The 48,964-nt window shown below is 68.9% G+C and carries 46 protein-coding genes, 1 other RNA gene and 1 pseudogene; 23 read left to right on the top strand and 25 right to left on the bottom strand.

Going from position 1 to position 48,964, the window contains the following annotated elements; genetic code table 11:
• The first annotated feature begins 131 nt into the window (after positions 1–131).
• Both AWB94_RS36210 and AWB94_RS01490 read left to right on the top strand, forming a co-directional pair.
• Positions 132–329, top strand: coding sequence for a nucleotidyltransferase domain-containing protein (locus AWB94_RS36210; RefSeq protein ID WP_409365947.1), 198 nt, complete (start codon positions 132–134; stop codon positions 327–329).
• A 44-nt stretch (positions 330–373) separates the two neighbouring features.
• Entirely contained in the window at positions 374–1,237 is an 864-nt protein-coding gene (locus AWB94_RS01490; protein ID WP_062654579.1) for an alpha/beta fold hydrolase, read from the top strand.
• Here the strand turns inward: AWB94_RS01490 and AWB94_RS01495 are convergent, their stop codons facing one another.
• Together AWB94_RS01495 and AWB94_RS01500 are read right to left on the bottom strand one after the other, a co-directional pair.
• Positions 1,238–1,633, bottom strand: a complete 396-nt coding sequence (locus AWB94_RS01495; protein ID WP_062654580.1) for a VOC family protein — start codon at positions 1,631–1,633, stop codon at positions 1,238–1,240.
• A gap of 12 nt (positions 1,634–1,645) precedes the next feature.
• Positions 1,646–2,473, bottom strand: coding sequence for an oxygenase MpaB family protein (locus AWB94_RS01500; RefSeq protein WP_062654581.1), 828 nt, complete (start codon positions 2,471–2,473; stop codon positions 1,646–1,648).
• 54 nt (positions 2,474–2,527) lie between these two features.
• Between AWB94_RS01500 and AWB94_RS01505 the strand changes: the two genes are divergently transcribed.
• Positions 2,528–3,499 (top strand): cobalamin biosynthesis protein, encoded by a 972-nt coding sequence (locus tag AWB94_RS01505; RefSeq protein ID WP_062654582.1) that lies wholly within the window; start codon positions 2,528–2,530, stop codon positions 3,497–3,499.
• Here AWB94_RS01505 and AWB94_RS01510 read toward each other — a convergent pair.
• Genes AWB94_RS01510 through AWB94_RS01520 form a run of 3 tightly spaced genes read right to left on the bottom strand, consistent with a single transcriptional unit; the run spans position 3,444 to position 5,429 of the window.
• Positions 3,444–4,265, bottom strand: coding sequence for an SURF1 family cytochrome oxidase biogenesis protein (locus AWB94_RS01510; RefSeq protein ID WP_062654583.1), 822 nt, complete (start codon positions 4,263–4,265; stop codon positions 3,444–3,446). The genes AWB94_RS01505 and AWB94_RS01510 overlap by 56 nt on opposite strands.
• Positions 4,262–4,732: a low molecular weight protein-tyrosine-phosphatase gene (locus tag AWB94_RS01515; RefSeq protein WP_264022064.1), complete on the bottom strand. Its 471-nt coding sequence runs from the start codon at positions 4,730–4,732 to the stop codon at positions 4,262–4,264. The genes AWB94_RS01510 and AWB94_RS01515 overlap by 4 nt, the downstream gene beginning before the upstream one ends.
• Before the next feature lie 37 nt (positions 4,733–4,769).
• Entirely contained in the window at positions 4,770–5,429 is a 660-nt protein-coding gene (locus AWB94_RS01520; RefSeq protein ID WP_084394907.1) for an HAD-IA family hydrolase, read from the bottom strand.
• A 49-nt stretch (positions 5,430–5,478) separates the two neighbouring features.
• On the opposite strand from AWB94_RS01520, the gene cobC reads away from it, so the two are divergent.
• The 4 genes from cobC to AWB94_RS01540 are packed head-to-tail and all read left to right on the top strand — an operon-like array spanning position 5,479 to position 9,399.
• The gene (gene cobC, locus AWB94_RS01525; protein WP_272937604.1) at positions 5,479–6,489 is read left to right on the top strand and encodes an Rv2231c family histidinol phosphate aminotransferase CobC; all 1,011 of its coding nucleotides are present in this window, start codon (positions 5,479–5,481) and stop codon (positions 6,487–6,489) included.
• The gene (locus tag AWB94_RS01530; RefSeq protein WP_234811567.1) at positions 6,486–7,613 is read left to right on the top strand and encodes a Nif3-like dinuclear metal center hexameric protein; all 1,128 of its coding nucleotides are present in this window, start codon (positions 6,486–6,488) and stop codon (positions 7,611–7,613) included. The genes cobC and AWB94_RS01530 overlap by 4 nt, the downstream gene beginning before the upstream one ends.
• The gene (locus tag AWB94_RS01535; RefSeq protein ID WP_062654586.1) at positions 7,613–8,341 is read left to right on the top strand and encodes a zinc ribbon domain-containing protein; all 729 of its coding nucleotides are present in this window, start codon (positions 7,613–7,615) and stop codon (positions 8,339–8,341) included. Before AWB94_RS01530 ends, AWB94_RS01535 begins: the two co-directional genes overlap by 1 nt.
• Positions 8,338–9,399, top strand: a complete 1,062-nt coding sequence (locus AWB94_RS01540) for a bifunctional RNase H/acid phosphatase (RefSeq protein WP_062654587.1) — start codon at positions 8,338–8,340, stop codon at positions 9,397–9,399. Before AWB94_RS01535 ends, AWB94_RS01540 begins: the two co-directional genes overlap by 4 nt.
• A gap of 13 nt (positions 9,400–9,412) precedes the next feature.
• Here AWB94_RS01540 and AWB94_RS01545 read toward each other — a convergent pair whose 3' ends face one another.
• Positions 9,413–10,009 carry a CGNR zinc finger domain-containing protein gene (locus AWB94_RS01545; RefSeq protein ID WP_062654588.1) on the bottom strand — a complete coding sequence of 199 codons (597 nt, stop codon included), beginning with the start codon at positions 10,007–10,009 and terminating at the stop codon, positions 9,413–9,415.
• Positions 10,010–10,103: 94 nt separating this feature from the next.
• On the opposite strand from AWB94_RS01545, the gene AWB94_RS01550 reads away from it, so the two are divergent.
• Positions 10,104–10,673 carry a TIGR03086 family metal-binding protein gene (locus tag AWB94_RS01550; protein ID WP_062654589.1) on the top strand — a complete coding sequence of 190 codons (570 nt, stop codon included), beginning with the start codon at positions 10,104–10,106 and terminating at the stop codon, positions 10,671–10,673.
• Between the two features lie 15 nt (positions 10,674–10,688).
• On the opposite strand, the gene AWB94_RS35625 is transcribed toward AWB94_RS01550, so the two are convergent.
• Positions 10,689–11,792 (bottom strand): redoxin domain-containing protein, encoded by a 1,104-nt coding sequence (locus AWB94_RS35625; protein ID WP_234811569.1) that lies wholly within the window; start codon positions 11,790–11,792, stop codon positions 10,689–10,691.
• Between the two features lie 41 nt (positions 11,793–11,833).
• Positions 11,834–12,379 carry a redoxin domain-containing protein gene (locus AWB94_RS01560; RefSeq protein ID WP_084394909.1) on the bottom strand — a complete coding sequence of 182 codons (546 nt, stop codon included), beginning with the start codon at positions 12,377–12,379 and terminating at the stop codon, positions 11,834–11,836.
• 193 nt (positions 12,380–12,572) lie between these two features.
• Between AWB94_RS01560 and AWB94_RS01565 the strand changes: the two genes are divergently transcribed.
• Entirely contained in the window at positions 12,573–13,199 is a 627-nt protein-coding gene (locus AWB94_RS01565; RefSeq protein ID WP_062654591.1) for a TetR/AcrR family transcriptional regulator, read from the top strand.
• A gap of 19 nt (positions 13,200–13,218) precedes the next feature.
• Here the strand turns inward: AWB94_RS01565 and AWB94_RS01570 are convergent, their stop codons facing one another.
• Entirely contained in the window at positions 13,219–13,788 is a 570-nt protein-coding gene (locus tag AWB94_RS01570; RefSeq protein ID WP_062654592.1) for a type II toxin-antitoxin system RelB family anti-toxin, read from the bottom strand.
• A 47-nt stretch (positions 13,789–13,835) separates the two neighbouring features.
• Here AWB94_RS01570 and AWB94_RS36400 point away from each other — a divergent pair.
• The 5 genes and pseudogenes from AWB94_RS36400 to rnpB form a co-directional block, all read left to right on the top strand.
• A pseudogene (locus AWB94_RS36400) lies at positions 13,836–14,690 on the top strand (NAD(P)/FAD-dependent oxidoreductase); the annotation flags it as partial.
• A gap of 63 nt (positions 14,691–14,753) precedes the next feature.
• Positions 14,754–15,386 (top strand): class I SAM-dependent methyltransferase, encoded by a 633-nt coding sequence (locus tag AWB94_RS36405; RefSeq protein ID WP_432443936.1) that lies wholly within the window; start codon positions 14,754–14,756, stop codon positions 15,384–15,386.
• A 12-nt stretch (positions 15,387–15,398) separates the two neighbouring features.
• Positions 15,399–16,088 carry a trimeric intracellular cation channel family protein gene (locus AWB94_RS01580; protein WP_234811570.1) on the top strand — a complete coding sequence of 230 codons (690 nt, stop codon included), beginning with the start codon at positions 15,399–15,401 and terminating at the stop codon, positions 16,086–16,088.
• Between the two features lie 45 nt (positions 16,089–16,133).
• Positions 16,134–17,498 (top strand): HNH endonuclease signature motif containing protein, encoded by a 1,365-nt coding sequence (locus tag AWB94_RS01585; RefSeq protein WP_062654595.1) that lies wholly within the window; start codon positions 16,134–16,136, stop codon positions 17,496–17,498.
• 31 nt (positions 17,499–17,529) lie between these two features.
• Positions 17,530–17,927, top strand: an RNA gene (gene rnpB / locus AWB94_RS01590) — RNase P RNA component class A.
• Positions 17,928–17,931: 4 nt separating this feature from the next.
• On the opposite strand, the gene AWB94_RS01595 is transcribed toward rnpB, so the two are convergent.
• From AWB94_RS01595 to AWB94_RS01610, 4 genes are all read right to left on the bottom strand, one after another.
• Complete coding sequence (locus tag AWB94_RS01595) at positions 17,932–19,374, bottom strand: CYTH and CHAD domain-containing protein (protein ID WP_062654596.1); 1,443 nt, start codon at positions 19,372–19,374, stop codon at positions 17,932–17,934.
• Positions 19,375–19,447: 73 nt separating this feature from the next.
• Positions 19,448–21,421: a 5-oxoprolinase/urea amidolyase family protein gene (locus AWB94_RS01600; protein ID WP_062654698.1), complete on the bottom strand. Its 1,974-nt coding sequence runs from the start codon at positions 21,419–21,421 to the stop codon at positions 19,448–19,450.
• Between the two features lie 32 nt (positions 21,422–21,453).
• Positions 21,454–22,056 carry an urea amidolyase associated protein UAAP2 gene (locus tag AWB94_RS01605; RefSeq protein ID WP_062654597.1) on the bottom strand — a complete coding sequence of 201 codons (603 nt, stop codon included), beginning with the start codon at positions 22,054–22,056 and terminating at the stop codon, positions 21,454–21,456.
• Positions 22,056–22,799 carry a DUF1989 domain-containing protein gene (locus tag AWB94_RS01610; protein WP_062654598.1) on the bottom strand — a complete coding sequence of 248 codons (744 nt, stop codon included), beginning with the start codon at positions 22,797–22,799 and terminating at the stop codon, positions 22,056–22,058. Before AWB94_RS01610 ends, AWB94_RS01605 begins: the two co-directional genes overlap by 1 nt.
• Positions 22,800–22,928: 129 nt before the next feature.
• On the opposite strand from AWB94_RS01610, the gene AWB94_RS01615 reads away from it, so the two are divergent.
• Positions 22,929–23,597, top strand: coding sequence for a helix-turn-helix domain-containing protein (locus AWB94_RS01615; protein WP_062654599.1), 669 nt, complete (start codon positions 22,929–22,931; stop codon positions 23,595–23,597).
• Positions 23,598–23,610: 13 nt separating this feature from the next.
• The gene (locus tag AWB94_RS01620; protein WP_062654600.1) at positions 23,611–24,390 is read left to right on the top strand and encodes an enoyl-CoA hydratase/isomerase family protein; all 780 of its coding nucleotides are present in this window, start codon (positions 23,611–23,613) and stop codon (positions 24,388–24,390) included.
• A 1-nt stretch (position 24,391) separates the two neighbouring features.
• On the opposite strand, the gene panB is transcribed toward AWB94_RS01620, so the two are convergent.
• Positions 24,392–25,237, bottom strand: coding sequence for a 3-methyl-2-oxobutanoate hydroxymethyltransferase (gene panB, locus AWB94_RS01625; RefSeq protein WP_062654699.1), 846 nt, complete (start codon positions 25,235–25,237; stop codon positions 24,392–24,394).
• 159 nt (positions 25,238–25,396) lie between these two features.
• On the opposite strand from panB, the gene AWB94_RS01630 reads away from it, so the two are divergent.
• From AWB94_RS01630 to AWB94_RS01650, 5 genes are all read left to right on the top strand, one after another.
• Complete coding sequence (locus AWB94_RS01630) at positions 25,397–26,788, top strand: WS/DGAT/MGAT family O-acyltransferase (RefSeq protein WP_062654601.1); 1,392 nt, start codon at positions 25,397–25,399, stop codon at positions 26,786–26,788.
• Positions 26,789–26,830: 42 nt separating this feature from the next.
• Positions 26,831–28,339: an alpha/beta hydrolase gene (locus AWB94_RS01635; protein ID WP_201029472.1), complete on the top strand. Its 1,509-nt coding sequence runs from the start codon at positions 26,831–26,833 to the stop codon at positions 28,337–28,339.
• 82 nt (positions 28,340–28,421) lie between these two features.
• Positions 28,422–29,969 (top strand): alpha/beta hydrolase, encoded by a 1,548-nt coding sequence (locus AWB94_RS01640; protein WP_062654700.1) that lies wholly within the window; start codon positions 28,422–28,424, stop codon positions 29,967–29,969.
• A gap of 66 nt (positions 29,970–30,035) precedes the next feature.
• On the top strand, positions 30,036–31,376 hold the full coding sequence (gene glnA, locus AWB94_RS01645; RefSeq protein ID WP_062654603.1) for a type I glutamate--ammonia ligase: 1,341 nt from the start codon (positions 30,036–30,038) through the stop codon (positions 31,374–31,376).
• A 41-nt stretch (positions 31,377–31,417) separates the two neighbouring features.
• Positions 31,418–34,375: a bifunctional [glutamine synthetase] adenylyltransferase/[glutamine synthetase]-adenylyl-L-tyrosine phosphorylase gene (locus AWB94_RS01650; protein ID WP_062654701.1), complete on the top strand. Its 2,958-nt coding sequence runs from the start codon at positions 31,418–31,420 to the stop codon at positions 34,373–34,375.
• Positions 34,376–34,381: 6 nt separating this feature from the next.
• Here the strand turns inward: AWB94_RS01650 and AWB94_RS01655 are convergent, their stop codons facing one another.
• Entirely contained in the window at positions 34,382–39,154 is a 4,773-nt protein-coding gene (locus AWB94_RS01655) for a cadherin-like domain-containing protein (protein ID WP_062654604.1), read from the bottom strand.
• Between the two features lie 86 nt (positions 39,155–39,240).
• On the opposite strand from AWB94_RS01655, the gene AWB94_RS01660 reads away from it, so the two are divergent.
• Positions 39,241–39,870 (top strand): PaaI family thioesterase, encoded by a 630-nt coding sequence (locus AWB94_RS01660; protein ID WP_062654605.1) that lies wholly within the window; start codon positions 39,241–39,243, stop codon positions 39,868–39,870.
• 2 nt (positions 39,871–39,872) lie between these two features.
• Here the strand turns inward: AWB94_RS01660 and AWB94_RS01665 are convergent, their stop codons facing one another.
• From AWB94_RS01665 to glnA (AWB94_RS01680), 4 genes are all read right to left on the bottom strand, one after another.
• Complete coding sequence (locus AWB94_RS01665) at positions 39,873–40,280, bottom strand: DoxX family protein (RefSeq protein ID WP_062654606.1); 408 nt, start codon at positions 40,278–40,280, stop codon at positions 39,873–39,875.
• A gap of 32 nt (positions 40,281–40,312) precedes the next feature.
• Complete coding sequence (locus AWB94_RS01670; protein ID WP_062654607.1) at positions 40,313–40,738, bottom strand: DoxX family protein; 426 nt, start codon at positions 40,736–40,738, stop codon at positions 40,313–40,315.
• A gap of 39 nt (positions 40,739–40,777) precedes the next feature.
• Entirely contained in the window at positions 40,778–41,599 is an 822-nt protein-coding gene (locus AWB94_RS01675; RefSeq protein WP_109761937.1) for a hypothetical protein, read from the bottom strand.
• A gap of 178 nt (positions 41,600–41,777) precedes the next feature.
• A complete protein-coding gene (gene glnA, locus AWB94_RS01680) occupies positions 41,778–43,214 on the bottom strand; it encodes a type I glutamate--ammonia ligase (protein WP_062654608.1) in 1,437 nt (478 codons plus the stop codon).
• A gap of 117 nt (positions 43,215–43,331) precedes the next feature.
• Here glnA (AWB94_RS01680) and AWB94_RS01685 point away from each other — a divergent pair, with 117 nt between their 5' ends.
• Positions 43,332–43,793 carry an RDD family protein gene (locus AWB94_RS01685; RefSeq protein ID WP_062654609.1) on the top strand — a complete coding sequence of 154 codons (462 nt, stop codon included), beginning with the start codon at positions 43,332–43,334 and terminating at the stop codon, positions 43,791–43,793.
• Positions 43,794–43,821: 28 nt separating this feature from the next.
• Here AWB94_RS01685 and AWB94_RS01690 read toward each other — a convergent pair whose 3' ends face one another.
• From AWB94_RS01690 to sucB, 6 genes are all read right to left on the bottom strand, one after another.
• Positions 43,822–44,712 carry a DUF559 domain-containing protein gene (locus AWB94_RS01690; RefSeq protein ID WP_062654610.1) on the bottom strand — a complete coding sequence of 297 codons (891 nt, stop codon included), beginning with the start codon at positions 44,710–44,712 and terminating at the stop codon, positions 43,822–43,824.
• A gap of 114 nt (positions 44,713–44,826) precedes the next feature.
• Positions 44,827–45,579, bottom strand: a complete 753-nt coding sequence (locus AWB94_RS01695) for a DUF4191 domain-containing protein (protein ID WP_062654611.1) — start codon at positions 45,577–45,579, stop codon at positions 44,827–44,829.
• Between the two features lie 17 nt (positions 45,580–45,596).
• Positions 45,597–46,559, bottom strand: coding sequence for a lipoyl synthase (lipA, locus tag AWB94_RS01700; RefSeq protein ID WP_062654703.1), 963 nt, complete (start codon positions 46,557–46,559; stop codon positions 45,597–45,599).
• 2 nt (positions 46,560–46,561) lie between these two features.
• Positions 46,562–47,224 (bottom strand): lipoyl(octanoyl) transferase LipB, encoded by a 663-nt coding sequence (gene lipB / locus AWB94_RS01705; RefSeq protein ID WP_062654612.1) that lies wholly within the window; start codon positions 47,222–47,224, stop codon positions 46,562–46,564.
• 10 nt (positions 47,225–47,234) lie between these two features.
• Positions 47,235–48,155: a TIGR01777 family oxidoreductase gene (locus AWB94_RS01710; RefSeq protein ID WP_062654613.1), complete on the bottom strand. Its 921-nt coding sequence runs from the start codon at positions 48,153–48,155 to the stop codon at positions 47,235–47,237.
• A partial coding sequence (gene sucB / locus AWB94_RS01715; RefSeq protein ID WP_085122195.1) for a 2-oxoglutarate dehydrogenase, E2 component, dihydrolipoamide succinyltransferase occupies positions 48,155–48,964 on the bottom strand: 810 nt, incomplete at its 5' end. The genes sucB and AWB94_RS01710, both read right to left, overlap by 1 nt.

Genomic DNA, 48,964 nt, shown 5'->3' on the forward strand with positions numbered 1-48,964 from the left:
ACACACCCAGCCAACCAGACACCCCAATCACAGGCCGACAGCAGCTGACCGTTCTACACCCTCAATCATGAAGAGCCAGTTTCTCGTGTAACAGGCCCTGTTGACGGTCGCCGAGCGAGTTTTCGGGCGTCGTGAGCAGATCTGCGCCGTGCTCGCGAGTACAGTGCGACCATGCTCGACTGTTTGGCTCAGTGGCGTTGGGCGCCGCTGGACCGGACAACGACGCCGACATTCTCGTAGATCGGGTTTCAAGGAACAGTTGCGGCGGCTCTGTGAGAACCCTTTCGACGTCTGTCGTATCCACGCATGCGCCCGTGTTGGCGATGTAACTTACCGCTCAGTAGGGTCGAGGGTGGAGCGAACAGGAGCTGCCATGGCTGAGACCAAGTTCATCGACATTCACGGTGCACGTCAGGCCGTCGTGGACGAGGGCGAGGGCGACGAGGTCCTTTTGCTGATCCACGGAATGGCCGGCAGCGCGCACACCTGGCGGGACGTCCTGCCGCAACTCGCCAAGAAGTACCGGGTGATCGCGCCCGACCTGCTGGGCCATGGGCAGTCGTCCAAGCCCCGCACCGACTACTCGCTCGGCGCGTTCGCCGTCGGCCTGCGCGATCTGCTCGACCAGCTCGGCGTGCGATCGGCCACGGTGGTCGGCCACTCGCTGGGTGGCGGGGTGGCCATGCAGTTCGTCTATCAGCATCCCGACTACTGCCGCCGCCTCGCGCTGATCAGCAGCGGCGGCCTCGGCCCCGACGTCGGCTGGATCCTGCGGCTGCTGGCGGCCCCGGGCGCCGAGTTCATCATGCCGGTGATCGCGCCCGGACCGGTGCTGCGCGCCGGAAACACGGTGCGCTCATGGTTGAGTTCGGCCGGCCTGCGTTCGCCGCGCGGCGCGGAGATCTGGAATGCGTACTCCTCCTTTGCCGATCGCGAGACGCGCGAGGCCTTCCTGCGCACGCTGCGGTCGGTGGTCGACTATCGCGGCCAGTCCGTCAGCGCGCTTAACCGGCTGAACCTGCGTGAAGGTCTGCCCGTGCTGGCCATCTGGGGCGACCGGGACGACATCATCCCGGTCGACCACGCCTACGCAGCGCTGGACGCGCGGCCGGACTGCCGCCTCGAAATCCTGCCCGGCGTAGGCCATTTCGCGCAGGTCGAGCGGCCGGCTGCGGTCATCGACCTGATCGACGAGTTCATTTCCACGACCCAACCAGCCGACCCGGCTCGCGGCTGATCACTCCGGCGGCGCGAAGAACTCCAGCGCGATGCCGTCCGGGTCCCGGAAACTCAGCCCCGACCCGTAGTGCGCGTCGACGACGCCACCGTGGGCGATACCGAGTTCATCGAGCTTGGTGGCCCACGCCTGCAGCTCCGCACGCGACGCGCAGCCGAACCCGACATGGTCCAACCCGGCCCGGAATTCGGTGAACTCGCCGGGTTCGATCCCGCGCTCGTGCTGGTGGATGCCGAACAGCGTCCCGCCGTCCAACTCCCACACCAGATGCCGGAAGCCGGCGTCGGTCTGCTCGTCGAGCACCGGGTCGAACCCGATCAGCGCGCGGTACCACGGCCCGCTGACGCCGATATCGCGCACCGTGACCGCCACATGGTTCAGTGCCGCAAACGACATGAGTTTCCCCTTTCACACCACTCGTTTTCCCAGCCGGGCCCGCACCCGCATGTCCCACAGGTACAGCCGGTACCCGAATGTCCAGACCTCCCGCGGCACGATCCGGTCGGCGGCGCGCAACCCGGCCAGCAACAGCGCGAACCGGCGCTGGTCGTCCGGAGTCCAGTCCAGCTTCATCAGCGTGCGGAACGGGCTGGACAGAAAACCCTTGGTGGCGAACAACATCGGTGGTCCGGCCAATTGCCGCAGCGGCGACGGCAAAAAGGCCACCGACGCCACCCCGTACAGGTGCTCACGCACCGGTTCGTCGACCCGCAGATCGTCGAGGGTCCGCTTCCAGTACTCGTCGAATGCCGACCGGTCCGGCGGCCACATCTCGGCGCGCACCTGCAAGGTGGTACCCAGCCTTCGGGCGTCGGCGTAGACGGCGTCGGCCGATTCGTCGTCGAGCGGTCCGTACAGGAACTCGTGCTGGTCGACGAAGTACCGATACAGGCATGCGGCCACCCACAACTGCAACTGCGGGTCGAAAGCGTTGTAGCGCAACGGGCTGGACCCGGTGGACCGAACCCGGGCGTGAACCCGGTCCACCTCGGAGCGGATCAGCGCGCGATCGGCGTCGGTGCCGCAGGTGGCCGCCGCGAGGTAGGTGCCCGTGGTGCGGGCCCTCTTGAACGGGTGCAGATAGACATTGCCGCTGTCGACCGAGCTCTCCAGCACGCCGTACCCCACACCGGGCAGCGACAGTTGCATGATGACGTTGGCGGCCGGCGCCAGCGCGGCGACCGGGTTGAGCAGGTCGATGACGCGGCGCGGACGGCGCGGTGGTCCCAGCCTCATGTCTGTGAGTACAGCACCTTGCGAGACGTTCGGGCGAGGAACCGACGGGGAACTATGCTGCCCGTCGTGTTCGGACACACTGCCCGCGCGGCCGGGCTGGCCGCCGGCTATCTCGCCGACCTGTGGTGGGCCGATCCGCAGCGGGCTCACCCGGTGGCCGCGTTCGGGACGGCCGCCGCCGCGCTGGAGAAACGCACGTACGCCGACAGCAGGGCAGCCGGCGTCGTGCACACGGCCACCCTGCTGGGCGGGCTCGCCGCCCTCGGGATCGCCGCCGAGAAGGCCGCGGCGCGGCGCGGGCCGGCGTGGACCTTCGCCGTCACCGCGGTCAGTACCTGGGTGGTGCTCGGTGGCACCTCACTGGCCCGTACCGGCGCGCAGATGGCTGACCGGCTCGGCAGCGCGGACCTCGACGGGGCCAGGGCTCTGTTGCCGTCGCTGTGCGGCCGGGACCCCGCGGCGCTGGACGCCGACGGCCTTGCCCGCGCGGCGCTGGAATCGGTCGCCGAGAACACTTCGGATGCGCAGGTCGCCCCGATCCTGTGGGGCGCGCTGGCCGGCGTGCCCGGACTGCTGGTGTATCGCGGCGCCAACACCCTCGACGCGATGATCGGGCACCACTCACCGCGGTATGAGCGATTCGGTTGGGCCGCCGCGCGTTTCGACGACGCGGTCAACTACGTCGGGGCGCGGGTGACGGGGCTGTGCACAGTCGCGGTCTCGGGCGCGCCGGGTGCGACCTGGCGGGCGTGGCGACGTGACGCCGAGAAACACCCCAGCCCGAATGCCGGGGTCGCCGAGGCGTCGTTCGCCGGGGCGCTCGGTGTGCAACTGGGCGGGCCGACTCAGTACCCGCACCGGCTGGAGCTGCGCCCCACCCTGGGTGACGGTTCGCCGCCGCGAGTGGGCGATCTGCGGCGCGCGGTCCGGCTGTCGCGCTCGGTGCAGGCATTGGCCACCGTCGCGGCCGTCAGCGCCGCCGCCCGTACCGGTCGGCGAGCTTCTCTTCGGCGGTCTGCGGCGTAGCGTCCGGCGCATCGGAAGCCACCGCCTTCTCACGCCGGCGCGCCTTCACCTCGGCGACGACGAAATACCCCAGCCCGATCGGCGCGACGATCCCGAACGCGATCCACTGGATGCCATAGGACAGGAACGGCCCGGCGTCCAGATGCGGCAGCGCGATCACGCCGAGGCCGCCGGGCTGGTTGTCCACCAACTGCAGGTAGGAGCCGGCCAGCGGGACACCGGTCACCTGCGACACCTGTCCCGGGTTGATCGAATACACCTGTTGCGCGCCGTCGGCCCGGAACGGCTCCTTGCCCAGCGCGACGGGCTCGGCATCGCGCAGCCGCGCCTCGATGGTCACCGATCCGCCCGGTGGGGCGGCGAACGGCGGCAGCGCCGTGCCCTGCTCCGGTTTGACGTACCCGCGGTCCACCAGCACCGTCGGCCCGTGGTCCACCGCGAACGGGGTCAGTACCTCGTAGGCCGGGTCACCGTCGACCGACCGCAGCCGGGCCACCACCTGCGCCTCGGGCAGATACCGTCCCGTCGCCGTCACCCGGTGCCATTGCTGATCGGGGGCCGACGAATCCTGGTGGGGCAGAACGCTGGTCAGCGGCACCGGGTCCGCGGACAGTGACGCGGCGATCTGTGAGTTCTCCCGGGAGGTCTTGGTGTTCTTGCCCAGCTGCCACGGTGCCAGCACGGTGAAACACAACCAGGCGAACGCCAGCACCACGACGAACAGCGCCAACCACTGTGGCCGGATCAGGAACGCCCAGCGCTTCATTGCTCGGCCAGCCTCTTGTCCACCCACTCGTGCAGCCCGGCCAGCGAGGCATCGATGACGTCGAACACGTCCTGAAAGTCGTGCAGCGATCCGTAGTACGGGTCTTCGACGTCGAGGGCGTAAGCGGCCGAACGCGGATCGAAGGATCGCATCATCCGTAGCCGCTCGGCCGGTACCCCCATGTCCTTGAGCATCCGGGCGTGATTGCGGCCCATCGCGATCACCATGTCGGCGGCCAGATGATGCTCGTCGATCTGCGTGGCGCGATGCGCGGTCGGGTAACCGTGCTGGCGCAGCACCTGATTGGTGCGGTGGTCGGCCGGCTCGCCGGCATGCCAGCCGCCGGTGCCCGCGCTGGTCACCCGCACCACGTCGGCCAGGCCGCGTTCGGTTATCTGGTGGGCGAACATCTTCTCGGCCATCGGGGACCGGCAGATGTTGCCCGAGCAGATGAAGGTGACATGCACAAGCTGTTCCCCCGGTCGCTGCGCTCCTACCCGCCGCCTAGACACCGAGCACCTCCCTCAGATCGGCGATGGTGTCCACCCGGTGCAGCGGGGCGGGGGCGTCGGGTCCGTCGAAATCGGCGCTGCCGTAACCCCAGCCGACGACGACGGTGTTGATCCCGTGCTGCCCGGCGCCTTCCACATCGTGGGACCGGTCGCCGATCATCAGCACCCGCTCGGGCAGCGGGCTCAACTGCGCCAGCGCGTGGGCGACCACATCGGCCTTGGCGGCGCGGGTGCCGTCCGAACTCGCGCCGGCGATCACCTCGAAATAGCCGTCCAGGCCGAAGTGGGCCAGGATGCGCTTGGCGGTGGTCTCCGCCTTCGACGTGGCGACGGCCAGCCGCACACCGGCGGCGCGCAGATCGGCCAGCAGCGCCGGGATGCCGTCGAACAGGCTGTTCATCGCCCAGCCGCGGGTGGTGTAGTCGGCGCGGTAGGCGGTGATGGCCTCGTCGACACGGTCACCGAGTCCCATCGCGGACAGCGTGTGATGCATCGGCGGCCCGACGATCCGGCCGGCCAGGTCCCCGTCGGGCACCGGGACACCGACGATGTCCAGCGCGTACCGGAAGCTGGCGACGATCCCGTCGGCAGAGTCGGTGAGGGTTCCGTCGAGGTCGAACAGCACCAGCTGGGGGAGACGTGTCACGGTCATATTGTCGCCGATGTACCTGTGCCTGCGGGCGGCGCACTACTGTCGTGCTGTGGTTCACGGGGTTCGGCAGGCGGCGCGCTATCACGGCGATCAGGCCGTCGAGCCCGGGATGCTGGACTTCGCCGTCAACGTCCGCGCGTCCGGGCCGCCGTCCTGGCTGGTCGACCGGCTGACCGCACGCCTGGGTGAGCTGGGCCACTATCCGTCTGCCACCGACACCGACCGCGCCGTGCGGGCGGTCGCCGCCCGGCACCGGCGCGGCCCAGACGAGGTCGCCCTGTTGGCGGGCGGTGCCGAGGGGTTCGCGCTGCTGCCCAACCTGGCACCGAGGCTGGCCGCGCTGATCGCGCCGTCGTTCACCGAACCGGAGGCCGTGCTGAGCGCCGCCGGCATTCCGGTCGAGCACGTCGTGCTGGCGCCGCCGTTCGCGCTGAGCGGCGCCCGGGTGCCGGAGGCGGCCGACCTGGTGGTCGTCGGCAACCCGACCAACCCCACCTCGGTGCTGCACCCGGTCGACCAGATCCTCGCGCTGCGGCGCCCGGGCCGCATCGTGGTGGTGGACGAGGCGTTCGCCGATGCCGTGCCAGGCGAGCCGGCGTCGGTGGCCGCGCTGTCGCTGCCCGACGTACTGGTGTTGCGCAGCCTGACCAAGACGTGGTCGCTGGCCGGCCTGCGGGTCGGTTACGCGCTGGGGGCGCCGGAGGTGCTGCAACGGCTGACCGCCCGGCGCGCGCACTGGCCGCTGGGCACCCTGCAGCTGGAGGCGGTGACGGCGTGCTGCGCGCCCGACGCGGTGGCCGAGGCACAGGCCGGTGCGCAGCGGCTGGCGGTGATGCGTGCCGAGATGGTGGCCGGCCTGCGCGCGGCCGGTGTCGACGTGGTCGACGGCCATGCCCCGTTCGTGCTGCTGCGCGTCGCCGATGCCGAGCTGGCCCGCAAGAGGCTGGACGCCAAGGCAATTGCGGTGCGTCGCTGCGACACGTTCGTGGGACTGAACGGTGAGTATCTGCGGGCCGCGGTGCGTCCCGAATGGCCGCTACTGGTGGAGGGCCTGCGTTGAGTGTGCAACTGTCCGACGTGATCGCGGTGCTCGACACCGCGTATCCGCCTGCATTGGCCCATGATTGGGACTCGGTGGGCTTGGTGTGCGGGGACCCGACCGAGCCGGTGACCTCGGTGACCATCGCGGTCGACGCCACCGCCGAGGTGGTCGACGAGGTGCCCGACGGCGGCATGCTGCTGGCGCACCACCCGCTGCTGCTGCGCGGTGTCGACACCGTGGCGGCCAGCACCGCCAAGGGGTCGTTGATTCACCGGCTGATCCGTTCGGGCCGGTCGCTGTTCACCGCGCACACCAATGCCGACGCGGCGTCGCCGGGCGTCTCCGACGCCCTGGCCGAAGCGCTGGGGCTGGAGGTGCGCGACGTGCTGGCGCCGGCCGAGTCCCGCGCCGACTTGGACAAATGGGTGGTCTTCGTTCCCGCGGGCGACGCTGAGAGCCTGCGGGTTTCGCTGTTCGCGGCGGGTGCCGGGCAGATCGGTGACTACTCCTGCTGCAGTTGGACTGTCGGCGGCACCGGCCAGTTCCTGCCGCTCGACGGCGCCAACCCGGCCGTCGGCACGGTGGGCACCGTGGAGCACGTGGCCGAGGACCGGGTCGAGGTGATCGCCCCGTCCGCGCGCCGCGCGGCGGTCCTGGCGGCGCTGCGCGCGGCACATCCGTACGAGGAGCCCGCCTTCGATGTCTTCGCCCTGGCCCCGCTGCCGTCCGGCGTCGGGATCGGGCGGATCTGCACCCTGCCCGAGCCGGAATCGTTGGCCGCCTTCGTCTCCCGGGTGCGCGACAGGCTGCCCGCGACCTCATGGGGCGTGCGGGCGGCCGGGGACCCGGGACAGCTGGTGTCGCGGGTGGCCGTCTGCGGGGGAGCGGGGGATTCGCTGCTGGACGTGGCGGCCCGCTCCGGCGCGCAGGTCTACCTCACCGCCGACCTACGCCACCATCCGGCCGACGAACACCGCCGCAAGTACGACACCGCGTTGGTGGACGTGGCGCACTGGGCCAGTGAGTACCCCTGGTGCAGCCAAGCCGCCAAGCTGCTCACCGACCGTTTCGGCCCCGAACTTCCGGTGCACGTGAGCACGGTGCGCACCGATCCATGGAATATCGATGAAGGACATCTGTGATGAAAGCTGCACTCACCCAACAGCGTTCGCTACTGGCCCTGACCGAGCTCGATGCCGAGCTGAGCCGGGTCGAGCACCGGGCCCGTCATCTCACCGAACAGCAGGAGTTCGACAAGGTGCAAGCCGAGCACCGGGCCGCCAACGACCAGCTCGCCGTCCTGGGCATCGCCCTGGAGGACCTCGACGGTCAGGTCGCCAAGCTGGAGAGCGAGATCGACGGTGTCCGGCAGCGCGAGGACAGGGATCGGGCACTGCTGGACGGCGGGTCGGTGAACCCCAAGCAGCTCTCGGAGCTGCAGCACGAACTGGAGACCCTGCAGCGCCGCCAGTCCGCGCTGGAGGATTCGATGCTGGAGGTCATGGAACGCCGGGAGGCGTTGCAGGCCCAACAGTCCGAGCAGCTCACCCGGATCGACGCTTTGCAGAACGAGCTCTCGGCGGCCCAGCGGGCCCGCGACGAGGCGCTGGTCGCCATCGACCAGGCCCGTCAGGTCGGCGCCCTGCGCCGCAGCGAGTTGGCATCCGCATTGGAACCCGACCTGGTGGCCATGTACGAGAAGCAGCGCGCCAAGGGCGGTCCGGGCGCCGGTCTGCTGCAGGGCAAGCGCTGCGGTGCCTGCCGCATCGAGATCGACCGCGGTGAGATGGCGCGCATCTCCGCCGCCGACGAGGACGAGGTGCTGCGCTGCCCGGAGTGCGGGGCCATCCTGTTGCGGATCAGGCCGTGAAGGTCGTCGTCGAAGCCGACGGCGGCTCCCGCGGCAATCCGGGACCGGCCGGCTACGGTGCAGCGGTGTTCAGCGCCGACCGGTCGACGCTGCTGGCCGAACGTCAGCAGTCCATCGGACTGGCGACCAACAACGTCGCCGAGTACCGCGGCCTGATCGCCGGGCTGGAGGCGGCCGCCGAGGTCGGCGCCACCGAGGTGGCGGTGTTCATGGATTCCAAACTCGTGGTCGAGCAGATGTCGGGACGGTGGCGCGTCAAACACCCCGACCTGCTGGAGCTGCACCGCGAGGCCACCCAGGCGGCGCGTCGGTTCGCGTCGGTGAGTTACGAATGGATTCCGCGGGAACGCAATTCGCACGCCGACCGGCTGGCCAACCAGGCGATGGACGCGGCTGCGGATCCGCCGGCCGAGAAGCCGGCGGCGCCCGGCTGGACCGGCGCCCGCGGAGAACCCACCCGATTGTTGTTGCTGCGGCACGGCCAGACCGAACTGTCGGTGCACCGGCGCTACTCGGGCCGCGGCAACCCGCCGCTGACCGAACTCGGCCGCACCCAGGCCGACGCGGCGGCGCGCTATGTCGGCGAGCAGGGCGGCGTCGCGGCCGTCATCTCCTCACCGCTGCAACGGGCCTACGAGACCGCGGCCGCGGCCGCCAAGGCGCTGGGTCTGGACGTCACCGTCGACGACGATCTCATCGAGACCGACTTCGGCGCCTGGGAGGGCCTGACGTTCGGTGAAGCGGCCCAACGGGATCCGGAGTTGCACGGCCGGTGGCTACGCGATACCAGCGTCACACCGCCCGAGGGCGAGAGCTTCGACGCCGTGGCGCGGCGGGTGCGCAGCGCCAAGGACCGGATCGTCGCCGAGCACGCCGGGTCGACGGTGCTGGTGGTGTCGCACGTGACGCCGATCAAGACGCTGCTGCGACTTGCCTTGGACGGCAACGCCGGAATCCTCTACCGGCTGCATCTGGACCTGGCGTCGCTGAGTGTGGCCGAGTTCTACCCGGACGGGTTGGCCTCGGTGCGACTGGTCAATCAGACCGCGTATCTGTAGGCGCCTCCGCTCGTCAGCCAGGGTGATGGCGGCGGTAATGCCGGGCCGCTCGCGCCCGATTGCCGCAGATGTTCTGCGTGCAATATCTCCGGCGGGCGTCGTGCGCGATGAAGAGCATGCTGCAGGCGGGGTTGGCGCATTGTCGAAGTCGGTCGTGCGCAGGCCCGACGAGGATATCGATGAGGCTTTCGGCGACCGCCGCCAGTGCCAACTCGTGCGATTGCTCATCAGTTGCCAGCAGTAGGGTCTCCGCCGCCCATCCGGTCCCGGACCGCTTCAGCTGCCGAGTCGATGCGACGGCGGCAGCGGCCGCATTGACGCGATCGATGCTCGCCCGCGGCGGCGTGGCGGCGCCGATGTGGGCATCGAGAATATTCCGGACGGCTTGCCGGAGGGCGACGGTCGCCGAGAGGGATGGTGTGCCTGCGCGAGCCGGCAGACGGTCACGTTGAAGGTCCCACCATGCCCGGCAGGTGGCCTCGTCGGGAATCAGATCCGTGCCGGGGTCGGTCGCCGTGATGAGCGTGTCGGCGAGGTCCACGGCGAGCGGTTCGTCGGCGACGGGAAACCCCAGCGCCTGCGCACTGTCCAGCCTCGATGGGTCGCTCACCCTGCTAACGATATCTCAGTGTTGACACCGTTAGTTCAGCGCGATACAAAGTAACGGCAACTGTGAACAATTATCGTTAGAAACTGGAGACCGGATGTCCTCGCTCGAATTGCTGCACCAGGCCGATCGACGACTGGTGACCCTGGTCGCCGAGCTCAGCTCGGCGGATCTGGACGTCCCCAGTCCGTGCGCGGACTGGAACGTGCGATCGTTGGTCAGTCACACGATCGCCTCGATCGATGCGTTTTCCGCGGCTGTGGACGGTGCGGGTGGCCCGACCGAGCAGGAGCTCTTCAGTGGAACGGACATCTTGGGGTCCGATCCACTGGGCGTGACTGAACGGGCGGTGGCGCGCTCGCATCGCGCATGGGCATCGATCATCGACTGGGAGAAACCGGTCACCACCGTCATCGGGGCGATGCCGGCCGTTTCGGCTGTAGGGATCATCACGTATTCGACCCTGATCCACAGCTGGGATCTCGCCACCGCCGTGGGTGCAGAGGTGGAATTCACCGATTCCGAAGCTTCGCTCGCGGAAGCCGTTGGGGCGCAGCTGGTTCCCAGCCTTCGGCCGAGTGGTCTGTTCGGTGCCGAGGTGGAGGTCGGGCCGGGGGTGAGCCCGACTGCGCGGCTGGTGGCCCTCGCCGGTCGAAATCCGCTCTGACTGCGCTGGACCGCCTCAGCCGGACAAGGCCGATGGGTCTTGAGCGATGATCGCCTCCACGCCGGAGCGAAGCATCTCGAGTTCGTGCTTGGCTCGATCGTCGTAGTCGTGGGCGGAATCATCGAGCACGCACACCGTGCCGACGACCTGGCCTTCGGTGTTCCGCACGGGTAGTCCGAAGTAATTCGTCAGGCCGAATTCGACTTCGTCTGCATTGCCCGCGAATGCCTCGTCATCGCGGGAGTCGCGAATGAACACCGCGTCGCCGGTGTCCACGACTCGCTCGCAATACAGTGGTACCTCGGCGTCGCCCGTCGCCGCCTTCTGGCCGGCGTCTCCGACACGATAGAAGTCGGCGCCCGCTCCGGCCGTTGCGGCCACCACCATGGAACCGGGGTCAGAACGCATGACGAGGCAGGATTTGACGCCGAGTGTCTGTGCCAGTTCGCTCATCCGCGACGTGATCGATGTGAGGCCGGGGGTCGAATCCGCCGTGCCTGGTGTCCGGGTGATCTGGACGACGGCGTCCAGAATATCGCCGGGTTCGGTTCTTTTGGCGTAATTGGGCTGAACGTCGATCCACCGCAGGATGTGCGCTTCGTCGACGACGGCGACGGTCGGCATCGGTAGTTCGACGGTGCCGTCGGCGTTCACCTCACGAAGGTCCAGCCCCAGGGAGAGTTGGGCAGCCAGAGCTTCGGTGCTCGGCGCCGTGAGAATGCCGAATGCTGCGGCCAGTTGATTGCCGGGGTCGGACACGACGGTGAAGCTCAGTTCGTTGTCATCGCGACTGGCCGTCGACCCATCCGGTGTCTGCGGGCTGATTGCGATGAGTTGCACGCCTCGGGCGCGCAACGCCGGGGCCAGATCCTTTTCGTAGGCTCGTAACGCCATATTGCAGTACGGGCACCAGGAGCCACGATAGAAGACAATGACGGTGGGGCTGCTCGCGAACAATTCATCGGATGCCACCTGCGTTCCATCGGCGTGCATCAGCGGCACGGTGGGCACTCGAAGGCCTGGGACTGCCAGCGACGCCGGCAGTCCCGAAGCATCCAGGGCGCGTTGTTCTGCTGCGAATACCTCCAGAAGTGCCGCAGTCCGGTCGGATTTGTTCATGCTGTGCCTTCCTGTTTCATCTTATGTACTGTGCAGTACAGTCACGAATTCACTTGTGCCGCGGCCCGAACAGCGGCGACCACGTCGTCGATGTTCGGGATGTCGGCCGCGGTCACACTTCGGTGTGCGTACACGACACGTCCGTTACGGTCCAATACGAACGTCCCTCGGCCCTGCAGGAAGTCGGAGCCGACCCCGATGCGGCTGCCTGCGCGCAGGACGCGAAAAACTCTGGCAGGAGAGAAGGCCAGATAGCGGATGCGTGAGAATCGACCGACATCGGCGGCATTCTCCAACGAGCGAGCTGTGTCGCTGACGCAATGAAAAGGTATTCCGCGGTGGTGACATGACGTGCGCACTTGGTCAACACCTTCGCGGTAGACCAGCATGACCGTCGCGCCGATTTCGTCCAGCTGGTCGCTGACGGCGATGAGGTCGCGAGCCGCCTGCTGGCAGAACGGACACCACATCCGATGGAAAGCGACGATCACCGGTCCTCTGCCCAGCAATCGGGAGACCGTGAGTGGCCCGTCCGGAGAACCGACTTCGACGTCGACCGGGAATTGCATACCTACGACAACTGACATGGAGGCTCGTTTCGGTCATCCCGGGAGCGAAGTCTCTCGGGTGCAAACTGTACTACTCAGGACAATTTATGTCGCAGGTCGGCATTCGTCGCTCGAATCGACCACCCGCGCTCGCAATGTCAGCATTTCGTCATTCTTCGGGTTGATGGCTCGCTTGTGCCTGTTGCGCACCACGACGCGATATCTTCGAGCAATGTCGACCACACGTCGGCCGGGCCGATCGGCGCTGCCGGCCACCGAGCGGGGCCGTCGTAGTCGCGCGGCCATTGTCGATGCGGCTGCCGCGGCGATCTACGCGAATGGCGTCGCCGCAACGAGCCTGGACGATGTGCTGACATCCGCGGGTTGCGGTAAGTCTCAGCTGTACCACTACTTTTCCGGCAAGGCCGAACTGGTTCGTGCGGTCATCGAGCGACAGCTCGAGCTGGTCCTGGACTGCCAGCCCGAGATACACCGGGTGGATTCGTGGGCGGGATTGCGAAGATGGGTCGACCAGATCGTCGACATGCACCGCGCGCCCGGAGGTCCGTTCGCCTGCCCGCTGGGATCATTGGCGGCCGAACTGAAGGGGGACGAGACCTATGCCGAGAGTCTTGCGCTCGCGTTCGGGCGCTGGGAATCCCTGCTGGCGGCGGGCCTTCGTAAGATGCGCGACCGCGGGCAACTACCCCCCGGCGCCGATCCCGAGAGCCTGAGCCGCTCCATTCTGGCCACGTTGCAAGGCTCGATGTTGCTGGCGCGAGTCCATGGCGACGTGACCATCGTGAGCGATGCCATGGACAAGGCGCTGGCCACCATGCAGCCACGCAAGGGGCGGTGACGGTCGCAGGGGTATGGCGTCAAGAACTGTGCAGGTGCATCCGCTCGCCGTGGACGTCGAAGATCATGATCGCCTCGACCGGCCCGTCCACGGTGCCGAACCAGTGCGGTGTCCACGTCGAGAACTCCACGGCCTCACCGGGTTCGATGATGAAATCACGCTCACCGAGGATCAATCGCAGTCGCCCGGACAGCACGTACATCCAGTCCTGACCCTCGTGGACCGGTAACTCCGTCGGCGGCTTGTTGCGCCGCGCGCTGACCCGCACCTTGTAGGTGTGCCGGCCACCGGTGGGCCCGTTTCGAGTCAGCGGCCAGTACGTGACGCCGTGCCGGGTGTGCGAACTGCCCCGCACGCGGGGGTCCTCGGACTCCGGTTCACGCAGCAGTTCGTCGGTACTGACGGCCAGGGCCGCGGCCAACCGGGGGAGGTGGTCCAGTGCCAGCCGGCGCTTGCCCGACTCCAGCCGACTCAGCGTCGACACATCGATGCTGGCCCGCTCCGCGACATCCTGCAAGGTCAAGCCCTGCTGGTTGCGCAGGTCGCGCAGTCGCTTTCGGACCGTCTCGTCGACCGAGTTTGCCTGCATGGCAAATCAGCTTGGCAGGTTCGAGGGTGCCCGGCAAGCTCGATGGCATGGACATCACATGGGATTGCGTCATCGTCGGCGGTGGCGCGGCGGGTTTGAGCGCCGGCCTCGTGCTGGGCCGGGCCCGCCGCCGCACCCTGGTCGTGGATCAGGGCGCCCAGAGCAACCTGGCCGCGCACGGGATCGGCGGGCTGCTCGGCCATGACGGTCGTCCGCCCGCCGAACTGTACGAGCTGGGACGGGCCGAGCTGCAGGCATATCCGAGCGTGCAGGTGCGGTCGGGCACGGTGGTCACCGCCGTGCGCGACGGTGCAGGGTTCGTGCTGACCCTGGCCGACGGACGTCAGGAACGGGCGCGTCGAGTGCTGCTGGCCGCCGGTATGCACTACGAGATGCCGGAGATCCCGGGACTGGCCGAATTGTGGGGCCGGTCGGTGTTCCACTGCCCGTTCTGTCACGGTTGGGAGGCGCGCGACCAACCGCTGGCCGTGCTGGCGCAGGGCGACCGGGCCGTGCACGTCGCACTGCTGCTGCGCGGCTGGACCGATGACGTCATCGTGCTGTCGAACGGTCCGGCCGGGCTGGGTGCCGAGGAGCTCGACCTGCTGGCGGGCGCCGGGGTCAAGGTCGACGAACGGCAGGTCGCCGAGTTGCGTTCGGAAGCAGGGGAATTGACTGCGGTGGTGTTCGCCGACGGGGGACAGTTGCCGCGTCGTGGCCTGCTGGCGGCCGTCGGATTGCGCCAACGCAGTGATCTGGTGGCGCAGCTGGGGTTGGCGCTGGCGCCGCCGTCGCCGGTCGCCGTCGATGCCGTCGCGGTCGACTCGATGCAGCGCACCTCGATGCCCGGCGTGTTCGCCGCCGGTGATCTCTGTGTGGGCATGCCGCAGGTGTCGGCTGCCGTGGCGTCGGGCTCGATGGCCGGCGCCGCGGTGATGCAGAGCCTGATGAGCGAGGATGTCGGTATGCCCGGGCCCGCGTGGCCGGTGTTCGACTCCACAGCCGAACTGCACTGGGACCGTCATTACGGTGAGCGGGAACGGGTCTGGAGCGGACGGGTGAACGTTCGACTGGCCGAGGTCGCCGAGTCGCTGCCGCCCGGTCGTGCGCTGGATCTCGGGTGCGGTGAGGGTGCCGACGCGATCTGGCTGGCCAGCAAGGGCTGGCAGGTGGTCGCCACCGACATCTCCGGCGTCGCATTGGCGCGGGCCACCGAGGATGCCGGAGAACTGTTGGGGCGTATCGATTTTCAGCAGCACGATCTGGACAAGAGCTTTCCGTCCGGTGAGTTCGATCTGGTGTCGGCGCAGTTCCTGCACTCCATGTTCCCGCTGGATCGCATAGCCGTGCTGCGCAAGGCGGCCGCGGCGGTCGCCCCGGGCGGGCGGCTGGTGATCGTCGATCACGGTGCCGCCCCGCCCTGGTCGAAACACAAGGACTACCCGTTCCCGAGCGTCGAGGAGGTGCTGGGAGCGCTGGATCTGGGACCCGAGTGGGAGCGGCTGCGCGCCGAACCGGTCGGGCGTGAGGCAACCGGACCGGACGGACACACCGGTCATCTGATCGACAATGTGATGGTGTTGCGGCGCCGATCGTAGATACCCTCAGGCGTGTTCGGTGAACTGTTTCGTGTCCTCGACCTGGCCGGTGTTTTCACCAACGCGATCCTCGGCGGCATGGTCGCCCGCGACAAGCGTTTGGACCCCGTCGGTTTCGCGGCGCTGGCGCTGCTGTCCGGACTGGGTGGCGGCGTCATCCGGGACACGCTGTTACAGCACGGCCCGCCGGTGGCGCTCACGGATTCGCTATACGCCTTGACCGCCATCGCGGGAGCGGCGGTCGCCTTCGTGCTGCCGGTGCGCGGCCGGGCGTGGAACGTCTCATTCCTGCTGATCGACGCGCTGGCGCTGGGCTGTTGGGCGACGGTCGGCACGCAGAAGACGCTCTCGTTGGGGCTGGGTTGGCTGCCGGCGCTGCTGCTGGGCACCATCACCGCGGTCGGCGGTGGCGCGCTGCGCGACCTGTTCGTGCTGCGGATCCCGCAGATCTTCGGCGGCAACACCTTGTATGCGAGCTGCGCGATCATGGCGAGCGCGGTGGTCATCGCGTTCTGGTACGCCGGGCAGCCGACCGCCGGGGCGCTGGTCGGCACTGCGGTGGGCGCGGCGATGTGCGTGTTGGCCCGCTGGCGGCGTTGGCAGCTCGGTGAGGGGCTGGCGTGGGACTACGTGGTGGAGCGGCTTCCCGGTCAGCGGCTGCCGCGGGTGACGGTCCGGATCGCGCGCCGGCGCGGTGAGTGAATTTTTGCGCACGGCTTGTCACCCGGCACGAGTAGAATCGCACATGTGTTCGAATCGATGCGGCACCTCGACACCGCCCGCGCGGCGTTGCGGGCCGAGCGTGCCGCGACCGCGCGGCGGCTGATCGATCTCGGGCATTACGCCCGGGAGCGGATGGTCGAGCTGGGTAACACCCACGAGGACTGGGTGGTCGACGACTGGGAGATGGTCGCCGTCGAGGTGGCGGCCGAGCTGGGCATCGGGCGCAAACGCGCCTCCACCGAGATGGCGCATGGACAGACGTTGATCGAGCGCTTGCCGCGGCTGGCCGAGGTGTTCCTGGCCGGGAATGTCGAGTACGGGCACTTCACCGCGGTCGTTGCGCGCACGGCGTTGATCACCGACCCCGACGTACTGACCGTCCTCGACGAACAGCTGGCCGCAGCGGCGCCGGGCTGGTGCGCCCGCTCCCGGGATTGGGTCGCCGAGCAGGTCGACTGGATGGTGCTCGACCTCGATCCCGAGGCGGTCCGGGTGGCCAAACAGCGCCGCCTCGACCGCCATATCGAGATTCAGCCCGCGGACAACGGGCTGTCCGACGTCTACGGATCGATCGACGCCGCCGATGCCGCGGTGGTGGACAAGCGCCTCAACCAGATCGCCGGCACCGTCTGCGGCGCGGACCCGCGGACGTTCGCCCAGCGCCGGGCGGATGCGTTGCGGGTGTTGAGCGAGGGTGGCACGCGGCTGCCCTGTCTGTGCGGATCGCCGGAGTGCCCCGCCAAGGACGCCGACGCCCCGGCCGCCGGCATCGTCATCCACGTGGTGGCCGAACAGTCGACCATCGACGGCACCGGTGACACCCCGGGTCTGGTGCCGGGCTACGGGACCGTTCCCCCCGAGCAGGTCCGGGCGATGGCGTCGGAGGCGCGGTGCCGGCCGGTCGCCGACGCGGCGAGCCTCACCACCGAGCCCGGGTATCGGCCCTCGGCCAAGCTGGCCGACTTCGTGCGCTGCCGCGACCTCACCTGCCGGTGGCCGGGCTGCGATGTCCCGGCCGAACGGGCCGATATCGACCACACCACCCCGTGGCCGTACGGGCCCACCCACCCGTCCAACACCAAGCTCTACTGCCGAATCCACCACCTCGTGAAGACCTTCTGCCCGGGCTGGACCGACACTCAGGGCCCCGACGGCAGTGTCACGGTGATCTCCCCGGCCGGGCGCATCTACAAGACCAAACCCGATGGCGCGCTGTTCTTCCCGGCGATGGCCATGCCCACCGCCGATATCGCGCCCGCCACAGCGCCCCCGCCGAAGGCGACCCGCGGGCTGGCGATGCCGACTCGTGCCCGCACCCGGGCGCAGGCCCACGCGTATCGCATCGCCCACGAACGCGCCCTCAACCGCTGCGACGAGTTACCGCCGTAAACGCGGAAAAGGGTACGGTATTCGGCGCGGACGAGTTGGCCGGGCGACCGCGGCGCTCAGGGTTGCCTGGGTGTCGAGGAAAGTCCGGACTTCACAGAGCAGGGTGATTGCTAACGGCAATCCGAGGCGACTCGCGGGAAAGTGCCACAGAAAACAGACCGCCGCCTGTCCCATCGGGGCAGGAGGTAAGGGTGAAACGGTGCGGTAAGAGCGCACCAGCATCCCGGGTGACCGGGGTGGCTAGGCAAACCCCACCCGAAGCAAGGCCAAGAAGGCCGCAACCTGGTTGCGGCTGCGCAAGCGTTCGAGGGCTGCTCGCCCGAGCTTGCGGGTAGGCCGCTTGAGGCACCCGGCGACGGTGTGTCCAGATGGATGGTCGCCGCCTCACTTCGTGAGGGACAGAATCCGGCTTACAGGCCAGCTCGTCCGCCCCCTACTTGCCCACCGCCTTGCGCAGGGCCTTCAGCGCGGCGCCGACCCGATTCTCCGAGTCCAGGGCGACCTCGGCCTCGCGTTGGTACAGCAGGCCGTAGGTGAAGGTGTCCTCGCCCGCGGCGTGTGCGGCGTCGGCCTGCGCCAGCAGGTGGGTGCGGCTGACCACACTGTCCTGGTGATCGCCGAGCAGCGTCTGGATGGTCTTGGCGCCGTCGGCCACCGCGGTGTCACCGTGTGCGGCGGCGGTGTAGCGAAGTTGCTTGGCGCGCTTGCGGATCCGGTGCAGCGCCTCGTCGGTGCCCTCGGCCTCGGCGGCCTTGGCCGCCTTCTTCACCTTGCGGTACGCGCCCTCGACGGTGACCGGCTGAGACTCCGCGCCGGCGGCGGCCGCGGGGGCGGCGACCACGGCGTCGAGCGCGTCGAGCAGCCGGAAGTACCGCTCCGAGCGCATCGCCGCCACCGACCGGCGCCAGCCGGCCTTGTACTTCTGCTTGGCGCCCTCGACCAGCCGCTCACGCACCGGCCCGCGCACCAGATCGGCGGGCAGCGAATCCAGCGCCCGCTGGTACTTGTCCGCCAGCACCTCCGCGTCGCGGGCCACGCCCAGCACCGCGGCCAACTGCTTGAGTTCGTCCAGGATCCAGGTGTTCTCGGGGCCCGATTCCTCGGCCAGCAGGCTGCGGATCTTGCGGGTGGTGACCCGCATCTGGTGCACCGCATCCCACGCGTCGGCACGCACCGCGCGGTCCCACACCAGCAGGGCGTCGACGTTCTCGGCGATGGCCCGATGTACCGGGTCCGTCGAGACCGGCGCCGGCTCGGGTGCCGCGACGTCGAGCACCCGCGCCAGTTTCGAACCGTGCCCGGCCGGGACGGCGCCGGCGTCCAGCAGCCGGTTGGCCAGCCGCTCCAGCACTTCCGGCGAACCGCCGCCGACCAGCTCCAGCTCCCATTCCCGCCATGTCTGCGGTTCACTGTCCGGGCGCAGCGCCGAGGCCGTCACGTTGTCGTCGCAGAACTCCGCGAGCGGGGTGCCGTCGGCACCGAACAACAGCGCCACCGAACGCTGCGTCGTGATCCGGGCCACCGCCTGCAGGGGCCGGTCCCGCACGATCGCGGCCACCACATCGCGAATCTCGTCGGGCACCGCATCGGCCAGCGCGGCCCGCACCTCGGTGCGGGTGTCGGCGCCGCTGGTGGGCAGTTTGATGTGCCAGCCGGCGTCGCCGCCCCCGGTGCGCCGGCGCAGCGTGATCTTGCGTGCCGCCAGGTCGTAGCCGGCGGTGTCGTAGTAGACCGCCTCCAGCGTCTGGGTCGGTGAATGCTGCACCCGCGTCACGACGGCCAGCCCCTCGAACGAAGGGGACACCGTGGTTTCCAGCACGTCGAACTTGCGCTCCACCTCGGTGTAACGGGAGGTCTTGGGCTTGGCAGCAGGCATTTTCACCTTATGTCTGGACGAAGTCACTGTCGAAAGTCGTGAACAGGTTGCCACATCCAGGTGAACAAACGGCTCAGCCCGCTCGGCGGAACTCCCCGGCGCGGTCCCAGGCCTGTCGTTCGGCGCCGAACGCCGCCGCTTGCTGGGCCCGGAAGCCCGCGATCGAGTCCGCGTGCGCGGCCAGGAAGTCGCGGTACTCACCGAGGTCGAACTTGCCGTCGGCGATCTGCACCTGCCCGCGCCCGGCCGCCATGTCCGCGCGCAGATCGAGCAGCTCGTCCGCACTCACCGGGTAGAAGCTGATCCGGTCGAAGTAACGCAGCAACCACGGCGTACCCGGCTCGAAGGACTGCGAGTCGGCCGGATGCCGGTGATTCCACACCTGGGTGGTGCGGCCGACGAACTGGTAACCGCCGGGGCCCTCCATGCCGTAGACGCACATGTACGCCCCGCCGATCCCGACCGCGTTCTCCGGGGTCCAGGTGCGCGCCGGGTTGTACTTCGTGGTCACCAGGCGATGACGCGGGTCCAGGGGAGTGGCCACCGGCGCCCCGAGGTACACATCACCCAGGCCCAGCACCAGATACTCGGCGTCGAACACGATGTCGTACACCTGTGCCACATCCGCCAGGCCGTTCACCCGCCGGATGAACTCGATATTCCACGGGCACCACGGCGCGTCGGCCCGCACCCCGTGCATGTAACGCTGGATGGCCTCGCGGGTGGCCGGATCGTCCCAGGACAACGGCAGCCGCACGGTCCGGCTGGGCACGACGAGTTCGGTTGAGGCGGGCAGGCCTTCGTCGGTCCGGGCGATCAGGTCGACCACCTCGGCCATGGACAGCACGGCCGGGTCGAACTGCACCTGCAGCGAGCGCACACCGGGCGTCAGTTCGGTGACCCCGGTGACGCGCAGTGCCAACAGGTGTTCGTAGAGCACGTGCACCCGGGCCCGCAGCACGAGGTCGAGCACCATCTGCCCGTATTCGACAAGGACACCACCATCCCCGGCCCGGCGCATCGTCACCTCGGTCCCGTCGGCGGCGCTGAACCGCCGGAGCACACCGTCGTCGCCGTCGCCGCCGGTGGATTGCACCCACGGCAACGACGCCCGGCGATCCATGTCGATGCTGCGCAGCGAGGGCGCCCGATCGGCACGCACCGGGACGAATCGCACCGTGTCGCCGGGCGCGAGCTGGCCCAGCTTCCAGCGGTCGCCGCCGACGACGGTGACGGGGCAGACGAAACCGCCCAGGCTGGGTCCGTCGGGCCCGAGCAGAATCGGCGTGTCACCGGTGAAGTCGAGCGCGCCCACGCAGTAGGCGTTGTCGTGGATGTTGGACGGGTGCAGGCCGGCCTCACCGCCGTCGGTGCGGGCCCACCGCGGTTTGGGGCCCTCCAGCCGCACGCCGGTCCGGTCGGAGTTGAAGTGCACCGTGTAATCGGTGCCGGTGATGGTGTCGATATCCGCACGGGTGAAGAATTCCGGTGCGCCGTGCGGCCCCTCGGTGACCGCGATCTCCCAGCGGTGCCCGATGGCGGGCTGCTCGTCGATGGCCGCCCTGGCGTCGCGGTCCGGCCGGTCCTGATGCGGTCCGGGGTCGCGTCCGGCGCGCAGCTCGTCACCGGCGCGCAGCGCCCGGCCGTCGTGTCCGCCGAACGAACCCAGCGTGAACGTCGCTGTGCTGTCCAGGTATTCGGGCTCCACCAGGCCGCCGGCCACCAGCACGTAGCAGCGCATACCCGGCCCGGACAGCGTTCCGACGTCGAGCACACCACCGACGGGCACGGTCACCGACCGCCACTGCGGCACCCGCACACCGTCGACCGTCACCGGCACCGGCGCGCCCGTCACACACACCCGGCCGCCGTCGGGGAAGCGCAGGGCGGGCCCGCTGCGGGTGCATTCCAGGCCGGCCAGGCCTTCGGCGTTGCCCAGCACCCGGTTCCCGATCCGGAACGACAGGTCGTCCATCGGTCCCGAGGGCGGGACGCCGATGTGCCAGAAGCCGATCCGGCCGGGCCAGTCCTGCACCGTGGTGAGCATGCCGGGGCGCAGCACCTCGACGGGGCTGGTGCTCACGCGATCACCATCTGCACCGGTGTCGGGTTGAAACCGTTGCACGGGTTGTTGATCTGCGGGCAGTTGGACACCAGCACCAGCGTGTCGATCTCGGCGCGCAAGGTCAGCGACTTGCCCGGCGCCGAGAGGCCGTCCACGATGCCGAGGGTGCCGTCGTCCTCCACCGGCACGTACATGAAGAAGTTGACGTTGGAGACGATGTCGCGCTTGCCCATGCCCCACCGGGTGGCCTCGGCGAGGAAGTTCTCCGCGCAGGCGTGCTGGTGCACGGTGTGGTGACCGTAGCGCAGGGTGTTGGACTCCTTGGAGCACGCGCCCGCGATGGTGTCGTGGTTGCCGACCTCGTCGGCCACGATGGTCATCAGCGCGGTGCCGTCCGAGGCGCGCAACACCGAGCCGGTGGACAGGAAGATATTGCGTTGGGCGGCAACGGTTGTCTGCGCGTTATAGCGCAACGCCGGATCGGGCCGGCCCTGCGTGACGCCGTAGAACAGCGTGTCCACGGCCTGGTTGCCGTACAGGTCGACGATCTGCAGCGTGTGGCCCGCGGGCACGATGGCCGACCAGGGTGCGCGCGCGGCCACCTCGAACGTGGTCATCAGCAGTCTCCGTTTCGTGCGGCGGCCCAGGTGCTTTCGGTGTTGAACAGGGCGCGCAGGTATTCGGGGTCGTCGTTGGCGGGGGTGTGCAACTCGTCGTCGGCGCGCCAAGCCAGCACGTCCAGATCGGTCACCTCGGGTTCGGGGTCGAGCGGATGTGCGCTGTTGGACAGCACGACGACCACCGGCAGGTGGACCAGAAGGTCGACCGACGTCCCGGGGCCCGCGGTGCCGGTGAAGGCGATGCCGCCGTCGGCCTGCACGTGGGTGCCCTTGAAGAAGGACACCGACGGCGCGACGTCACGGATGTCCAGTCCGTGCTTGTGCACGCCCAGCAGCAGCTGCGCCTGCCCGGCCGGAGTCGGCCCGCACAGCGTGTCGTGCCGCTGCGAGGTATCGGCGACCACCGTGGCCAGCACCCGGCCCTGGTCGGAGAGCAGGGGATGGCCGGTGCCGAGATACGCCTGCCAGGGCACCTTCACGGTGTCGGCCACGTTGAGCCGCTCCCACGGGGCGTCGGCGCGGAACAGCAGCAGGTGAGCGCAGGCGCCGCCGGCGGGGTCGGCCAGCCGCAGCCGGGTTCCACGGCCCAGTACCGCGGTGGCATAGGAACCCGCGGGGACCACCTCGGCCCAGCGCAGCCCGGTCACCCCGTCCGGGGTGGGTGGGACACGCAGCCGCGCCGTGGCGGCCTGGGCGCGGGCATGGGATCGCGCACCCTCGGTCGAACTGGTTCCTGCCATCTGCCGGCCTCCTTATCTGTCACTTGAAAGTTTTGGGGGTGTCCATTCCGTGCTCGTGACGGCGTTGTTACGTCCAGATGACAATTTCTATCAAACGATAGAAATTAGGTCCAGTGCCACAATGGCCCGATGAGCACCGATGGCCGTGGACGTCCAAGGCTCGAACAACCGCGCAGGCCGGGGCACACGCCGCGAGACGAGATCCTCGACGCGGCGGCGGAGCTGTTCACCGAACACGGCTACGCCAACACCTCGACCCGGCGCATCGCCGATGCCGTCGGGATGCGGCAGGCCTCGCTCTATCACCACTTCGCCACCAAGGACGACATCCTGGATGCGCTGCTGGCGGGCACGGTGGAGGCGCCACTGAGGCTGGCCGCCGAACTCGACGCCGAGGGCGGCCCGGCCGTGGGTCAGCTGTACACGTTGATCGTCGCGGACGTCGCCCAGCTGTGCCGCAGCCGATGGAACCTGGGTGCGCTGTATCTGTTGCCCGAACTCCGGGTGGACCGGTTCGGGCAGTTCCGCCGCCGGCGCGCCGAACTGCGCGAGCGCTACCGCGTCCTGGCCGCGACGGTGATCGCCGAGTACGCCGGCCCCGCCGACGCCGACGATCTGCCGTTCCGGCTGGCCGAATCGACCATCAACCGCCGGTCCGACGACGGGGCCTGCCCAGCCGACCAACCGTGGATCAGCGCCGACGGCGCGCTGCGCACCCTGGGCTACGACGGCGATTTCGCGGCGCTGCGGGCGACCGCCGACACCCGACTCGCATTACAGACGGTGGCGGCGACGTAATACGGTTTTGCGCATGACCGAATTCGAGACGCTGAAGTTCACCCAGTCCGGGCCCGTCACCAGCATCGTGCTGAACCGGCCGGACGCGGCGAACGGGATGAACGACGCGATGACCCGCGACCTGGCCGCCGCGGCGACGCTGTGCGACACCGCGAGCACCAAGGTGGTCACCCTGACCGGTGCGGGGCGGTTCTTCTGTGCCGGCGGCGATCTCAAGGCGATGGCCGCCGCGCCCGATCCCGGGGTGTTCGTCAAGGGCATCGCCTCCGATCTGCACCGCGCGATGTCGACCTTCGCCAGGATGGACGCCGTGCTGATCACCGCCGTGAACGGCGTGGCCGCCGGCGCCGGGTTCTCGTTGGGCGTCTCGGGGGATCTGGTGCTGGCCGCCGAATCGGCGTCGTTCACCATGGCCTACACCAAGGCCGGGCTGAGCCCCGACGGCGGCGCGTCCTACGTGTTGCCGCGCTTGGTGGGACTGCGCCGCACCCAGGACCTGATGATCACCAACCGGGTGCTCAAGGCGCCCGAGGCGCTGGCCTGGGGGCTGGTCACCGAGGTGGTGCCCGACGCCGAGCTGCCCCAGTGGCTGGAAGCGCTGGCCGCCAAGGTGGCTGCCGGCGCGCGCGGATCCAACTCGGCGGTCAAGAAGCTGCTGATGAACACCTATTCCGCGGGGTATGAGACCCAGCTGGAGCGCGAGGCCCGCCATATCGCCGCGAATGCCTCCTCTCCCGACGGGAAAGAAGGCATCGCGGCGTTCCTGGGCAAGCGGGCGCCCGAGTTTTCCTGACTCAGTACGAGTGTTCCTCGGCCGGGAATACCCCGCTGGCCACCTCGTCGGCGTATTGCGTTGCGGCACTTCGTAGTACGTCGCCGATCTGGGCGAACTTCTTGACGAACTTGGCGGTCTTGCCCGAGGTCAGCCCGGCCATGTCCTGCCACACCAGCACCTGCGCGTCGCAGTTGGGGCCGGCGCCGATACCGATGGTGGGGATGGTCAGCTTGCCGGTGATCTGGGTGGCCAGCTCGGCGGGCACCATCTCCAACACCACCGCCACCGCACCGGCCTCGGCCACCGCGATCGCGTCGTGGATGGTCTGATCGCCGGCGTCGCCGCGGCCCTGGACGCGGTAACCGCCCAGGCTGTTCACGCTCTGCGGGGTGAAACCGATGTGGGCGATGACCGGGATCCCGGCCTGGGTCAGCGTGGCGATCTGCTCGGCCACCCGCTCGCCGCCCTCCAGCTTCACCGCGTGGGCGCCGGTCTCCTTCATGAAACGGGTCGCCGTGGCCAGAGCCTGCGCGGGGCTGGCCTCGTAGCTGCCGAACGGCAGATCCGCCACCACCAGGGCATGTTCGGCTCCGCGCACGACGGCACTGACCAGCGGGATGAGCTCGTCGACGGTGACCCGCACCGTCGTGTCGTAGCCGTAGACGACGTTGGCGGCCGAATCGCCGACCAGCAGCACCGGAATCCCGGCCTCGTCGAAGATGCGGGCGGTGGAGAAGTCGTAGGCGGTGAGCATGGCCCACTTGTGGCCTTCGGCCTTCCACTTCTGCAGGTGATGGGTGCGGACCTTGGTCCGCGGGGCGGCAGTGCTCGTGGTGGTGGCACCATAGACAGACTGCTCAGACATCATTGTCCCTCGATGTGTGTTGTCGGGTTGATCCTCGAGGCCGTTGCTCGGTCCCCGGGTCGTCTGACACAGCCAGTCTGCCACCCGAGATCGCGAACGTGAACGACGGGTTAAGTGGATTTCCTCACACCACGGCGGCGTCGACCTACCATCGGCGTCATGCAAAGACTGAGCGGACTCGACGCCAGCTTCCTGTATCTCGAAACCGCGGCGCAGCCTTTGCATGTGTGCTCGATCCTGGAACTGGACACCTCCACGGTGCCCGGCGGTTACACCTTCGACCGGCTGCGCGACGAGCTCGCCATGCGGGTCAAGGCGATGCCGGAATTCCGGGAGAAACTCGCCGACAGCAGGTTCAACCCCGATCACCCGGTGTGGGTGGAGGACAACGATTTTGACGTCCAGCGCCACCTGCACCGGATCGGGCTGCCCGCCCCCGGCGGCCGCGCCGAACTCGCCGAGATCTGCGGGCACATCGCGTCGCTGCCGCTGGACCGCAGCCGCCCGCTGTGGGAGATGTGGGTCATCGAGAACGTCGCGGGCACCGACGCCCACGCCGGCGGCAAGCTGGCGTTGATGACCAAGGTGCACCACGCCGCCGTCGACGGCGTCACCGGTGCCAACCTGATGTCCACCCTGTGCAGTACCGAACCCGATGCCCCGCCGCCGGACCCGGTGCCGGGCGCCGGTGGGGCATCCGAGCTGGAGATCGCCGTCAACGGCGCCATCAGATTCGCCACCCGCCCGCTGAAGCTGGTGAACGTGCTGCCATCCACCGTCTCGACGGTCATCGACACCGCGCGCCGGGCCACCAAGGGTCTCACCATGGCCGCGCCGTTCGCCGCCCCCAAGACGGCGTTCAACGCCAACGTCACCGGGCACCGCAACATCGCGTTCGCCCAACTCGAGCTCGACGACATCAAGAAGGTCCGGGCCCACTTCGGCGTCAAGGTCAACGACGTGGTGATGGCGCTGGTGTCCGGCGTGCTGCGGCGCTTCCTGCTCGATCGCGGCGAACTGCCCGATTCCTCGCTGGTGGCGATGATCCCGGTGTCGGTGCACGACAAGTCCGACCGGCCCGGCCGCAATCAGGTGTCGGGGATGTTCTCCGCGCTGCACACCAACGTCGACGACCCGGTGGACCGGCTGAAGGCCATCTCGACAGCCAATTCCCTTGCCAAACAACATAGTTCGGCGATCGGGGCGACCCTGCTGCAGGACTGGTCGCAGTTCGCCGCCCCGGCGGTGTTCGGCATCGCGATGCGCGTCTACGCCCGCAGCAACCTGTCGGCGGCGGTGCCCGTGCACAACCTGGTGGTCTCCAACGTGCCCGGCCCGCAGATCCCGCTGTATCTGCTCGGCTGCGAGGTCAAGGCGATGTACCCGCTGGGCCCGATCTTCCACGGCTCGGGACTGAACATCACCGTCATGTCGCTGAACGGCAAGCTCGACGTCGGCATCATCTCCTGCCCGGAATTGCTGCCTGACCTGTGGGAGATGGCCGACGATTTCGCCGTCGCGCTCGACGAGTTGCTGGACGCCACCGGGTAGCCTCACCAGCTGCGATGGGCACCCATGGCAGCATGGTCAGCCATGAAGTTCAAGCGCGGCATTCTGGCGGCCGCCTCGGTGCTGCTCGTCGTCACGGCATGCAGCAATGTCGTCGACGGGCGAGCCGTCATCTCCGCGCCGCGGCCCGGCAGTCCGGTGCAGTGGGCGCCGTGCAAGGCGTCCTCCGGTGAGTCGCGGATACCGTCGGGCGCCGAGTGCGGCTTCCTCTCGGTGCCGGTGAACTACGACAAGCCCGACGGCGACGTCGCACAGCTGGCGATGATCCGCTTCAAGGCCACCGGCCAGAAGATCGGCGCCCTGTTCGTCAACCCGGGCGGGCCGGGGGAGTCCGGAATCGATGCGGCGGTGTCGCTGGTGGGCACCATGCCCGAGTCGGTGCGCCAGCGCTTCGACCTGGTCGGCTTCGACCCGCGCGGTGTCGGGTCCTCCAAGCCCGCCCTGTGGTGCAACTCCGACGAGGACAACGACCGGCTGCGGGCCGACCCGCAGGTGGACTACAGCCCCGAAGGGGTGGCCCACATCGAGTCCGAAACCAAGGACTTCGTGGCACGCTGCCAGCAGAAGATGGGTGACGAGTTCCTGGAGAACGTCGGGACCGTCAGCGTGGCAAAGGATCTGGACGCCATGCGGCAGGCCGTCGGGGATGACAAGCTGACCTACCTCGGCTACTCGTACGGCACCCGTATCGGCGGCACCTACGCCGAGCTGTTCCCCGACAAGGTGCGCGCGATGATCCTGGACGGCGCGGTGGACCCGAACGCCGATCCGGTGGAGGCCGACATCCGCCAGGCCAAGGCGTTCCAGACCGCGTTCGACAACTACGCCGCCGACTGCGCGACCAACCCCGACTGCCCGCTGGGCACCGACCCGGCCAAGGCCGTCGACGTGTACCACTCGCTGGTGAACCCGCTGGTGGACAAGCCCGCCCCGACCAAGGATCCGCGCGGCCTGAGCTACAGCGACGCCATTGTGGGCACCATCCTGCCGCTGTACTCGCCGAACCTGTGGCGTCACCTCACCAAGGGGCTCACCGAGCTGAAGAACGGCCGCGGCGACACCATGCTGGCGCTGGCCGACCTGTACATGGGCCGCGACGCCGACGGGCATTACAACAACTCCACCGATGTGCGGGTCGCGGTGAACTGTGTCGACGAGCCGCCGATCACCGACCGCGCCACCGTCGTCGACGAGGACCGCCGGGCCCGCGAGGTCGCCCCGTTCATGAGCTACGGCGACTTCACCGGGCACGCCCCGCTGGGCACCTGCGCCTTCTGGCCGGTGCCGCCGACCTCCACCCCGCATCAGCTCAAGGTGTCGGGCCTGCCGCCGACGCTGGTGGTGTCCACCACCAACGACCCGGCGACCCCGTATCAGGCCGGGGTGGACCTGGCCAAGCAGCTCGGCGGCGCGTTGCTGACGTTCGAGGGCACTCAGCACACCGTGGTGTTCCAGGGCAACACCTGCGTGGACGATATCGCCGCGAAATACCTTGTGGACGTGGTGGTGCCGCCGCCCGGCGCCCGGTGCTAGAGATAACGGCCGTATCACCGTCTGATTGCTGATCGTCACCGCAGCGACACTGGGCAAGACCCGCCAGATTCGCTGTGCGAACATGAGCGCCATGTGGCTGGCGGGCAGGGTTTTCGCGGTGCTGCTGGCCCTCCCGATCACGGCCGGCACGTTGTGTGCACCCGCGCAGGCGGCGCCGCAGGCGGGCTACGGCCAGCCCGCGGCGTGGGGCAGTTGTCAGCGTTTCTTCGCGGCCACTCCACTGGTGACCCAGGCGCTGCCGACCGCGCAATGCGCCGACGTGCCGGTGCCGGTCAACTGGGATGCCCCCGATTCCCAAGCGGATTCCCAAGGGGCGCAAGCACAATTGGCCGTCATCCGGGTGCCCGCCAGCGGGCAGCGGATCGGCACGCTGATGGTGAACCCGGGTGGCCCCGGCGCGTCGGCGGTGGACACCGTCGCGGGCATGGCCGCCGCGCTGGACGGCACCGCCATCCGCCAGGGCTTCGACCTGGTCGGCTTCGACCCGCGCGGGGTGGGCTATTCGACCCCGCAGCTGCGGTGCCGCACCGACGCCGAATTCGACGCGTACCGGCGCGAGCCGTTGGCCGACTACAGTCCGGCCGGGGTGGCGCACATCGAGGATGTCTACCGGCAGTTCGCCCAATCCTGCCTGGACCGGATGGGCCGGGAGTTCCTGGCCAATGTCGGTACCGCGTCGGCGGCCAGGGACATGGACGTGGTGCGGGCCGCGCTCGGTGACGAGCAGATCAACTATCTCGGATTCTCCTACGGCACCGAACTCGGCGCCGCTTACGCCGACCGCTACCCCGACCGGGTCCGCGCGATGGTGCTCGACGGTGCGGTCGACCCCGGCTCGGATCCGGTCAGCGAGAACGTCAACCAGCTGGCCGGCTTCCAGGAGGCGTTCACCGATTACGCCACCGACTGCGCGCGCTCACCGGACTGCCCGCTGGGCACCGACCCCGCGCAATTCTCCGCCAGGTACCACCAACTGATCGACCCGCTGGTGCAGCGCCCCGGCGGCACCTCGGACCCGCGCGGGCTCGGCTACGCCGACGCCATCACCGGCACCGCCAACGCGCTCTACACCCAGCGGTACTGGAAGTACCTCACCAGCGGACTGCTCGGCCTGGCCCGCGGCACCGACGCCGGTGACCTGCTGACGCTGGCCGACGACTACTGGCACCGCGACGAGAACGGCCGCTACGGCAACCAGCAGGATGCGTTCGCCGCGATCCGCTGTGTCGACGCGCCGTACCCGACCGATCCCGCGGTGTGGGCCGAGGCCGACCGGCGGGCGCGGGCGGCCGCGCCGTTCATGGAGTACGGCACCTTCACCGGCTACGCGCCCCGCGACATGTGTGCGTTGTGGCCGGTGCCGGCGACCACCGTGCCGCACCAGGCGTCGCCGCTGGGCGCCGGCAAGGCGGTGGTGGTGTCCACCACCCACGACCCGGCGACGCCCTACCAGGCCGGGGTCGACCTGGCCCGCGAACTGAACGCCGCGCTGATCACCTTCGACGGCACACAGCACACCGTCGTCTTCAACGGCGACGCCTGCGTGGACAGCGCAGTGGTGAACTTCCTGGTCGGCCTGACCCCGCCGCCGGCCGGGCTGCGCTGCTGAGCCGCGCCGACCAAACCGCGACACGTGTGTAACACGGATTTAACAGCCGCTGCCTAGGCTTCGGTCATGGACCGCCAGAAGGAATTCGTGCTGCGCACGCTGGAGGAACGCGATATCCGGTTCGTGCGGCTGTGGTTCACCGACGTCCTCGGATACCTGAAGTCGGTGGCGATCGCGCCGGCCGAGCTGGAGGGTGCGTTCGAAGAGGGCATCGGCTTCGACGGTTCCTCCATCGAGGGCTTCGCCCGCGTCTACGAATCGGACACCGTGGCGCGGCCCGACCCGTCCACCTTCCAGGTGCTGCCGTGGACGACGAGCGCCGGCAAGCACTACTCGGCGCGGATGTTCTGCGACATCACCATGCCCGACGGATCGCCGTCGTGGGCCGACTCCCGGCATGTGCTGCGGCGCCAGTTGGCCAAGGCCAGCGACCTCGGCTTCTCCTGCTACGTGCATCCCGAGATCGAATTCTTCCTGCTGAAGCCGGGCGAGGACGACGGCTCGGTCCCGGTGCCCGCCGATAACGGCGGCTACTTCGACCAGGCCGTGCACGACGCCGCGCCCAACTTCCGCAGGCACGCCATCGACGCGCTGGAGCAGATGGGCATCTCGGTGGAGTTCAGCCACCACGAGGGCGCCCCCGGCCAGCAGGAGATCGACCTGCGCTACGCCGACGCCCTGTCCATGGCCGACAACGTGATGACGTTCCGGTACGTCGTCAAGGAGGTCGCGCTGGCCGACGGTGTGCGGGCGTCGTTCATGCCCAAGCCGTTCAGCCAGTACCCGGGCTCGGCCATGCACACCCACATGAGCCTGTTCGAGGGTGAGACCAACGCCTTCCACGACCCCAACGACCCGCTGCAACTCTCCGATGTCGCCAAATCGTTCATCGCCGGCATCCTGGAGCACGCCAGCGAGATCAGCGCCGTCACCAACCAGTGGGTCAACTCCTACAAGCGGCTGGTGCACGGCGGGGAGGCGCCGACGGCTGCGTCCTGGGGCGCGGCCAACCGGTCGGCCCTGGTGCGGGTGCCGATGTACACCCCACGCAAGGCGTCCAGCCGCCGCGTCGAGGTGCGCAGCCCCGATTCGGCCTGCAACCCCTACCTGGCGTTCGCGGTGCTGCTGGCCGCCGGCCTGCGCGGTGTCGAGAAGGGCTACACCCTGGGCCCGCAGGCCGAGGACAACGTGTGGAGCCTGACCACCGAGGAACGCCGCGCCATGGGGTACAAGGAGCTGCCCGGCAGCCTGGGTACGGCACTGGCCGAGATGGAAACCTCCGAACTGGTCGCGGAAGCGTTGGGGGAGCACGTCTTCGACTACTTCCTGCGCAACAAGCGCACCGAGTGGGAGAACTACCGCAGCACCGTCACCCCGTTCGAGCTGAAGAATTACCTGGCGCTGTAGCCGATCCCCGTCGCTTCGCTCGCCCCAGGTAACGTTTGGGCGTGCCGAAACCCGCCACCCAGCGCCCGAAGCTGCCCAGCGTAGGACGGCTCGGTCTCGTCGAAGCGTCGGCGCGCGACCGGCTGGACCGGCTGGGTTGGAACACCGACGAGTACGTCGAACTGTTGTGGTCGCTGTCGCGTGCGCCCGACGCCGACGCCGCGCTGTTCACCATGGTGCGGCTGGCCGACGAGTTGGGCGCCGGCTGGGATGAACTGAACCAGGCGCTGCTCAAGGACAAGCCGCTGCGCGGCCGGCTGTTCTCGGTGCTCGGCGGATCGGTGGCACTCGGTGATCACCTGGTGGCCCGGCCGCAGGCCTGGCATCTGCTGGCCGGCGCGGGCGCCCTGCCCAGCGCCGCGCAGTTGCGCGACGAGTTCGTCGCGGTCGCGCGCAGCACCACCGACACCCGGTCGGTACAGGCCTCGCTGCGGGCCCTGTACCGCGACCGGCTACTGGTGCTGGCGGGACTGGACCTGGCCCCCACCGTCGAGAACGAACCGGTGCTGGAGTTCAGCACCGTCGGGGCGCACCTGTCGGATCTGGCCGATGCCGCCCTGGCGGCCGCGCTGGCCGTCGCGACCGCCACGGTGTGCGGTACGGACACCCCTGAACCGCGGCTGGCCGTCATTGCGATGGGCAAATGCGGTGCGCGCGAACTCAATTACGTCAGCGACGTGGACGTCATCTTCGTCGGGGAGACCGCGGACGCCGTCACCACCCGGGTGGCCGGTGAGATGATGCGCTTTGCCAGCGACACCTTCTTCGAGGTGGACGCGGCCCTGCGTCCCGAGGGTAAGCGCGGGCAGCTGGTGCGCACCCTGGAATCGCATATCGCCTACTACGAGCGCTGGGCGAAAACCTGGGAGTTCCAGGCGCTGCTCAAGGCCCGGCCCGCCGCCGGCGATGCCGAACTGGGCGCGCAGTACGTCGCCGCCCTCATGCCGATGGTCTGGACCGCTTGTGAGCGTGAGGATTTCGTACCCGACGTGCAGGCAATGCGGCGCCGGGTCGAAGAACTGGTGCCCGCCGGGGTGCGCTCCCGCGAGCTCAAACTCGGCACCGGCGGCCTGCGTGACGTCGAGTTCGCGGTGCAGCTGCTGCAGCTGGTGCACGGCCGCAACGACGAGTCGCTGCACGTGGCGTCGACGGTGGACGCGCTGGCCGCACTCGGATCCGGTGGATACGTCGGCCGCGACGACGCCGCCAACATGACGGCCTCCTACGAGTTCCTGCGCCTGCTGGAGCACCGGCTGCAGTTGCAGCGGCTCAAACGCACCCACCTGCTGCCCGAGGACGACGACGAGGAGGCGATGCGCTGGCTGGCCCGCGCCGCGCACATCCGGCCCGACGGGCGCCACGACGCCGCCGGGGTGCTGCGCGAGGAACTGAAGCGCCAGAGCATGCGGGTGTCCCGGCTGCACGCCAAGCTGTTCTACCAACCGTTGCTGGAATCGGTTGGGAACCAAGGCTTCGACGTGATGAGCACCGAGGCGGCCGAACGGCAGCTCGCCGCGCTGGGCTACGAAGGCCCGCAGAGTGCGCTGACCCACCTGGCGGCGTTGACCAGTGAGGGCGGCCGGCGCGGGCAGGTGCAGAAGGTGCTGCTGCCCACCCTGCTGGACTGGCTCTCGGACACCCCCGACCCGGACGCCGGGCTGTTGTCCTACCGCCGGATCAGCGAGGAGCTGGGGGATCTGCGGTGGTACCTGTCCACCCTGCGTGACGAAGGAGCGGTGGCCAAACGCCTGATGCGGGTGCTCGGCACGTCGGCGTACGTCCCGGATCTGCTGATGCGGGCACCCGAGGTGATCCAGTTGTACGCAGACGGGCCGCAGGGCCCCAAGCTGCTGGAGGTGGACCCGGACAGCGTGGCGCGTGCCCTGGTCGCGTCGGCCGCCCGGCACGCCGACCCGGCCCGGGCCATCGCCGCGGCGCGCACCCTGCGCCGCCGTGAACTGGCCAGGGTGGCGTCGGCGGATCTGCTCGGCATGCTCGACGTCACCGACGTGTGCCAGGCATTGACCAGCATCTGGGTGGCGGTGCTGCAATGCGCGCTGGACGCGGTGATCCGGGACCGGTCGCCGCAGGGCGGCCCGCCGGCCCGGATCGCGGTGATCGGGATGGGCCGGCTCGGCGGCGGCGAACTGGGCTACGGGTCCGACGCCGATGTGCTGTTCGTGTGCGAGCCGGTTGCCGGGGTCGAGGAATCGGCTGCGGTGCGCTGGTCGGTCGGCGTCGCCGAACAGCTACGCAACCTGCTGGGGATGCCGAGCTCGGATCCGCCGCTGGAGGTGGACGCCAACCTTCGTCCCGAAGGCCGCAACGGCCCACTGGTGCGGACGCTTTCGTCATACGAGGCGTACTACACGCAGTGGGCGCAGCCGTGGGAGGTGCAAGCGCTGCTGCGCGCGCACAAGGTGGCCGGCGACGCCGAGCTGGGGGAGCGGTTCCTGCGGATGATCGACAAGACCCGCTACCCCGAGGGCGGCATCTCACCGGAGACGGTGCAGGAGATCCGGCGGATCAAGGCGCGGGTGGACGCCGAACGGCTACCGCGCGGTGCCGATCCGAACACCCACACGAAGCTGGGTCGCGGCGGGCTGGCCGATGTGGAGTGGACGGTGCAGCTACTGCAACTGCGGTTCGCCGACAAGATTCCGGCGCTGCACAACACCTCCACCCTGCAGACGCTGAACGCGATCGGCGCCGCCGAACTGATCGCCGAGGGGGACGTCGATCAGCTGCGCCAGGCCTGGCTGACGGCCACCCGGGCGCGCAACGCGCTGGTGCTGGTGCGTGGCAAGCCGACCGACCAACTGCCCGGTCCCGGCCGGCAACTCAACGCCGTCGCCCTGGCGGCCGGTTGGCGCAACGGTGACGGCGGGGAGTTCCTGGACAACTATCTGCGCGTCACCCGGCGGGCGAAAGCCGTGGTGCGCAAGGTGTTCGGGGACTAGCCGACCTCACAGCGACGAGGCCGTCACCCCGACCGCGTCGAAGGCCGTCTTGATCGCCGCGATCTGACTTGGGGTGAATCCGTTGGCGCGGGCGCTGGCGAGCACCGCGTAGCGGCCGTCGACGAACCGGGCCGTCGACGGCATCCGATACAGCGACTCGTAGAACACCCGGGCCCACTGTTCGCCGGACACCTCGTTCTTGGTGGCATCCATCATCTTGTACGCGGCGAAGGTCAGGATGCCGCTGTTGCTGTGCACGTAGTCGAAATCATCGGTGGTGTTGTCGTGGCAGCCACAGGGGTCCACGTAGCGTCCGCCGTACGTCTCGGGCTGACCGTAGGCCGACGGGTCCGACATGCTGCGATACGGGTTGCCGGCCGCGTCCTCGGCGAAAAGCCATCGGCCACTTCCGGTCTTGTTCTCGACGAGGGCGCCCATGATGTCGGCGTAGCCCTCGTTCAACGCCCCGGATTCACCGAGGTAGGCGAACCCGTTGACGTACTGGATGACCGCGTGGGTGTATTCGTGCCCCACCAGATCCAGGGCGGCCTGGGTGGCGCCGGAGTCGCCGAACACCAGCTCCGAACCGGTCCAGGCCGCATTGCGCCAGCCCGTCGCCGCCGACCCGCTCGGGTTGTAGTCGATGCTGAGCACGATGGGCGCGCCGTTGTCGTCGAACGAGGTCCGGCCCAGCACCGTCGAGTAGTAGTCGTACACGCGGGTCATGTTGGCTTGCGCCGACACCGCGGCCGTGCCCCAGCTGGAGGTGTAGGTGACGGTCTTGCCGGGGATGCTCGGCAGCCCGGGCCAGCCGCTGCTGACGTAGGTGGTGGTGTAGGTGGTGATGTTGCGGGTCGGGTCGTTGAGCACCAGGGTGGATCCGGTGTTGGCGGCGCCGACGGTGCGGGTGGCGCCCAGCAGGTCGGTGCCGCTGGACCGCAGCGGGCTCAAAGCCTGCTGTGCGCTGGAGAATTCGGAGAAGATCTGGCCGGCGTTGCTGCCGTTGGCGTAGATGAAATAGGTGACGCCCTCGGACGGGTACGGGCTGTCCGGCGCCGAGTCGACCACCACCCGCCAGGCCAGCGCGGCCGGGTGGAATCGGACCAGGGTGTTCAGGTTCTCACTGACATCCTGGTCGTAGATCACCAGATCGGTGTCGAGGTGCAGGGTGGCCAGGAAGGCGTCCTTGGTGGCCTGGCTGGGGGTGCCGGCCAGGCCGGCCAGCAGGTCGTTGCGGACGATGGCCTCGGCGTCGGCGGCATGGCCGAGCGACGGGGTGGGCGTGGTGTTGACGCTGCCGAGCGCGGAGTCGTAGTTGCTCACCAGCCCGGTGACCCGCCCGGTGCTGTCGGTGGCCAGCACCACCTCGCTGCCCAGCACGTCCAGCCCGCCGACCCGTTGGGACAGCCGGTAGAACACGTCGCCGTTGTAGGCCGTGGTGGACACCGCGATCCGCGCGGCGTCGGCGAAGCCGGCCGGGGCGCCCAGCAGGCCGGCGACCTTGTTCAGCACCGCGGCCGCGGACACGGCGTCGGACACCGTGGCGACGGTGAACGTGCCGTCGATATTGCGCACGGTGCCGTTGGGGTTCTTGCTGACATCGACGTCGCCGGTGCCGGCCAGGGTCTTCAGTTCGGCGAGGGTCAGCGTGCCGTCGGCGTCCGGGTGCAGTGCGGTGATGGGGACGCTGACATCGACCGGGATGCCGTCCTGACCGTCGTAGGCGGCGACGGTGAAGGTGGTCACGTCGGCCTGCGGGGTGAACCAGGAGTGGTACCGGGCGGCGGTGCTCGGGCTGAAGGTGAAGGTGCCGTCGGTGTTGACGATCACCGACCCGACGGTGCCCGCGACGGTGGAGTTCAGCAGGTAGGTCAAGGCGGTGGAGTCGGTGGCGTCGACGTGGCCGGTGACCACGCCCGTCGACGGATCGACTTGGGCCACATAGGCATTGGTGGCCGCCACGGGCAGGTCGTTGCCCGGGCTGGAGGCGGTCACGGTGACGGTGACGGTGACCGCCCGGCTGCCGCCGTGGCCGTCGTTGATGGTGACGGTGAAGGTGTCGGTGCCGGTGCCCGCCGCGCGGGCGGCCGCGGTCGGGGTGTAGCTGAACGAGCCGTCGGGGTTGACCACCACGGCGCCCTTGGCCGGGCCGGTGGAGGTGTAGGTGAGGGTGTCGCCGTCGGCGTCGGTGGTGGTGATCCGGCCGGTCACCCGCCCGGTGTAGGCGCTGATGACCGGCGTGCTCACGGTGGCCGTCGTCGGGGCGGTGTTGCGCGGGGAGACGGTGACCGTGACCGGCACCTGGATGACCGCGCCGTGGCCGTCGTCCACGATGACGGTGAAGGTGTCCTGGGTGGGGCCGGTGGCCGCCGCGGCCGCGTGCCGCGCGGTGACCGTCGGGGTGTAGGTGAAGGTGCCGTCGGCCTTGACCACGGCGGTGCCCTGCAATGTCGAGACGGTGCCCTCGTAGTAGATCCGGTCGGCGTCGCCGTCGCTGCCCTTCACCGACCCGGTGATCACTCCGGTCGACGAATTCGGTTTGCCCACCGTGGTTTTCACCGTCGGTGTCTTGTTGGCCGGGACCACGGTGACGGTGATGGTCTGCCGGACCACCCCGCGGCGGCCGTCGTCGACGGTGAAGGTGAAGGTGTCGGACAGGTCGGTGGTCGGCGCGGTGCCGGCGGCCGCCTTGTGCCGTGCGGTGGCGGTCGGGGTGTAGGTGAACGTGCCGTCGGCGCCGAAGGTGACGGTGCCGCGCACCGGTGCGCTGAGCACGGTGATCTTCAGCGGATCGGCGTCGGCGTCGGTGACCCCGGTGGATCCGCTGACGACGCCGGTGACCGTGCTGGAGGAGGTGATCGGGACGGCCACAACGGGTTTGGTGTTGGAGGGTACCAGGGACACCACCCGCATGGCGCTGCCGCCCGCGGTGTAGAGCTGCATGCCGTCGGGGCTGGCGGCGATGCCGTTCACCGTGTCGCCGGTGTCCAGTGTGGTGAGCAGGGCGTTGGTCTTGGCGTTGTAGACCGTCAACTCGCCGCTGGTCGCGGTGACCAGCAGCAGCGACCCGTCCTTGCTGACGGTCGCGGCTCGCACCGGCGCGGTGGCCTCGAACTGGTCGACCACCGTGTACTTGGCGGTTTCCAGTACTTTGACGGTGCCGCCGTCGGTGGCCACGTACAGCCGCGACCCATCCTTGCCGGCCGCCAAGGCGGTGGGTGAATTCCCGGGTATGGCAAGCACTTTGGCGGAGTTCCACCATGACGAGGTGGTGTACACGGCGACCCCGGCCGGCGTGGTGGCGTAGAGCTTCTTACCGTCGGGGCTCAGGATCACCGAGGTGGCGCCGACGGTGTTGCTGATCCAGCCGGTGATCGAATTGGTCGACGTGCTGAACTTCGCGACCTTGCCGGTGGCGTTGCCGATGAACAGGGTTCCACCGGAGGGGCTGATGGCCAGGCTGGTGGGGGTGGCGCTGGTGCCGATCGTGCGCTTGACGGTGTTGGTGGCCGCGTCGATCACCGAGATGGTCTTGCCGGCGGTGTCGGCGACGTAGACGAACTTGCCGTCCGGCCGTACCGCGACGGCCGTCGGGTTGCGGCCGACCGCGATGGTCGTGATGACCGTGCCGTCCAGGGTGTTGACCACCGTCAGCGTCCCGGTCGCGGTGTCGGCCAGGTAGGCCCGGGTGTTGGTTGCCGCGACGGCGGTGGAGCGGCCGGTGCCGACCGGGCCGAGCATTTGCACCGGGGTCGGGTCGATCGGAACCGCCACGTCGAACGGCACCTTGGCGGTGCTGCCGTCGTACGCCGTCACGCGGAACACGGCGTCGGGAACCGAACCGAGGCCGGCTTCGACGCGCTGCGCGGCGGTGGGGGTGTAGGTGAACGCGCCGGTGGAGCTGAACTTGACGGTGCCCAGCGTCGGCGGGGTGACCAGGGCGTAGGTCACCGTCTTACCCTCCGGGTCGGTGGCGTGGACCTGGCCGGTCACCGCACCCGTGGTGGGATCCGGGTCGCCCAGGGTGGTGGTGCCGGGTTGCGGCGGCAGGTTGGTCACCGTGGCGGCGGCCGTGGTCAGGCTCAGGGCGCTGACGGTCTGGGTTTCGGTGCTGCGGGTGGTGGTGGCAACGGTGGCATCCGAGAGCCCCAGTTCCCGGCGGGCGGCGGCCATCAGGACCCACAGGCCGGGGAACTCGAGGTGGGGAACCGGCCCGCCGCCGAGGAACGGGGCGGTGAGTGCGGTCAGGAAGGTCTGCACCGCTTTGACCAGCGGTGGGGTGCTGGGGCGGGGAGCGGTTGTGGGAACCGGTTGCTGGACAACGGAACTGACCGCGGCGGTGACGGTGGGCGCGGGTTGCGCCGTGGCTGTTTTGGTCTTGGCCGGTGGCTCGTCGGCCTTGCTCGATGCCGCCGGCTCGGCGGTCGGCGCGGTCTTCTTCGGGGCGCGGGTGGCGCTGCGCGGCAACGTTTTTCGGTTCTTCTTGGTGGTGGGCTTGTCGGTCTTGTGCTCGGTATCGGCCTTCGGCTGCGGCACGGTCACCGTGGCCGCCGCGGTCTGTGGTTCGGCCGCCGCGGCGGCAGCAGTGGCGCCCGTGGTATCCGGGGTGCTCGCGGTGGCGGACGTGCCGGTGCCGGACGTGTCGGCCGACGTGGTCTCGGGTTCGGCCACGGCCACGGCGGGTACGGCGGCGATGCCCACCCCGATCCCGAGCGCGACGGCGAGCGCCCCCACCCGACCGACGTATCGGGCGTGACCGCAGATCCGTGCGTCGCTCATGGGGAGACGATAGTCGTTGACGCGCGCGTAAGGCGCGATTAGCGCTTGATTGTGGCAATGCCGGCGGGGACTGATAGAACCGGTTGATGAGTGTTCCGTTCGAGGTGATCAGTGCCGACGAGCACGACCGGCTGCAGGAGTTGTACGGCCCCCTGACGGCGGCCGTCCGCAAACTCGTGGATGCCAGCATCCGGACCAGTGTGGACGACGAGACGGTCCGGGCGGCGGTGGCGTCGATCGAAGCCGTCACCGCGTCGCTGGACCGCCGCCAGCACGACGGACCGCGCACCCTGCGGCACGAGATCACCGGACGCCCGGTGGCCTGGGCCGACCCGGCCATCGGGTGGCGCAACGCGATTGCGCCGCCGCTGCAGATCCAGCACACCGAGACGGGCCGGTGCTGGACCGAATTCACCCTCGGTGCGGCCTACGAGGGCCCGCCGAACCGGGTGCACGGCGGCATCTGCGCCCTGGTGCTGGACCACCTGCTCGGCGAGGCAGCCAGCGAGGGGCTGACCATACCGCGGTTCACCGGCACGTTGACCCTGAAGTACCTGCGCGGCACACCACTCGGCCCGCTGCGCGCCGAAGCCTGGGTCGATCGCACCGAAGGCTTCAAAGCCTTTGCCCGGGGCCGGATTCTGGACGCCGAAGGGGTCACCGTCGAGGCCGAGGGCATCTTCGTGATGCCCGCGTGGGCACGGGAGGCGGGCTGAACTCAGGCCTTGCGCTTGCGCACCGCGTCGACGGCCAGCGCGCCCCCGCCGGTGAAGACCAGCAGGAAGAACGCGAAGCACAGCAGCAGTGCCGGCTCGCCGTTGTTGACCAGCGGCCAGAAGCTCTCCGGAGCGTGCTGGCTGAAGTACGCGAAAGCCATCACACCCGACGCGAGGAACGCCGCCGCGCGGGTGAACAGCCCGACCAGCAGTAGCGCGCCGGTGATGAGTTCGAGGACGCCGCCGTACCAATATGGCCAGGTGCCGACGGGTGCCTGCATATCGGCGGGCCACCCGAACAGGTGGGCCCCGGCGTGGGTGAGCAGCTCCAGGCTGACGATGATGCGGAACACCGACAGCACGATGGGGGCGAAGGAGGTCAGTTTGGTTTCCAGCTCGGGCGATGCCATGCGCCCATAATAGGACTACGGTCCGCTTATCTCTACGACTGGGTCGTGCGGCCGCGCAGCGCATCGAGCGCGTACCGGCCGCCGCCGGTGAACACCAGCAGGAAGAAGACGAAGCAGAACAGGATCGCCGAGAGGCCGCCGTTGCCGCCGTACTGGGGGTCGACGATGGGCCACAATCCCAGCGGCTGATGCTGCCAGAAGTAGGCGACCGCCATCGAGCCCGAGGCGACGAAGGCCGCGATCCGGGTGAACAGCCCCGTCATGATCAGCAGGCCGCACACCAACTCGATCAGGCCGGCGTACCAGGCCGGCCAGTTGCCCGTGGGGATGCCCATCGCGATGGGCCAGTCGAACAGCTTCGACGTGCCGAACGCCGTGAACAGTAAACCGAACACGATGCGGACCAGGCTCAGCACCGTCGGTGCGAATGCTTCCAAGCGAGTATTCAGGTTGTTCATAGGTTCACCTTACTGAACAGCACGAAGGCCCCGGCAGGTTCACATCCGGCGTGCGTTGGGCGCGGAGAAGCAGATCGCGCCGGCGATCACGGCAGGCAGGGCGAACGTGAGGACGAGCACCATGAGGACGATCGGCGGCGCGGGGGAGGTCAGCCAGTCCTTCGGGAACCGGGCCAGCGTCATCGACAGCCAGGACGCGCCCACCCCCAAGGCGACGACGCACACCGTGGCCACCTTCAGGGCGCCCAACGTCCATCGCTCACCGGAGGCACGCAAGACGAAGACGAACGATGCCAGCACCACCGCTGCCGAGCCCAGGACGACGAGCCCGACGAGCCATCGTTCGGGTCGACCGTGAAACGCGAAATGCAGGTAGTCGATTGATGTCTCGCTCAGCAGCAGAGTGGTGGTCATCGCCGCGGCGAAGGTCAGCCAGCTGCCGAGCCCGATCAGGAACCGGTAGCCGTTCGACGGCGCAGCCTGCGGTTCGGCCAGCTTCTCGACGGCATGTCCGGCCAGAAGCCAGCCCAGCCCCCCGAACAATGCCGCCGTCCCGGCGGCCAGCATGCTGGTGGCCAGCGCACCCTGAGCCCAGGCGATCGCGCAGATCCCATCGCGCTGAGCGCCTTCCGGCACCACGGCACCGGCGACGGTGCCGGAGACGAAGGCGCTGAGAACCAAGATCAGGACTGCCGAGGAGAACAGGGCGAGTGTGTGCACGCTCTCTCGCACCTCGCCCTTGAGGTACAAGGCGATCGCGGTGATGAGGAAGCCGCCCAGTGCGGCAGCGAGTTTGGAGTGCTCAGGGGCGGCGAGGAGCATGCTCCACTGGTCGGACGAACAGAATTCGTCGAGGCTCACAGGTCCGTGAGCCTACGGCAGGAGAACATCGAGCGCAGACGCAAACGAGGCCCCCGGCGAACCGGGGGCCTCGCTTGGACGTCGTGTCGGCGGTGCCGACTTGGACGTCGCGTCGGCGGTGCCGACTTGGACGTCGCGTCGGCGGTGCCGACTTGGACGTCGCGTCGGCGGTGCCGACTTAGACGTCGTAGTACAGCGAGAACTCGTACGGGTGAGGGCGGATCTGCACGGGCAGGATCTCGTTCTCCCGCTTGTAGCTGATCCACGTCTCGATCAGGTCCTCGGTGAACACGCCACCCTCGGTGAGGTAGTCGTGATCCGCCTCGAGGCGGTCGATCACCGCGGCCAGCGAGGTCGGGGCCTGCGGGATGTTGGCGGCCTCGTCCGGCGGCAGCTCGTAGAGGTCCTTGTCGACCGGGGCCTGCGGCTCGATCTTCTTCTTGATGCCGTCGATACCGGCCATCAGCATGGCCGCGAACGCCAGGTACGGGTTGCCCGAGCTGTCCGGGCAGCGGAACTCGAGGCGCTTGGCCTTCGGGTTGTTGCCGGTGATCGGGATACGGACACAGGCCGAGCGGTTGCGCTGGCTGTACACCAGGTTGATCGGGGCCTCATAACCCGGAACCAGACGCTTGTAGGAGTTCACCGTCGGGTTGGTGAACGCCAGCAGCGACGGGGCGTGGTGCAGGATGCCGCCGATGTAGTGGCGGGCCAGATCCGACAGGCCGGCGTAGCCGGACTCGTCGTGGAACAGCGGCTTGCCGTCCTTCCACAGCGACTGGTGCACGTGCATGCCCGAGCCGTTGTCACCGAACAGCGGCTTCGGCATGAAGGTGACGGTCTTGCCGTTCGCCCACGCCGTGTTCTTGATGATGTACTTGAACAGCAACACGTCGTCGGCGGCGGCGAGCATGGTGTTGAACTTGTAGTTGATCTCGGCCTGCCCGGCGGTGCCCACCTCGTGGTGGCCGCGCTCCAGGGTGAACCCGGCGTTCTGCAGGTTGGTGGCCATCTCGTCGCGCAGATCCACGTAGTGGTCGTACGGAGCGACGGGGAAGTAGCCGCCCTTGGGACGGACCTTGTACCCGCGGTTGGCGCTGCCGTCGGACTCGAACGGCTCACCGGTGTTCCACCAGCCCGACTCGGAGTCGACCTCGTAGAAGGTGCCGTTGATCTTCGAGTCGAAGGTCACCGAGTCGAAGATGTAGAACTCGGCCTCGGCACCGAAGTAGGCGGTGTCGGCGATGCCGGTGCTGGCCAGGTAGTTCTCGGCCTTGCGGGCGACGTTGCGCGGGTCGCGGGAGTAGGCCTCGCGGGTGAACGGGTCGTGGACGAAGAAGTTGAGGTTCAGCGTCTTGGCAGCCCGGAACGGGTCGATGCGTGCGGTGTCGGGGTCCGGCAGCAGCATCATGTCGGATTCGTGGATGGACTGGAAGCCGCGGACCGACGAGCCGTCGAACGCCAGGCCGTCTTCGAACACGCTCTCGTCGAAGGCCGAAGCCGGGATCGAGAAGTGCTGGACGACACCGGGCAGATCGCAGAAACGGATGTCCACGTACTCGACGTTCTCGTCCTTGATCAGCTTGAAGAGGTCGTCCGCTGTCTTTTCTGCCACTGAGTGCTCTCCTTTGACTGGTTACCCGCCGGTGACGCTAGGGAAATGATGTTGCACCGCGATCAACCATATGTTGCGTGGACGTTACGCCATCGGGTCCGCTCTATGCTTGGGCGCATGGCCCGCGAAATCGCGTCCTGGCTGTCCGGACCGCAGCCAGGGTATGGACCCGGAGAGTATCCCGGGCAGCGGTTGGGCATGCCCGAACGCGGACCCGGCTCCATCGCACGGTTCGGCCGACGGGCCGCCGCGCTGCTGATCGACTGGCTGATCGGATACGGACTGGCCGCACTGGGCATGACGTTCGGCTGGGTCTCGATGACATCGCTGTCCACCGCCGTGCTCGGTGTGTGGTTCGTCCTCGGCGTGCTGTCGGTGCGGCTGTTCGGGTTCAGCCCAGGGCAATTCGTGATGGGGCTGATGGTCGTCCCGGTCGACGGCCGTCGTGACTACGTGGGGTTGGGCCGGGCCGTCGGGCGCGGCCTGCTGATCGCGACGGTGGTGCCGCCGCTGTTCACCGACGCCGACCTGCGCGGACTGCAGGACCGGGCGACGGCCACCGCCGTCATCCGCCGCTGACCCTCTCTTCATTCCCCGCGAACGTTGATTACCGCTCGATGAATCGCGCGGAGTTCGCGCACGAGTTCACGTTCGCGCCGGCAGAGAGCAACGCCGCCCGGACCCGGCCGATCAGCACACCGGTTCGGTACCGCAACAGGTCGGCGTTCACCCGGATGATCCGCCAGCCGAGTCGCTCCAGTTCGGCTTGGCGATCGATGTCGTGGTTGCGGACAGCGGGATCGGTCCAATGCTGAGTCCCGTCGTATTCGACGCCGACCTTCCACGCCGGCCAGCCCATGTCGATCCGGGCGATGAACGCGAACCCGTCGTACACCTCGATCTGGGTGTGCGTCGGCCGTAACCCGGCCCCGGTCAGCACCAGGCGCGTGCGCGTCTCCTGCGGTGATTCGGCGCCGGGGTCGGACAGGTCGATGGCCGCGCGCAGGTCGACGATCCCGCGCGCGCCGCGGTGCTGGTCGGCGGTCACCGCGATCTCCGCCGGCTTCAGCCCGGTGGCCTGCATCAGCGCATCCAGCCGGATGACCGCCATCGTGCTGCCGGGACGCCGGCCCAGGTCGTAGGCCGTCCGCGCCGGCGTGGTGGCGGGAGTGTCGCCGACCAGGCAGATCTCATCCGGCGCCAGAGCGTCGCTGTGCAGCAGGATGCCCTTGGTCTTGCGCCGGCTCGGTTGGTTCAGTTCGGCGGGCAGCCTCGGGTCGATCCACTTGGATCCGTGCAGCGCAGCGGCGGACAAACCGGCCGCGATGGCCCGCCGGCCCGACCAGAGCCACGCGCCTACGGCCTTGTCGACCGGTGTCGGCTCGTAGCCTTTCGGCACGTACACGTTGCGAAACAGCTGGTCGTGGTGCGTCGCCAGCCGATAGCGATTGACCGTGCCCGCGGCAACGGCCTCGGTGCCGAGGAATGGCCAGTCCATGCTTGCACTGACGCAAGCGTGGTGAGTCCGGTTCCCTGCGCCGCCGAACGTGACGGCGTGCCCGAACTATGCGCGAGAATTCGCGCGGTAATCAACGTTCGCGGGAAAGTCAGCTCACCTGCGGCGGACCGTGCGCTGCATACCCTTCAGCTTGCCGGCGTTGGGGAGCGGACCCTTCGGCATGGCCGCCGGGCCGACCTTGGAACCCAGGGCCACCAGCTTGGACTCCAGCGCATCCATCTGCTTGGCGTTGATATTTGCCGGCAGCTTCATCAGATGCCGCTCCAGCTTGGACAGCGGCACCTCGCCCTCGCCGTTACCGACCACGATGTCGTAGATCGGCACGTCGCCCACCAGCCGGGCGGTGCGCTTCTTCTCCTGGGCGAGCAGCGGTTTGACGCGCGACGGCGATCCCTCGGCGACGAAGATGACGCCGGGACGGCCGATCACCCGGTGCACGGCGTCGAAGTTCCCGGTCGCCGCGACGCCGGGGGTGACCCGCCACTTGCCGCGCATGTTGTCCAGCGCCCAAGCCGCCGCACCCGTCTGGCCCTCGGCCTTGCGGTACACCGACTTCTGCGCGCGCCGGCCGAAGATGATGAACGCGACGAGGGCGCCCAGCACGACCCCGAGGGGGATCAGCATGTAGGCGGTGAAGCCACCGGCGAACAGCCCGAGCGCCACCGACGCCGCCACGATCAGGACGAACGCGCCGATCATGTAGGGCAGCAGGCGCTTGTCCTCTTTGCGCTGCATCTGAAACGCCTGCCAGAGCTGACTGCGACGCTGCTTGGACGCCGCCTTGCGGGCGGCCTTCGCCTCGGCCTTGGCGGCCTTGCTCTGGGCGGGGGTACGCGATTTCGCCATAGCCCTGAGGATACGGCTCAGGAAACAGGCGGACGCACGCGCGCCGCCTGCTCGTACAACCGGCCGGCGCGGTAGGAGGAGCGCACCAGTGGCCCGGCCAGCACGCCGGCGAAGCCGAGGCTCTCGGCGAAGGCCGACAGCTCGACGAACTCGTCGGGGTGCACCCACCGGTCCACCGGGTGATGCCGCGGCGACGGACGCAGGTACTGGGTGATGGTGACGATGTCGCAGCCGGCCTCGTGCAGATCGGCCAGCGCGGTGCGCACCTCGTCGGTGGTCTCACCCATGCCCAGGATCAGGTTGGACTTGGTGACCAGCCCGTAGTTACGCGCCGCGGTCAGGACATCGAGGCTGCGCTGGTAGCGGAACGCCGGACGGATCCGCTTGAAGATGCGCGGCACGGTTTCGACGTTGTGCGCGAACACCTCTGGGCGTGAGGCGAAGACCTCTTCGAGTTGTTCGGGGATCCCGTTGAAGTCCGGGGCCAGCAACTCCACCCCGGTGTTGGGGTTCAGCGCGTGGATCTGGCGGACGGTCTCGGCGTACAGCCAGGCCCCGCCGTCGGGCAGATCGTCGCGGGCCACCCCGGTGACCGTCGAGTACCGCAGTCCCATGGCCTGCACGCTCTCGGCGACCCGGCGCGGTTCGTCACGGTCCAGCTCGGCGGGCTTGCCAGTGTCGATCTGGCAGAAATCACAGCGGCGGGTGCACTGCTCGCCACCGATGAGGAAGGTGGCCTCGCGGTCTTCCCAGCATTCGTAGATGTTGGGGCAGCCGGCTTCCTCGCACACCGTGTGCAAGCCCTCGCGGCGCACCAGGTTCTTCAGTTCGGTGTACTCCGGGCCGGTGCGCAGCCGGGTCTTGATCCACGGCGGTTTCCGCTCGATCGGCGTCTCGGCGTTACGCACCTCCAGGCGCAGCAACTTACGGCCCTCGGGCTGAGCCGTTCCCGCGGTTGCTACGCTCCTGCCCTCCGGAATACTCACGACGGCAATGCTACGCGGATTTGTCCATCCAAAGCGCCGGCCACCGCGTCGGCGACGGCGTCCGTGACATCTTTCACGGTGACCCGCCGCTGCAGCTCGGCGCTCAGCGAGGTGACACCGGCGTCGGAGATGCCGCAGGGGATGATGCCGCCGAATGCGCCGAGGTCGCAATCGCAGTTCAGGGCGAAGCCGTGCAACGTCACCCCGCGGGCGACCCGGATACCGATGGCCCCGACCTTGCGCGCCGGCGTGCCTGGCACCCACACACCCGATCGGCCCTCGACCCGGCCCGCCTCGACACCGAGTTCCACGCACACCGTGATGAGTGCTTCCTCAAGGCGCCGAACGAAATTCACGACGTCGAGCGGTTCGGTCAACCCGATGATCGGATAGCCGACCAGCTGACCGGGCCCGTGCCAGGTGATCTTGCCGCCGCGGTCGGTATCCACCACCGGGGTGCCGTCGGTGGGACGTTCCTCGGGCAAGGTTCGCTTGCCTGCGGTGTACACCGGTGGATGCTCCAGCAACAGCAGGGTGTCGGGTCCGCCGGCCACTCGGGCATCGGCGATCTCCCGCTGCAACGCCCACGCGTCGGCGTAGTCCACCGTCCCCAGCGGCCTGATCTCAAGCGCCGTGGTCGACGATCGGATGGAGGACATAGCAGCCAAACTACCCGGTCGTGGCGGTGCGGGTGGCATACGCCAGGGCCTCGCCGACGGTGTTGTGGTGGAACCGGAATCCCGCCCGTTCCAGTGCGGCCGGGATGGCCCGCTGCCCGAACAACAGCCCCTCGTCGGCGAACTCGCCGAGCACCGCGCGCAAGGCGATACCCGGCACGATCATCGGGGTCGGGCGGTTGAGCGCCCGGCCCAGCGCGGTGGTGAACGCACCATTGGTCACCGGCGCGGGCCCGGTGAAGTTGACCGGGCCGGCCAGCTCGTCATGGGTGATGGCGAACAGCAATGCCCGCACCTGGTCTTCCAGCGTGATCCACGGGAAGTACTGGCGGCCGTTGCCCAGCCGGGCCCCCAACCCCAGGTTGAACAGCGGGCGCAGCCGGCCGAGCACCCCGCCGGACGGCGACAGCACCAGACCGGTGCGCACCAGCACCACGCGCGCGCCGCCCTCGGCGGCGGGTGCGGTGGCCGCCTCCCAGTCCGCGCACAACTGGGCCAGGAAACCCTGACCTTGTGGCGCGGTCTCGTCGGCGACCTTGTTGCGGGTGTCGCCGTAGAACCCCACCGCGCTCGCGTTGAGCAGAACCGGGACCTGCGCGTCGGCGACGGCGCCGGCCAGCACCTCGGTCGGCACGATCCGGCTGTCCCGCAGGTTCTGCTTGAACGAACCCGACCACCGCCGCGAGCCGACGTTGATGCCGCAGAGATTCACCACGGCGTCGACACCGGCCAGCCCGCCGATGTCGAAGTCGCCGGCCGCCGGGTTCCAGAACAGCTCGTCGGCGTTGCTCGGTGCGCGCCGCACGATGCGAATCACCCGGTGATCGGCGGCGCGCAACGCCGTGGTCAACGCCGATCCGATCAGCCCCGATGACCCGGCGATCGCGATCACGCCGGGTCCCTGCACCGACATTAGAGACCCAGGTCGGCCTCGAACGCGCCCTCTTCAAGCCGCCGCTTGATCGTGGTGAGGAAGCGGCCGGCGTCGGCGCCGTCGATGAGGCGGTGGTCGTAGGTCAGCGGCAGGTAGGCGACGGAACGCACACCGATCGACTCATTGCCGTTCTCGTCGACCACCACGCGCGGGCGTTTGACGATGGCGCCGGTACCCAGCATCGCGGCCTGCGGCGGCACCAGGATCGGGGTGTCGAACAGGGCCCCCTGGCTGCCGATGTTCGTGATGGTGAAGGTGCCGCCGGACAACTCGTCGGGCTTGAGGTTGCCCGAGCGGGCGCGGGCGGCGATATCGGCGATGGCCCGGGCCAGCCCGGCCAGCGACAGGTCACCGGCGTTGTGCACGACGGGGGAGAGCAGACCCTGTTCGGTGTCGACCGCGAAGCCGAGGTGCTCGGCGTCGTAGTAGGTGATCTCCTTGGTGTCCTCGTTGTAGCTGGCGTTGACGTTCGGGTGCGCCTTGAGCGCGTCGACGACCGCGACGGCGAAGAAGGGCAGGAAGGTCAGGTTGACGCCCTCGCGCTCGGCGAAGCTCTTCTTGGCCTTGGCCCGCAGCGCCACGATCTTGGTCAGGTCGACCTCGTGTGTCTGCGTCAATTGTGCTGTGGTTTGCAGGCTTTCGCGGGTCTTCTTCGCCGTGATCTGACGGATCCGGTTGGCCTTCTGCGTGGTGCCGCGCAGGTGGGCCAGCGCCGGCGCCGGGGTCGCGGCGGCCGCGGGCTGCGGGGCCTTGGCGGCCGGGGCCGCTGCCGCGGGGGCGGCCGGACT

Origin of the sequence: Mycolicibacterium canariasense (genome assembly GCF_002101555.1) — a bacterium.
Classification (GTDB): Bacteria; Actinomycetota; Actinomycetes; order Mycobacteriales; family Mycobacteriaceae; genus Mycobacterium; species Mycobacterium canariasense.

Excerpts from the sequence above, each read along its gene's own strand:
- AWB94_RS01660 (WP_062654605.1), top strand. The coding sequence starts at position 39,241 with ATGAGTGTTCCGTTCGAGGTGATCAGTGCCGACGAGCACGACCGGCTG.
- AWB94_RS01505 (WP_062654582.1), top strand. The coding sequence starts at position 2,528 with ATGCTGCCCGTCGTGTTCGGACACACTGCCCGCGCGGCCGGGCTGGCC.
- AWB94_RS01535 (WP_062654586.1), top strand. The coding sequence starts at position 7,613 with ATGAAAGCTGCACTCACCCAACAGCGTTCGCTACTGGCCCTGACCGAG.
- AWB94_RS01560 (WP_084394909.1), bottom strand. The coding sequence starts at position 12,379 with ATGTCAGTTGTCGTAGGTATGCAATTCCCGGTCGACGTCGAAGTCGGT.
- AWB94_RS01630 (WP_062654601.1), top strand. The coding sequence starts at position 25,397 with ATGCAAAGACTGAGCGGACTCGACGCCAGCTTCCTGTATCTCGAAACC.
- AWB94_RS01690 (WP_062654610.1), bottom strand. The coding sequence starts at position 44,712 with ATGGACTGGCCATTCCTCGGCACCGAGGCCGTTGCCGCGGGCACGGTC.
- AWB94_RS01620 (WP_062654600.1), top strand. The coding sequence starts at position 23,611 with ATGACCGAATTCGAGACGCTGAAGTTCACCCAGTCCGGGCCCGTCACC.
- AWB94_RS01610 (WP_062654598.1), bottom strand. The coding sequence starts at position 22,799 with ATGGCAGGAACCAGTTCGACCGAGGGTGCGCGATCCCATGCCCGCGCC.
- AWB94_RS01550 (WP_062654589.1), top strand. The coding sequence starts at position 10,104 with ATGTCCTCGCTCGAATTGCTGCACCAGGCCGATCGACGACTGGTGACC.
- AWB94_RS01640 (WP_062654700.1), top strand. The coding sequence starts at position 28,422 with ATGAGCGCCATGTGGCTGGCGGGCAGGGTTTTCGCGGTGCTGCTGGCC.
- AWB94_RS01615 (WP_062654599.1), top strand. The coding sequence starts at position 22,929 with ATGAGCACCGATGGCCGTGGACGTCCAAGGCTCGAACAACCGCGCAGG.
- glnA (WP_062654603.1), top strand. The coding sequence starts at position 30,036 with ATGGACCGCCAGAAGGAATTCGTGCTGCGCACGCTGGAGGAACGCGAT.
- AWB94_RS01565 (WP_062654591.1), top strand. The coding sequence starts at position 12,573 with ATGTCGACCACACGTCGGCCGGGCCGATCGGCGCTGCCGGCCACCGAG.
- AWB94_RS36405 (WP_432443936.1), top strand. The coding sequence starts at position 14,754 with ATGCCCGGGCCCGCGTGGCCGGTGTTCGACTCCACAGCCGAACTGCAC.
- panB (WP_062654699.1), bottom strand. The coding sequence starts at position 25,237 with ATGTCTGAGCAGTCTGTCTATGGTGCCACCACCACGAGCACTGCCGCC.
- AWB94_RS01695 (WP_062654611.1), bottom strand. The coding sequence starts at position 45,579 with ATGGCGAAATCGCGTACCCCCGCCCAGAGCAAGGCCGCCAAGGCCGAG.
- AWB94_RS01600 (WP_062654698.1), bottom strand. The coding sequence starts at position 21,421 with ATGCTCACCACGGTGCAGGACTGGCCCGGCCGGATCGGCTTCTGGCAC.
- AWB94_RS01710 (WP_062654613.1), bottom strand. The coding sequence starts at position 48,155 with ATGTCGGTGCAGGGACCCGGCGTGATCGCGATCGCCGGGTCATCGGGG.
- AWB94_RS01665 (WP_062654606.1), bottom strand. The coding sequence starts at position 40,280 with ATGGCATCGCCCGAGCTGGAAACCAAACTGACCTCCTTCGCCCCCATC.
- AWB94_RS01520 (WP_084394907.1), bottom strand. The coding sequence starts at position 5,429 with ATGACCGTGACACGTCTCCCCCAGCTGGTGCTGTTCGACCTCGACGGA.
- AWB94_RS35625 (WP_234811569.1), bottom strand. The coding sequence starts at position 11,792 with ATGAACAAATCCGACCGGACTGCGGCACTTCTGGAGGTATTCGCAGCA.
- AWB94_RS01490 (WP_062654579.1), top strand. The coding sequence starts at position 374 with ATGGCTGAGACCAAGTTCATCGACATTCACGGTGCACGTCAGGCCGTC.
- AWB94_RS01595 (WP_062654596.1), bottom strand. The coding sequence starts at position 19,374 with ATGCCTGCTGCCAAGCCCAAGACCTCCCGTTACACCGAGGTGGAGCGC.
- AWB94_RS01635 (WP_201029472.1), top strand. The coding sequence starts at position 26,831 with ATGAAGTTCAAGCGCGGCATTCTGGCGGCCGCCTCGGTGCTGCTCGTC.
- AWB94_RS01685 (WP_062654609.1), top strand. The coding sequence starts at position 43,332 with ATGGCCCGCGAAATCGCGTCCTGGCTGTCCGGACCGCAGCCAGGGTAT.
- AWB94_RS01605 (WP_062654597.1), bottom strand. The coding sequence starts at position 22,056 with ATGACCACGTTCGAGGTGGCCGCGCGCGCACCCTGGTCGGCCATCGTG.
- lipB (WP_062654612.1), bottom strand. The coding sequence starts at position 47,224 with ATGTCCTCCATCCGATCGTCGACCACGGCGCTTGAGATCAGGCCGCTG.
- AWB94_RS01655 (WP_062654604.1), bottom strand. The coding sequence starts at position 39,154 with ATGAGCGACGCACGGATCTGCGGTCACGCCCGATACGTCGGTCGGGTG.
- AWB94_RS01570 (WP_062654592.1), bottom strand. The coding sequence starts at position 13,788 with ATGCAGGCAAACTCGGTCGACGAGACGGTCCGAAAGCGACTGCGCGAC.
- AWB94_RS01510 (WP_062654583.1), bottom strand. The coding sequence starts at position 4,265 with ATGAAGCGCTGGGCGTTCCTGATCCGGCCACAGTGGTTGGCGCTGTTC.
- AWB94_RS01670 (WP_062654607.1), bottom strand. The coding sequence starts at position 40,738 with ATGAACAACCTGAATACTCGCTTGGAAGCATTCGCACCGACGGTGCTG.
- AWB94_RS01495 (WP_062654580.1), bottom strand. The coding sequence starts at position 1,633 with ATGTCGTTTGCGGCACTGAACCATGTGGCGGTCACGGTGCGCGATATC.
- AWB94_RS01500 (WP_062654581.1), bottom strand. The coding sequence starts at position 2,473 with ATGAGGCTGGGACCACCGCGCCGTCCGCGCCGCGTCATCGACCTGCTC.